This window comes from Rheinheimera sediminis, assembly GCF_004005375.1.
Lineage (GTDB): Bacteria > Pseudomonadota > Gammaproteobacteria > Enterobacterales > Alteromonadaceae > Pararheinheimera.
In genome coordinates this window covers 57,672-115,342 of the sequence record NZ_RZUF01000017.1, presented here as the reverse complement: position 1 = coordinate 115,342, position 57,671 = coordinate 57,672, and the positions used below count along the sequence as shown (strand labels likewise).

Sequence of the window (57,671 nt, the reverse complement as noted above, 5' to 3'; positions counted from 1 at the left end):
ACTGTAACTCTTGGTCCAAATCATTCGATTTTAACTGCTTCAACAAATTAGTTGTTAAGTCTTCCAGTTTTGCATACGCCATGTCATCAACTTCTATGTGTCGGATAAAGTCCTTACCGGCGGCACCGTAAACTAATGCTATTGCCTGACGAGTTGGCTGCCTCGCGTTAACATCAGCAATAGTTTCCAGCTCTCTAAATTGACGACATAGATTGATCATTTTGTTTCTGGTTTGTACGACATTCTGATCTGTCCAATCTCTAAGTGTTAATTCAGCAACCAAAGATAGAAGTGCTACAATTGACTCCTCTGAACCATCGTAGGTTGTCAGGCGCCCCAGAAAAGACTCTATAAGAAATTCGCCAGCTGTGTCTTTCAGATTCTTTGCTCTTAGACTAATTTGCGAGTTTGATTGTGCATCCAACTGTTGCTTAAGCAATTGATCAAATCGCTTCAACATTGACGAATAAGCCGACGTGAGTTCCCGAATAACCGCAATAAGCTTTTGTTCAATATCGGAGTCATCTTTCTTGTTGAATACCTGCTTCAGGTCATAAAAAATAACTTTATGCGGGTCTGACGCTTTCAATAACAAATCACGAAGTGCTATTGCTTCTTTAGATATTTCTCTGGTATTTCTGGCCCATGGTTCTAGCCTGTATACGATAGTGACCAGTTTTCTTGCTGCAGTGAGTGGATCTGTATGTTCTAGGCTAATACCGCAGGTATTTAATGCTTTGGCGACAGAGTGAAGAAGTGCCAGTCTGGAAGGGGTTAACTCAACACCACGTAGTTCAATCCTCTTTATATTTTGCAGGCTGTAATCGATATCAATTTCTTCTAAGGCGGGTAAATAAATACCATCACGGTAAATTGCAAATCGACCTGAGTTAGACAGTGCGTAAGCCCAAAATAAGATAGGTACTAAGCCTTCTTTCAAACCGAATGGTGGTCTTCGCCACATGTCGTATATGTCTGCAACTTTTACTGAGTCATCTTTTGATTTTAGGTATGCGTCTGTCGCGTTCCATAGTGGAGCAAGGCGCTTTGAATCTTTTGTCGGGAGTGATAGTGTCCACTCGTTGCCTTTCTCTCTATTATGTAATCCCGTATTTTTAAGTGCTGTAAGGTATAAACCTTTCTCCGCTGGGTAGCCCTCAATACCAAGATCTTCATCTTTGATGTTATTCAGCATCCGATACAGCAAATTTCTTCGCGCGCTAACGCTGCTTGACGAAAGCGAGTCTCTATTAAGCAATTCGCTGAAAATTTTAGGTGATTTTGCAAAATGTTGATCGGCTAAGTCAGATGCAAGCCGCGATAAATTATCTGCACGAGTAGTTGAGTTGTTACCTGGTAAATACCATTCAATATCTTTTAAAGCTTGAGTTAACTGTCTTTCTAGTAGTGCTTTTACCGAAGCAATTCTTGAATTGACCTCTTTTAGAGCTACGCTGTCACCCTCTAATTCAGGTCTTTTTGCTGTAGCTTCATAGGCTAATAATTCTTTGGCTAGATTCGAAATCGTATCTGCGTTCTCTGGGCGTCCAACTACAAACACTGTTTCGGACTGTAAATGCTCAAGCTGACTTTTTACAGATATAGTGTCTGGCGAGTCAACTAACACAATAAATTGCCCGAACTCGTTAGGTGAATACTTGAAATTACGTAAGTGATTATTTAGCGCAGATTGAGGAACGATGGATATACCCATCCACCTTAACGTACCAGTGTCATACAAATGTTTTTTGGCAATGACTGGTTGAAATTTCGCGAGATTAGAAAGTTGCTGTGTATCTACGGCAGAGATTGATGCTCTTTCCTCAGAAACTGCCTTTTCAATATCAAAATCGCTCCCCTCAAACACCGACCAAGCATGATTGAACTTTCGGTGTACGATAATCTTCCAGTTTTCAAGATCGCTGATTACCGCTTTAAGTTGTTCGTCTTTGCAATCGTAAAACAGTGCTTGCAGCACTTTCATGTCTGCAGCAAGACCAGAGCCATTTTTAAAAAGATCTATGGCTGCAATATTTTTAACAACGGCAATATGAAGCTCTGTCCCCATGGCTTCTGCTCTGCTGACCGAATTGCTTGCGATACTCCAGCGATGACTGTCAGTAGAAGCGAGAATCGCTTGTTCGAGATTCGCTTGAAGATAATCCCAATAATCAGCTGGAGTATAACTTTGTAACTCATTTGCCAGTCGTGTTTTCAAAAACTCTTGAAAGCCATAAGATTCAGAGGACCCCAGAAAACTAAAGACACTTCTCTCATTCTGACTATATTGTTTCTTTGACGCAGGCCCTAGGATAAGTGCCGTTGAAGGATGAAGTGGCCAGCAATTTAAAAACTTACTTTCAATGTCTTTGCTAACACCTTGCCTTCTAGTGCGAATGCTTTCCGCAACTGGAACCATCACTTTATATTTTAATTGGTCTGAGATAGATATCTCAGAATCGATGGCGTTACCTAGAAGTTCGATAACCTCATCCGTTGACGAAATTAAAGGGATATCCGCAAATCTACCATGGACTTTAGCCCATTCGTTTTGAGTGCTTTCGCTCAGTCGCTGAAGTTTTCCATATTGTTTAAATGATTGATGCAAAATACCTACAGTAATTAAGTTGCCCTGTGTTCTAGAGCATAACTCTGCTAATTCCTGAAAAAAGTAAACGTCATCACCAGTCGTTTGGGCACCCTCTAAAAATTTACCCATTTCATCGATAACTAACAGAACACCGTCATGCTCGTTTGAATTAGATAGATCTCGGAGGATTTTAAAAATGCTATCTTTGGAATCACATTCCCGATTTGAAATGCGACCAACAGCTTCGGATATTGCTGCAATGAAAGAGCGACGACTACCTACCACCGGTATGATTAACCAGCTTTTTTCTGATGTAGGAAAGGCTTTGTCAAAATCAGTAATGGTATCAGTACGCAGAATTGTTTGTGCTTTGTGATTGTTCGACAATGCATTTGAAAATACCAGTGCTAGACTCGATTTACCGCTGCCGTATGGTCCGGTCCAGGTAAAAGCTCGCTGATTAGTATTAACAACCTGCTGAACCATACTGTGCAGAACACTGCGTGCCGTCTCGTGACAAATGTACCCCTCTACTGCATCTTGTCGCCCGATATCCTCACTTAATTGAATAGAACGCTGATAATAGGGAACAACTCTTACTAAGTCAGATAAGCTGCCATTTGAATTTTTATTACTCATATGCTTTCCGTAACATCTCGTTCATTAACATATCAACATCACAGTTTTGTTTTGACAGTTGCTTGATGCCTGCAAGGTCTGACCATCTAATTCGCCCTAATGAGACATCATCTGCTTGGATTAGGTAAGCAATGATAGAGTCTTCATCTAGTTTTAATATTCTGCCTGGTGAAGCTTCACCATACGCAATTGCATCAAGAGATAGCGTACTGTCAGTTCGACCAGAGATACGCCAATAATCCAGCACGATATATAAAAATAGAGGCAGATTTAACGAGCTTTTAGGGCCTCTGTTGAAACTGTAAACATCACTATTTAAATGGTGTATCAGACCTAGTTCGCCAAAAACAGGGTCAGTGCTGTCTTCAATTGCTGCAAGATCAGATTTTGGGACATAACTGCGAACAATAGTGTCTATATCTCTTGTCAATGAACCAAGCGAAGTTGCTTTACCAAGCTCTGAACATAAATTACTCAGTTGTTGCTGTAATTCTGATTTTGAGAATACGCCTGAATGAATCCGGTTAAACAGCCAATAGCAGGTTGTTGCCCGCTCACTTTTTTGAGCCAACCTCCAGTGCAACAGCCACGTACTAGATAGGTTCTCAGAGTAGGGATCATGCCCACTGTGTAAGAATATCGTTTTTGCCACTTCGGTTAATACGAAATGGGTACTGTCATGGTCTTCAATAATTTGGCACGCTTGGGCCCAATGTTTCATTGATGCGAGCATGTTTTTACCCACACCAAGTTCTGCAATAAACTCAATGCTGTTAAATTTTGCCTTTTTTATCAAGTGGTTGCTATCAGCCATGTCGACCACTTTCTTGATCCACATTTGTCTTAGCGGGAACGTTTCGTGACCACTGAACGAAAGCGTGATAGTCGAATTTGTGAATTGATTTGTATACATAGACCCTCACTGGAGGACTCTTCCAGACTTCATCGCAGTATACTGGAGACCTTCTCCAGAGCAAAGAAGTTTAGCTGGTGATTTACTCCAGTATAGCTTGTGGTGTGTTTTTATACAGTGCTTTGTGTTTTTTATGTGAGGTTAACTGTTGCGAGATCTTGTTTCTGGGCTTGTTACTCTGCTGGACTTTTTCACCAGATAGTTTGTGAAAGTACTGGGTGAGCCTGGTTTTCGACCTATGTTTGTCCAAACGTTAATTACTTCCAAGTTCAGCTCTTTTAGGTAATCTTTGACGAAGGTAGGAGAGTAATAGTAAAACTTGCGCGTGTCTTTACTGTTTGATTCATCGGGTTCAGCTTTAAGGCTAAAGTACATCGCCCCTCCGACTTTAAGTGCAAAGGAAAGTCTTAACAAAGCAAGTTTGAAACTATCTTCGGCCAAATGTAAAAGTGATGCTGATGCCCATACTCCATCATATTCTTCAAGCTCTGTTACATCAGCAAAAGCTCTGTGTTCACAAAAAGCGAATGGGTATTGGCTGCAGAACTTAACCATTTCTTCAGATGCATCAAAGGATCTGACTTTATAGCCAACTTGAATGAAATAACGGCTATCTCTGCCGACTCCACAACCTGCGTCCAAAATATAAGCCGAATTGGGGAGAGCTTCACGAAACTTATCGTATATGTCCTGCAGATCAATGGTAATAGTGCTATCGAAGTATGACATAGCATTATTATCGTAATAGGATATGGTTGCTTTCTCGTCAGCGTCCAATGTTGGACCTTCTTTCTTGTGGTTCGGCATAAGTGATTGATACTCCGCTTCTAAGGCCATGATTGCTGATTCGATAGCGCCGTCTATCTCAAGCGGCATAGACAGTTCAGACGCTTTTTCGTTTCCTTTTAGATACCCTTGAGATGCCAGCTTCAAAGTGGTTACATGCGCCGCATACTCTCCCAATATACCATGCAAGCTAGTGTTTTTAAGTATAAAAGCATTCTTTGAAATCAACTCAACGATCTGATCTCCGACAACAAGAATTTGATTTAGTATTTCTTGGTCCTTTTTCTTGAAGGTTTTGCCATCGATAAAATGCCTTACGGTTCCAAAGTAGCACTGACTTATTTGGGTTCTAGTCATTTCCTGTCTGCTCAGGATTTTATTTTGTCGCGCTAATTCTTCAGCCAGTGCATCCCGGTTTATTTTTGCCTGTGCTTTGTGCTCTAAGGCGAATAACATATAGAGATTAGATGACTGGATTCGCAAACTCTTAAATGGAGCAAAGAAATTCTGTAGTTGTGCTTTTATCTCCGTTCTTCGGATTGAATTAATTTGCTCTTCGAAGGACAGCTTATTCTGATTTAACGTTTGTTCAATTCCTCTGATCTCAGTCTCAAACTTAGTCCGCTCTGTTTTCAGCTTTTCTGCCTCAAGACCTAACTTTTCAGTCTCTGTTTTAAGCTTTCTCACACTGAAAAAATAAAATATTACTAAGCTTAGCGGGACAACTAGAACGTCAATGTAAGAAATGAAGCTATATGTTTTTTCCGCTACTGGTGGGTGAATTACTATGGAACCATACTGGGAGGACGGATATGCATAAGCAGAGGTTTCTTGTTGAAGCAAGGCTGGGGTTTCTGTTTGCATTTGATTTGTCTTACTCACGAGTTCAATCCTTTTGCTTTTGTGATAAGTACTTTTATTTTTGCAGAGAGCGAACTAGCCAAATCAGTAGCTGATGGCCATACATGTTTGTACGAGTCGATGAGTAATCCATCCAATAGGCTCGTCTGTACTTTATTCCATATACCTTTATTTTCCGCAATACATAGAAGAGCTGAATTCATTAAGTAGTTTGATACAAGAACGCCATTTGACTTGTATGCAAGACCAAGGCGACATTTATCATTTTCTCTGTGCTCAAACTCTACCAAACTGAACCAGTTACCTTCGTAGTAAATATCGCCAATTAAGACTTGGCGACGAGTCATATTTCTGGATTCGAGATAAGACCACTGCCAACACCCCTCTGTTTTAGTAAGCGGAATATATCTGGTCAGTTCATCCGGTTCCCGTATCTTGGCGCTAAAGCCTTCAAATGTGTTCAGGTGCTCAATGGCTTTGATAAAGGTATCGAAGCTGGCAGGAAGAGCTTTGGCACGTTCATAGGTGCTGTTCAGGCGGCCTGAACCAGTTGTTGAGTCGGTATCATCACCTTGGGCGCTGCTGAGCTGATCACTGGGTACCGGTGGTTTGGCTACAGCAACAGATTTGTACTCACATTGCTCTTTTGTTGGTTTGTCAGGTTCTTTACCAGCTATGTCACCAAATCTGTCTGTGGGCAGGTTAAACACTTCCATAGCACTGTTTTTATTGGGTGCTTGTTGGCTCTGAAAATCTTTGTCCGTGTTGCCCTGTATAACCCTTGGGCCAGCCCAGCCTGGCTTCTTTTCGCTATCAGGCTTGTCCTTCCCTTCCTCGGTTCTATTATCGTTGTCGCGGTATACTGTCAGATGCCTAAAGGGGAAAGCAGCTGTACAGCGAACTAATGACAACACCAGGTAACGCCATATCTTGGGGTCTTTGGTCGGAATCAGCTTACAGCGTGCTGTCAGATTGGTGAGGCCGCTAAATGGAAAGGCGCTTTCTATGTGACTGGGTTTGCCATTAAAACGATTCTTTAGCATTTCGTCATGCACTGCAGTAGCGCCAGCCCAGGCTTCGGGTGAATTCATAATTCTTGCCAGCACCCAGCCGTCTTCGTCAGAGAAACGCTGGCGTAAGCCTATTACTTCGCGGTGGTCTTCAGGTTCAGACCAAGTGTGTTCCATATTCAGCACTGAATGCAGATTGTGTTTTAAATCACCGGAGAAAACCACATCTGCCAGATCGGTCGACACCGCATAATAAAACCGAACCAGCTCAGCCATAGGTACCAGAATGCCGTATGGGTCGCCTTCATGCTCTATAGCTACCATTTTGCTGAAGAAGCCATCTTTGCCGAAACGGTAGTGGCTGAAGGGGATTATGTATTGATTCTGCTCTTTGCTGCTGGCGTTTAGCGTGCGGGTAGTTCGCTCTGAAATCTCCAGAGAACTAAACTCTGTCACCTGACCGGCTAACTGGGGCTGAAACTCGTTGTTACGCCAAATAGAACCTATGCAAAGCATGGGAAGCTGGCCTGTGCCAATCTGGATGGTTCTTTGTTCGTTGTAATCCACCAGGCTTGAGGATGCCGAAGCCAGCTTATTTGGCGTGAGTATTTTTATATCAGGAGTTTTAAAGGGGGTAATGATGACCTGCAGGGCAGGTTCACGAGCTACTTTTGGGTTGGGCTGAATGGCACCGAACCAATCAACCCTCCAATATTGATCATCTGAGGGGAATTCCTTGATCCCTGGAATCCCCTTCATTTAATCAGCTCCTTTGGTAAAGCCGCTGGGCAGTACAAAAGAGCAATGTAGAGTACAAATTAGCATTGTGCAGTACTATTTAGCGTTGTAATTCACAACTTCTTCACCCGCTGCTTGGCGATCGGCGTGATAACTGGATCTGACGAAGGGGCCTGCGGCAACGTGCTTAAAACCAAGTTCGAACCCAATACGTTTAATATCGTCAAACTCATCCGGCGAAACATAACGTTTGACGGGTAAATGGTGTTTACTTGGCTGTAAGTACTGGCCCACCGTCAGCATATCGACGTTATGCGCACGCAGATCGCGCATTACTTCAATAATTTCTTCTGTGGTTTCACCTAAACCTACCATCAGGCCTGATTTGGTAGAGACTTCTGGATGCGCCTCTTTGTAGCGACGCAGTAGCTCTAGCGACCACTTATAGTCAGCACCAGGACGGGCGAGTTTGTATAAACGTGGCGCTGTTTCCAGGTTGTGGTTAAACACGTCTGGTGGAGTTTGCGTCAGGATCTCCAATGCTGCATCCATACGGCCGCGGAAATCTGGCACCAGAACTTCAATTTTAATAGCCGGGCTTTCACGACGGATAGAGCTGATACAGTCAGCAAAATGTTGAGCTCCGCCATCACGTAAATCATCACGGTCTACCGAGGTGATCACCACGTATTTTAATGCCATATCTTTGATAGTGAGCGCCAGTTTTTCCGGCTCTTCCGCATTTGGAGGCAAAGGGCGTCCGTGAGCCACATCGCAGAACGGGCAACGTCTGGTGCAAATCGCACCTAAAATCATAAAAGTGGCAGTACCGTGGTTAAAACATTCTGACAGATTAGGGCAGGATGCTTCTTCACAGACTGAATGTAAACCATGCTTACGCATAGCGCCTTTGATTTGTTCAATCCTATCTGTGCTGCGTGGTAACTTGATTTTTAACCAGTCCGGCTTACGCAACATTTCATCACGTTCTGTCGGTAATACTTTCACTGGGATCAGGGCCATTTTTTCTGCGTCACGTAACTTGACGCCTGGTTCCATACGAGCTGTTTTGATGGTCATATTACTCACTTAACCCTATTTTGTGCTCAATCTGGCTCACCGCCAGTTGAGCAACAAATTGTGACTGTAACGCCTGTTTTGCTTCATCCATCTGTTGTGGACCGGCAATATCTTTGGTTTGGATCATCTGCATGCCGGCATAACCACATGGATTAATCCTGGAAAAAGGTGACAAATCCATATTTACATTTAAAGCCAAACCATGAAAGGTACAGCCTTTCCTCACCCGCAATCCTAGCGAAGCAACTTTTTGTTCTTGTACATACACACCAGGTGCATCAGCTTTGGCGTAAGCTAGAATGCCATAAGGAGCCAAAGCCTGAATAATCACTTGTTCAATCAGAGTTACCAATTCACGCACACCCAGCTTACGTCTTTTGATATCCAGTAATACATAGGCTACCAACTGGCCAGGGCCGTGATATGTCACCTGACCGCCTCTGTCAACCTGTACCACAGGAATATCACCAGGCATCAGCAGGTGTTCTGCTTTACCAGCCTGACCCTGAGTAAAGACTGGATCATGTTCAACAAACCACAGCTGGTCCGGACTTTGTTCTGTCCGCTCATCTGTGTATTTTTGCATGGCCTGCCATACCTCGACATAAGGCTGACGCCCTAAATCCCGTATCACTAAGCCTTGAGAATCAACCACAACGAACTCCGGTTCAGTTGAAAGTGCCGGCATTATACCTACTCTTCTGCTAAAAAGGGCAGCACCACTCGTCAGATGACATACCGAACCAGCTCTAAACGGCCAAGTTCTGTGTACAGTAGTTCCATATGTTCTTTGCTGGTGACTGTGACAGACACAGATACAGAATGATAACTACCTTTGCTGCTAGGGCGAATTTGAGGGTTATAGTCGTCTGCTTTGGCATGCTGTTGCAGTACAACCACTATATGGTCTACCAGTTCAGGCACAGCGACGCCCAGCACTTTAAAATTTACCGAGCATGGAAACTCTAAAAATTCATCAAAGCGGGTGTCTTTTACTTCAATTGTCATGATGTTCTGCTCGCAAAAAAAATAATCTTTCTCTATTTTAACAAAAAGTCCCGGACTTGCCGGGACTGTTTTTATCTTTGGCTATGTTGTTTCCAGACCCAAAGTCATTGGAGTTGCAGATAGACGACAACAGCTAGACCCCCAGCAGCATAGAATCCTGTGTCACTGGGGCTGGAGCATGCGATCAATAAAGCTGCAGCTTCAAGTACGAAGGGTATTACTGAAAACGCATTTTTACCATATCCACTAAGCGGCTGAATAAACCTGCTTGCTCTATATCTTCCAGCGCCACTAAAGGAAATTCGGCGATATCTTTATCACCTAACTTCAGATAAACAGTACCCAAGACTTGGCCTTTCGATATGGGGGCCACTAGTTCCTGATTCAACTTAAAGTCAGCTTTTAAATCTTTACGCTGATTTCGTTGCAAGGTAATAGGGGTTTCAGAAAGAACACCTAAAGTGATTGTTTCTTTAGTACCTTGCCATACACGTTGTTCAGCAAACTTCTCACCGGCTTTGTAAGGAGAAAATGTTTCGAAAAAGCGAAAACCATAGGTGAGTAACTTTTTGTTTTCAGCTTCACGGATTTTGGCACTTTCTGTGCCCATCACCACTGAAATCAACCGCATATCATCTTTGGTCGCCGAAGTGACCAAGCTATACCCTGCTTCTGATGTGTGGCCGGTTTTGATACCGTCTACGTTCAGGCTCTTATCCCACAACAAACCGTTACGGTTGTATTGTTTAATACCGTTAAACACATACTCTTTTTCAGCATAAATTTTGTATTCTTCAGGAGTGTCACGGATCAGTGCAACAGATAACTTCGCCATATCTCTGGCTGTAGTGCGTTGATTTTCGTCTGGTAAACCATGGCTATTGGTGAAGTTACTATTGTCCATGCCTAAGCGCACCGCATGAGCATTCATTAACTCAACAAAAGCGCCCTCAGTGCCTGCGATATGTTCTGCCATAGCTACGCATGCGTCGTTACCGGATTGCACAATAATACCGCGGTTTAACTCTTCAACGCTGATGGTTTCGCCTACTTCAATAAACATTTTGGACGAGTCTGAATACTGTTTCGCCCAGGCATTTTCGGTAATAGTAACGGGATCAGAAGGTTTGATGGTGCCATTTTTAATTTCCGTACCGATAATGTAACTAGTCATCATTTTGGTCAGGCTGGCTGGTGCTAACAATTGATCTGCATTGCCTTCTGCCAGCACAGCACCAGTGTGGTAGTCCATCAGGATAAAACCTCTAGCGTTTACTTCAGGAGGTTGTGGAGTCATTTGCGACGCGGTAAGAGGGGCTGTTTGTCCGGCTGCTAAAAAACTGGCAACACCAAAGGAGCAAGCAATAAAAATTCTGGAGTACGTATTCATGAGACCTTTCTTATGTTGTTAAGCTGCGTTAATTCTTAAACGAAATTGACTGTGGTGCTAACCACAGCTTTTTCTATCTGTAATATAAGCTGATGGATAATCAGCATTTTTAAAACGTTCCAGCCAGCTGTTGGCTTCGGCTGCTGAGGGCATTGGACCCGCTAATAAGCGGAAAATTCCATTGCCTTCGTTAATTTGTGTGGTTATAGACCATTGTTGCTGTAAATCCATACCTAACTGTTGCAGTTTGTCTTTATTACTGCTGGCGACCAGTTGGATAAAACATCCTGTCACTTTGGAACCTGCACTTACCGGCGCCTGTGTGGATGCAGCGAGAGTGGGTCTTACCGGTGCAGAAACCTCACTGGGGGAGGTCACGCTGCCTGGTCTTGGACCTGCCGGATTAGAGGCTATTGTCGTTTCTTCAAACTGATTGCGTTTAGTGCCTAATCCCATGGCGTAGCTTTCCTGATTGATCATGGCTGGAGAGGCTAAAAGCTCTACCTGAACTCTGGCAGTGCCTTTGCCCATCATGCCAATTTTATAAGCAGCGGAATAAGACAAGTCGATCACTCTGTCCTGATGAAAAGGGCCCCGGTCATTCACCCTTACTATGGCTGACTTGCCATTGTCCAGATTGGTCACCCGAACATAAGAAGGTAAAGGCAGTGTTTTGTGCGCTGCTGTCATGGCAAATACATTATAAACTTCACCGTTGGAGGTTAGATGACCATGAAATTTATGACCATACCAAGAGGCTATGCCTGTCTCTTTGTAATCCATCAGATCGGTGCGGGGCGAATAATCTATTCCATAAATATTATAGGGTTTATTACCACCACGGCTGAGCGCTTCTGCTTTGGGTTCAGGATCCGTCATCTCCAGTAAGGTAGGTAAACGATCAGGATGGCTGTCGGTGGCTTGCGAATAACGACCTTTGTTTGGTTCTTCCCAGGTTGCTGCTGGTTTAGTTTGAGCGGATTTTGGTGCCGGCGTTTGTGAACAGGAAGCCAGTATCAAAGTACAACATAACGCGCTTAGTTTTTTTATCATTCTTTTTGCATCTTCTACTGCTGGGCTAATAGTCGTTTGTGAGTGCTGACAGACATTAGGATACCAAAACCTGCCATCAGAGTAACCATAGATGTCCCGCCGTAGCTAACCAAAGGCAATGGCACACCCACCACAGGCAACAATCCGGATACCATACCAATATTGACAAAAACATAGACAAAAAATGTCAGTGTAATACTGCCTGCTAATAGTTTACTGAAATTGTCCTGAGCACGACTGGCGATAATCAAGCCACGCGCAATGATAAAGGCATACAAGGCTAACAGAAATAGCACACCTATCATGCCCAACTCTTCGCTGAACACAGAAAATATAAAGTCTGTATGGCGCTCAGGCAAAAACTCCAATTGTGATTGAGTACCATGCATCCAGCCTTTGCCTTCAAAACCACCTGAGCCTATGGCTATTTTTGACTGAATAATATGATAGCCAGAACCTAAAGGATCGCTTTCCGGGTTTAAAAAGGTCAGCACACGGCGTTTTTGATAATCGTGCATTACAAAAAGCCACATAGTGTAAGAGGCGACTGGAATGATCAAGGCTATTGCGGTGATTATTCTCCAGCTCATACCGCCTAAAAACAGTACGAAAACGCCAGCTACAAAAATCAAAATGGATGTGCCTAAATCGGGCTGTTGCTGAATGAGTACAGTGGGAATAGCACACATAATAAAACCGACAATCAAGTGCCGGAATTTCAACGGTAAAGGGTGAGAGGATACATACCAGGCGACGGCCATAGGTACCGCCAGTTTCATGACTTCAGAGGGCTGAAACTTCATAAAGCCTAAATCCAGCCAACGCTGTGCACCTTTACCTACATGGCCAAAAGCCAGCACCATCACCAACATGGCTGTTCCGGCTAAAAATAAAGGGACGGCCCAAAAATGAAAGGTTTGAGGTTTTACCTGAGCTAAAAATAGCATGGCACCGAAAGCAAAAACCAATCTGGTACTATGTGCAGCCATCATATCCCAGTGTTGGCCACTGGCGCTGTAGAGTACAAATAACCCTGTAACACATAACAGTATTAAACCCGCCAATAACGGACCGTCCAAGTGTAACTTTGCTAGTAGCCCTTTATGATTAGGATCTTTTAGCAGGTTCATTGCGGTTCTCCTGAGCTGGATCCAGCCAGAGTGGGTGGTGTTTTACGATATTGCAGCGTGAACCAGATTTCTTTGCTGCGCTCAGGTTTAGGCAAGGTCATGGCTGAGCTCCTGCCGCGCTTTGACGTGTGAAGTAATAATCCATCATTTTACGAGCTATTGGCGCAGCGTTTGAACCGCCACCACCAGCGTTCTCAACAGTCACAGTTAAAGAAATGCTTGGATTCTCTGCAGGGGCGTAGCCAATAAACATCGCATTGTCGCGGTGGATTTCTTTAATTGCATTGGCATCATACTTTTGATTGGCTGCCATATTAATCACCTGGGCAGTACCGGTTTTACCTCCGGCGCTGTAACTAATGCCTTTAAATGCATTAAAACCAGTGCCACCTTGTTCCATAAGCGTTTGGCGCATCGCTTCTTTGGATATTTGCCAGTTCTTCGGATTCTTTACCTCTATCACGCGTTCCAAGGGAGCAATAAGACTGGTATCTTTACTTTGATTGCGGAAGTAGCGGCCCATATGCGGCGTAGGTTTTAAACCATCGTTCAGCAGAATTGCGGTAGATAAAGCCAGCTGCATTGGGGTAGTGCTCCAGTAACTTTGACCTATACCCAAAGACACTGTATCGCCCGGAAACCAATTTTGTTTGTGTCGAGCTCTTTTCCATTCTTTTGATGGCATCAGGCCCGCACTTTCCTCCATTACATCTATGCCGGTACGTGAACCAAAACCAAATTTTTTCATATAGTCAGAAATTCTGTCTATGCCAAGTTTTACGGCTAAGTCATAAAAATAAGTGTCGCAGCTTTTGGTGATTGCTGTATAGACATCAACCCAGCCATGGCCCCATTTTACGTGGTCACGGTAGGGCCTGCTGTAGTTCGGCAGCTTATAAAAACCAGGATCGGGGATCCGGGTTTGTTCCGTCACTGTGCCATGTTCTAAACCTAATATGGCCATGTGAGGTTTAATAGTGGATGCAGGCGGATAAACCCCTTGCGTGACTCGGTTCACTAAAGGGCGATCGGGAGAATTCAGTAACTCACGGTAGTTTTTTCCGCTGATACCATGTACAAACAAATTCGGGTCGTAGCTTGGGTTGCTATAAAAAGCGAGTACCGCACCATCGCGTGGGTCCATTGCTACTATGGCTCCGCGATTCTCACCCAGCAGCTCTTTGGCTTTTTTCTGCAGATGCATATCAATAGATAGAATTAAATCATCACCAGAAGTAGCAGGTTTGGAGTCAAGGATTCGTATCACCCTGCCTCTGTTATTTACTTCCACCTGCTGAAAACCCACCTGACCATGCAGCTGGCTTTCGTAATAACGTTCAAGACCAATTTTTCCTATATCGCGGCTGGCAGCGTAGTTTGCTGTAACGCCTTCTTCTTCGAGTTTATCCAGCTCTTTGGCGTTAATTTTGCCGATATAACCTATAGCATGGGTAAAGAGTTCACCATAAGGATAGTGACGGGTTAAGCGGGCTTCCAAAGTGACACCAGGCAATCTGTGTTGATTCACCGCTATGATAGCCACTTCCTGTTCTGTCAGATGCTCTTTGACCGCTATGCTGACAAAACGTCTGTGGTATTTCACTTCTTTTAAAAATTCTTGCTGGCGCTCCGGCGTAATTTCAATCAGCTTTGCTATTTCCATTAGCGTTTGAGAGATGTCTTTTACCTGCTCAGGGATCAATTCTACCGAGTGAATAGGACGATTTTCTGCTAATAAAATACCGTTACGATCATAAATCAAACCTCGGTTTGGCGGTTGCGGGATCAGTTTGATTCTGTTGCCATCAGCACGGGTTACATAATGATCATGCATCACCACTTGTAACTTGTACTGGTTAAATACCACCACAAAAAAACAAATCAACACCACTGCATAACCAAACAACGCCCGTTGATTAAACAACTGACTCTCGGCTGCTGGGTCCTGAATGGATTGGCGTTTTTTAATCATGGTTAGTGGTGATTATCCCTAAATGGAGAATGGCAAACCCCGATGCTTGCAGTCATTAGAACCTGAACCACACTAAATTCAGGGGTTTCACTCAACAGTTTGGCTGGTTCTGTTTGGTGTCGAAAAGACAGAAATCGCTGCATTGTTGATATTATTCGCGATGATAGGGGTGATTGGTACTGATACTCCAGGCACGATACAAGCTTTCAGCCAGTACAACCCGAACCATAGGGTGTGGCATAGTCAGGGCCGATAACGACCATTTACTCTCGCTGGCCGCTATGCAGGCTGGCGCCAAGCCCTCAGGGCCGCCCACCAGTAAACAGACATCGCGGCCATCCATTTGCCATTGCGTCAGTTTTTGCGCCAGCAGGGGACTGCTCCAGTTGCCACCTTCCACCTCCAGCGTAATAATGCGGGCACCTTTAGGCACGGCCGCCAGCATTTTTTCGCCTTCGGTGTCCAGAATACGTTTTATGTCCGCATTTTTCCCGCGTTTACCCGCAGGAATTTCAATCAACTCCAGAGGCAAATCACGTGGAAAACGACGGGCATACTCTTCATAAGCCGTGGTGACCCAATCAGGCATTTTAGTACCGACTGCAATCAGCATTAACTTCATGCTGTTAAACGCTCCAGAGTTTCTCTAACTGGTAAAAGCTGCGGCTTTCTTCCTGCATAACGTGGGCTATTACTTCACCCAAATCAATCAGTACCCACTCACCTGAACCAGAACCTTCGATACCTAACACACTGATACCAGCTTTTTTCGCTTCTTTAGCCAGATGGTCGGCAATAGAACGTGTATGACGGTTTGAGGTGCCTGAGCAGATCACCATGGAATCTGTCACATTGGATTTTTCTCTGACATCCAGGCTGACAATATCCTTGGCTTTCATGTCGTCCAGCTTGTCGAGGACGAATGCTAATAACTCTTGTGCTTGCACTTTTTACTCCGGGATCTAAAAACGCCATATGTTAACACTTTTTGTTTTGATCTTATACGCCACTGTACAGCCTTTCTGTTTTTATGTAGTGCAAGACTTCGGCTGGTATCAGCTGAGTTAGTTCGGAGCTTGGTTGGTTTTTTTCCAGTAAGGCGCGAACCCGGGTTGCACTCAGATCTACAGGAGGGTTGCCCAGTAGCATAATTTTGCCGGCGTCGAGTAAATGCAGATCTTGCATGGAACTAGTGCCGTGTTGCTCAAGCAGAGCAGGACAATCGCCGTCTTCAGCTGTACTGCCCGGTCGTTGGCAGACGACCAGATGTGCCAGTTGTAAAATACTCTGCCACTGATGCCATTGTTTAAAGTACGCCAGTGAATCCATACCCATCACAAACAACAAACCACCCCGCGGGTACTGTTGGCGTAGTAAACGCAAACTATCCACAGTGTAGGAAGGGCTATGTTTATCTAGCTCAAGTGGCTGAAGAGAAAGGCCAGCAATATGCTCAATAGCGAGTTGCACCATAGCAGCTCTGTGTTCTGCACTGACGCCTGGACTGGAACGATGAGCTGGAAGGTGACAGGGCATCAGTTGCACTTCACTGACTGCACAATGTTGTAACACGTATTGAGCGCAGGCTAAATGCGCCTTATGTATGGGGTCAAAAGTGCCGCCAAATACGGCAAAAGCACGATCAGGGCGTGAAGTCGGCATAACGCTGCTGCAATGAAAATACTTTGGAAACAGGGCTGACCAATAAACTAACTAAATGTGCTAATGCCAGTTCATGGCTGCTTAAGGCACCTGATTTAAAAGCCCGGTCAAAGGCGGCCAGTTCTTGCTGCACATAGCCTAGCCATTTGGCTGGTAAACGCGACACGGCGATTTGGTACATAGGTTGACGTTTAGGCCAAATGGCATTTTTTTTGAAAAAATCCGCCAGAGGTTTACCCTGTTGCTGGGCCAGATGCATTTGCATCAAAGTAGTGACTTCTTTTTGCAATTGCCAGGCAATAATCACAGGTTCAGTGTCTTGCTGTAATAAACGGTCAAGCCGGTGCAAGGCTTCGTTACCCTGACCAGACAATAAAGCATCTACCAACTGAAACACTGAAAAATGTGACTGGTCAGCTAAATGCTGTTCCAGAAGTTCAGCATCGACAGCACCACTGACCAGACTTAACCCCAGTTTTTCCAGCTCCTGTGCAGCAGCCAATAAATTACCGGCACAGTGATGCTGCATCAAGGTGATGGCATCCGGTGTTAAATGCAGTTTGAGTTGCGATGCGCGTTGCTGTAACCAACGCTGAAATTGCTGATCGTCCAGCGGATAAAACTGCACCTGTACTGCCTGTTCAGCCAAGTTTTTAAACCAGGCTGATTTAGCGTAATCAGTGGCGTTTTTGGCAGCATGCAGCACCAGAATTAAATCCGGGTGCACTAATGAGGGGAGCTGTTTTAATAAGTCGCTTGCGCCTGTTGGCAATTTAGCCGGTAGTTCCAGCTCAAATACCCGACGAGGCGAAAATAAGGATAAATTATTCAGCTCCATCAGAAAGTCGTTCCAGCTGAAACTGCTGTCCCAGCTGTAACTTTGCCGTTCATCAAAGCCATGTTTTTTTGCAGCAGCCCGAATGAAATCAATGCTTTCCTGCTTTTGCAGCGGCTCTTCACCAAACACCAGATACACTGGTGCCAGGCTTTTCTGTAACTGTGCAGCAAGCTGATTGCTATACAGCTTCAGCATTAGCGGATCCGGTTTAACTGGCGGATAATACGGCTGGCGGCCTGATTTCTCAGTTCCTGCAATAACAAATCCAGTTCTTTGGCTTTGGCCAAAGCCAAATTTGGATCATCCTGATAATCACGAGTCAGTTCAAACTGAAACTCTTGCAGTTCCTGATCCGGCAGCAATAACTGGTACTTGACTCTATAGATCAGTTCGTATTCGGCAACCTGGCCATTGGGAAATAACGATAAGGTGCGGCGTTCCAGACTATCTTGTTGTAGCATCAGTGCTGGTGCTTGTGGATCCAGTTTGGTCAGCAATTTTACTTTATTGCTTTCTAATTGTTGTGATAACAGGTTGGCCAGTTCAGAATGCTTTTTAGCATCCACAAAAATAGCCGGATAACGTTCCAGCGGCAGGCTACCACGTAAGTGGAAGCCACAGCTGGTCAGAAGCAGGCTGCCAGCAAGCAGCAGCCCTGTCCACATCAAGTGTTTTTTCATTTTATCCTACGGCCAGACTCAGCAGTTTACCCGGAACATAAATCACTTTACGGATAGTGACTCCTTCAAGGAAACGCTGCACGTTTTCTTCTGCATGAGCAAGTTCCAGTACTTGTTGTTCAGTGGCATCAACTGAGACTGTTACTTTAGCCCGTACTTTACCGTTAATTTGCACTACCACTAACTTTTCATCTTCCACCATAGCAGCTGCATCAGCCACAGGCCATGGGCTTTGCTCCAATGCTGTAGTAAAACCTAATTCTTGCCACAGGTACTGCGACAAGTGTGGTGTGATTGGGTTCAGTAATTGAATTAAGGTCTGAATACCTTCACGTTTCACTTGTTTGTCTGCATCTGTATCGACAGGCGCTTTTTGTACTTTGTTGGCCAGTTCCATAATGGCGGCAACAGCTGTATTAAACACGTTGCGACGGCCTATATCGTCTGACACTTTAGCGATAGTTTTGTGAATATCGCGGCGCAGCGCCTTTTGGTCGGAATTTAATTCCAAAGAGGTCACAGCTGTGCTGAACAGCTCTTTGTGATCGGCTGCCAAAGTCCAAATCCGGCGTAAGAAACGGTTTGCACCTTCTACCGCCGAGTCTTGCCATTCCAGAGTTTGCTCTGGTGGCGCGGTAAACATCATAAACAAACGTACTGTGTCGGCGCCGTATTGGTCGATCACCAGCTGCGGATCTATACCGTTGTTTTTCGACTTGGACATTTTGCTCATGCCCGCAGACAACACCGGCTTGCCGTCTGTTTTTAAAATAGAGGCCGTAATGCGACCTTTTTCGTCACGCTCTGTCGCGACATCAGCAGGGGAGAACCATTCTTTACCACCGTTTTCAGTTTCGCGGTAGAAAGTGTCTGCCAATACCATGCCCTGGCACAATAAACGCTTAAAAGGCTCATCGCACTGGACTAAACCTACGTCACGCAACAGTTTATGGAAGAAACGTGAATACAGTAAATGCAGTATGGCGTGTTCTATACCGCCAATGTACTGATCAACCGGCAGCCAGTAGTTGGCTTTAGCCGGGTCCAGCATGGCTTTGTCATGATCCGGGCTGCAGTAACGGGCATAGTACCAGCTCGATTCCATAAAGGTGTCGAAGGTATCGGTTTCATGGAAAGCGGCCTGGCCGTTGTAGGTGGTTTTTGCCCACTCTGGATCGGCTTTGATCGGTGAAGTCACACCATTCATCACCACATCTTCTGGTAAACGTACCGGCAGCATGTCTTCTGGTACAGGAACCTGAGTACCATCTTCCAGTGTCAGCATTGGAATTGGTGAGCCCCAGTAACGTTGACGGGATACACCCCAGTCACGTAAACGGTAATTCACTTTGACCTGTCCTACGCCCATAGCGGCTAATTTGTCGGATATAGCTTTAAAAGCGGCAGAAAAATCTAAACCGTTAAATTCAGCTGAATTAATCAGCACGCCTTTTTCAGTAAAGGCTGCAGTGGTTAAATCGCAAACTGCAGCGCTGCCAGCTTCTGGCTGAACCACTTGTTTAATAGCCAGGCCGTATTTAGTGGCAAATTCATAATCGCGCTGATCGTGACCAGGTACGGCCATCACAGCGCCTGAGCCGTAATGCATCAGTACAAAGTTAGCGACCCAGACTGGTACCTGTTCACCTGTTAAAGGGTGAACCGCGAACAAACCTGTTGGTGCGCCTTTTTTCTCCATAGTCGCCATATCGGCTTCTGCTGTTTTACCACCTTTACATTCTTCAATAAAAGCCTGTAATTCAGCATTGTTCACGGCAGCTTGCTGAGCTAATGGATGCTGGGCAGCAACGGCAACATAAGTGACGCCGTACAAAGTGTCTGGACGGGTGGTGTAGACCGACATCGTCTGATCTGAATCTGCCACTTTAAACTCGATCTCTACACCTTCAGAGCGGCCGATCCAGTTTTTCTGCATAGTTTTTACTTGCTCAGGCCAGTCGTCTAACTGGTCTAAGTCTTGTAATAACTCTTCAGCGTAATCGGTAATTTTAATAAACCACTGGGCCAGTTCACGTTGTTCCACCAGGGCACCTGAACGCCAGCCGCGGCCGTCAATCACTTGCTCGTTGGCAAGCACACACTGATCGACAGGGTCCCAGTTGACTGTCGCCATTTTTTTGAACACTAAGCCTTTTTCAAACAGCTTGGTGAAAAACCATTGTTCCCACTTGTAGTATTCAGGCTTACAGGTGGCGACTTCACGGTCCCAGTCGTAACCAAAACCTAAGCGTTTCAGCTGGCCTTTCATATAGTCGATATTGGCGTAGGTCCATTTGGCTGGTGCTGTTTTATTGGCAATAGCAGCGTTTTCAGCTGGTAAACCAAAAGCATCCCAACCCATAGGTTGCATAACGTTTTTGCCCTGCATCCGCTGGAAACGACTGATCACATCACCTATGGTGTAGTTACGCACATGGCCCATATGCAAACGGCCACTTGGGTACGGGAACATGGAGAGGCAGTAGTATTTTTCTTTCGAAGCATCTTCTACTACTTTAAAGGCGTTTGTTTGTTCCCATTCCTTTTGCAGCTGCTGTTCAATCAACTGCGGATTATATTGTTCGTGCATTAAAAACCTTCCAACGTGAAGTCAAAACCAGACCGATGAAACCGGCGGGAAAAATTGCCGCTAGCATACCGCAAGCAGGGGGGCGGCAACAACTGCAACAACCGACAAACCTTGCTTTGTTTTATTTTGTGGTGAGGCTCTTGTCTGTATTACTTCTGCTGCATAAAGTAATGAACTGAAGAGGATTATTTCATCAAGGAGTAGCTGGTGTTTGGTATTGAAAATCTGTGGTTGTTTATTATTTCCGGCTTATTGCTGAATATTTCGCCAGGGCCAGATACGGTGCTAATTGTCAGCCGCAGCGCCAGTCAGGGTTGGCGTGCTGGTTTGGTTGCAGTTGCAGGTATTGGCACTGGTGTTTTTGTGCATATTTTTGCCGCTGCTTTGGGAGTTTCCGCTTTGCTTGCTACTTCTGCGACAGCTTTTACGCTGGTGAAACTGGCTGGCGCTGCCTATTTAGTTTATCTCGGGGTGAAAATGTTGTTGGCAAAACCTGCTGAACATGGCGTTGTTGTACAGCAGGTTTCATCGGCTTCCTTTCGTAGCATTTTCCTGCAAGGCTTTGTCACTAATGTATTGAATCCAAAAGTAGCGCTGTTTTTCTTAGCTTTTGTACCGCAGTTTATTGCTGTTGATGCAGCTAACAAAGCTTTGGCTTTTGTTATTTTGGGTTTTATTTTTAACGTCAACGGTATGCTCTGGTGTGTGTTTTTAGCCGTCAGTGCTGGCTTTGCCGGAAAAAAAATGAAAGTAAGCCCGCTGGTTGCGCAGTGGCTGAATAAAAGTATGGGAGCTTTATTTGTCGCTTTGGGCGTGAAGCTAGCGCTGGCAGACCAGCGCTAGCTTGAGACTTTAATGGGGCAGAGCAGTTAATACTTTGCCCACTAATTGATTCAGCTCATCACCATTACCAATCCAGCGCACGACCATCAGTAAATCGTTGTCTTTGTCGATGTAAATAATATTGCGGCCAGCACCCTGAAATGTAATAGCGGTTTCAGGAGCATTCGGCAGTGCTTTGCGGCCCGGGTTTAAAAACCAATTGGCAAAGCCATATTCAGGGTTGGCTGTGCCACCAGTGCTGGCAAGCCGGATCCATTTTTTACTGATCAGTTGCTTGCCTTGCCATTGACCATCCCGTAAAAACAGATAACCAAAACGGGCTAAATCCCAGGCATTAATAAACATGCCGCCGCCCCAATGGCCGCCACCGGATACCGATTGCATCTTCTGGCCATCCAGTTCAATCCAGCTATTGTCGTAGCCATACCAGCGCCAGGTGGACGAAGCGCCAATAGGCGTCATGATCTGTTCGTTCAGCACCTGGGGCAAAGGCTTACGCCAGACATATAAGGTGGATAATGCCAGCAGGTTCACCCGCACATCGTTGTATTTGTAGTGGCTACCAGGAGTGCGTAACGGCCGTTTTGGCCAGTCAGCCGGAGTTTTACCTTCGGGTCTGTCGGCCCAGTCCGGTTTGCCCCATAAAGTACCTTGCCAGTCACTGGTTTGACGCAGCAGATGATCCCAGCGAATTTGGCTATTGTGATTACCCTGATATAAATCGACACCATGAGGCATGTAGCTATCTACTTTGTCCTGCAGGTTATGAATTAAGCCTTGTTGCAACGCCAGACCTGTCACAGTGGTTAAAAAAGTTTTGGTGATGCTGTGGGTCATATCTACAGCCAGTGTATCGCCCCACTGGGCTATCACTGAACCCTTATAAATAATAATGCCATTGGCAGGAGCGCGGGTTTTCATCGGGCCAATAATCTGATCGTAGGGTTCTTTAGCACCAAAGGTGGTGGCCTGCACTAAGGCTTGATCCCGGTCTGCTTTGTTTTCTGCTTTGATGGCGTAATCCACAGCTTGTTGCAGCATAGCTGCATCTACCTTTAATTCGGCCGCTGGTTTTTGTTGCCATTGCCCGGCAGGTGGAAAATAGTCTGCAGCACTAGCTGCACTGGATAACAAAGCAAAAGCGGTAAACGCAAAATAGAGTTTCATCAACACCCCCTGTTATAGTTTTATGTGCAGACTGAGCTTCAGAGCAAAAAGCCGCAATAGCCTTGCGACTAAAAAGCTGTGCTACAGGTTTAAAACTCAGTTGTTCGTTTTTAGCCGACTATACTGAAGAAAAGCAGTAAGGAGGTTTTATGTCGGAATTTAAAGAAAAATATCAGAAATGGCTCAATGAGTTAGCGGATATGTTCGAAGAAGGAAGGCGGCAACAACTGGATCATCTGGTCGAATTTGCCGACACAGTCAAAGCTTATATCAAAGCGGGAAAAGAGCTGACGGCTTATGAAACTCAGCTTTTTATCGAAACCTTTAAACGTCAGGCCGCACAGGCTGAACAAGCGCCATCACTTTGGCCTGAAACTTTGTGGTATGAACTTTCACTGATTACCGACAAAACCCAGATTGAATGGCAGGAATTGATGCAGGATTTGGAGCATCAAGGCACGTATCTGCAAGGTGAAGAAGTGGGCATGGGGCTGTACCAATGCCAGCAGTGTCAGCAACAGCAAGCCTTTTACCATCCAGGAGTATTAGACGCTTGTGTCTATTGTGGGGGGACGCAGTTCAGTCGTCAGGGCCTGCCTTTTTAAAACCGTCGTCCTTGAAGCTGCAGCTTTGTTGACTGCGCCACTCGCCCCAGTCACATAGGTTAACTATGCTCCTGGGGTCTCACAGGCTTGTCGCCTCCCTGCAACTCCAAGTTACTTAGGTTTACATCATTCATTTTATTCAATGATTTGTTAAGATGACGTCATTGTAGTTTTCATCTTTCAACACTGAGCAGGTTGCATGACGCACAACAGCCATAAATATGCTTTAACCGCCGAACATTTAGGTCCACAACTCGATAAACACCTGATCCAGCAAGCGCTGGACGTGACAGGTTTATCCAGCACTTTTATTGGCCAGGACAGAGCAAAAGCGGCATTAAATTTTGCCATCGGCATGGATATGCCGGGTTATAACCTTTACGTGATGGGTGAGCCTGCTTTAGGCCGTTACACCTTAGTGCAGGATATTCTGCAGCAAGCCGCCAGCGAAAAAGCTACACCGGACGACTGGTGTTATATCAATAACTTTGATGATGAGCGTATTCCCGGTACCTTACGTTTAGTGCCAGGTGAAGGCAAAGTGCTGGTAAAAAAAGTCGAAGCCTTAATCGACGAGCTATTGGATACTTTCCCTGCGGCTTTTGATAACCCGGGTTATCAGCGTAAGAAAAAAGCAATACATCAGGAATTTGACGATAAATATGAAGCTGCTATTGCTTTAGTCGAACGCAAAGCCTTAGAGCAGCAAGTGGTGCTGTACGAGGAAAACGGCGCCGTCAGCTTTTCGCCTGTGGTCGATGGCAAAGCATTGGACGACAATGAATTTGCTAATTTATCTGAGGAAAAACGCCAGTTTTTCTATGACTTAGTCTCAGAGCTTGAAACCATATTGAATGAGCAATTGTTGGAGTTACCGCAGTGGAAACGTGAACTGTCGGAAAACCTGCGTGCGCTGCGTCGTGAGACCATAGAGCAAGCCATTAAACCGTTACTGAAGCAACTAGAACACGATTATGCCGGTGAATTGGGCGTATTACGTTATCTGCGGGATATGAAGCCTGCTTTAATCAAAGCTATGTTGGAGCTGTTACCGGAAGAAGCTGAAAGCGATAAGTTGGAAGAGCTGGATATTCGCAGCATTTTTGTCGGCGACTTTGTGCCTAATGTACTGATGCATCACGAATTGATGGACGGCGCTCCTATTATTTTTGAACCGAACCCAAGCTATGGCAATTTATTTGGCCGGGTGGAATACAGCTCGATGCAAGGCTCCTTATACACCAATTACCGCATGATCCGCCCTGGCGCTTTACACAAGGCTAATGGCGGTTATCTGGTGCTTGATGCAGATCGTTTATTGTCGCAGCCAAGCCTGTGGGATGCGCTGAAACTGGCGCTGAAAACCGGTGAAATTCTGATTGATACCTTAAGCGATCATGCAGTCACTAACTCCACCATTATTACGCCTAAGGCGATACCGCTTAGCGTGAAAATAGTGCTTTTGGGTTCGCGGGATCTGTATTATCTGGTACAGGACGTGGACGATGAGTTTAATGAACTGTTCCGGGTGTTAGCCGACTTTGAGCATTATTTGCCATTTAACGAGCAGACAGTGCGTTATATGTCGCTGCAAATTCAGGATCAAATTCAGCAAATGGATATGGAAACTTTATCCGCTTGTGGTTTAAAGCAACTGCTGAATTTTAGTTTCCGTCAGGCCGAACATCAGCGCAAACTGTCTGCCCGTTTTGCTGAAGTGCTGGAGCTGGTGCGCGAAGCCTGTTTTTATGCCACTCAGCATGACTCCACTGAGCTGCGCGCAGAGCATGTGCAAATGGCGCTCGAAGGCAAGCAATACCGCACAGGCCGTATCAGCGAGTCCTTTTTGGAAGATATTCAGGAAGGCCAGATTTTAATAGATACAGACGACTGGGCTGTTGGCAAAATTAACGGTTTAACAGTACTGGAAATTGGTGATACTGCCTTTGGTACACCGGCCCGTATCAGCGCCACCGTCTTTGCTGGTTCTACTGGCGTGGTCGATATTGAGCGCGAAGTAGAACTGGGTAAATCCATTCACTCCAAAGGTGTGATGCTGCTGACAGGTTATTTAGGCGCTAAATACGCTCAGCATTTCCCACTGACCTTATCGGCCAATATAGCTATGGAACAATCCTACGGTTTAATAGATGGCGACAGTGCGTCACTGGCAGAGGTCTGCGCGCTGATTTCAGGTATAGCCGATATTCCTATTAGCCAAAGCCTGGCGGTGACAGGGTCCATTAACCAGCATGGTCAGGTGCAGGCCATAGGTGGCGTGAATGAAAAAATTGAAGGTTTCTTCCGCTTGTGCCAGTCGCGTGGTTTAACCGGCAAACAAGGCTGTATTATTCCGGCCAGCAACCAGCTGAATCTGGTGCTGAATGATGAAGTGATTAAAGCGGTAGAGCAGGGCCAGTTTCATATTTACGTTGTCAAAGGTGTGGATGAAGCGCTGGAGCTGTTAATGGATATGCCGGCAGGTGAGCGTAACAGCAAAAATCAATACCCGAAACGCACCATTAACTACCTGGCATTGCGCCGTCTGGAAGAGATAGCCGATATAGTCAACGGTTCATCTGATGATTAACCCCCAGCTAAAGAGTATTTAGGTGAAAGCTTTTAACTGGATTTTATTCGACGCCGACGAAACCTTGTTTCATTTTGATGCATTTGCTGGCTTACAGCTGATGTTTAAAGGTTATGGCGTGGATTTTACGGCCCTGCATTATGAAGAGTATCAAGCGTTGAATCAGCCGCTCTGGCTGCAGTACCAAAGTGGCGAAATCAATGCAAAACAGTTGCAGGAACAACGTTTTCACTATTGGGGGCAGCAGCTGAATATTGCTCCTTCTGTACTTAATGCTGGTTTTCTACGGGCGATGGCAGACGTTTGTACACCTCTGCCTGGTGCAGTCAGTTTACTCAATGCGCTAATAGGCAAAGCCAAATTGGGCATTATCACCAATGGCTTTACCGACTTACAGCAAATTCGCTTAGAGCGAACAGGCCTGCATAATCATTTTGATATTCTGGTGATTTCTGAGCAGGTGGGGGCGGCTAAACCTCATCCGCAGATATTCAGTCATGCCAAAGAGCTGATGGGAAACCCGGATCCTGCCACAGTGTTGATGGTGGGCGATAACCCTGTTGCGGATATAAGCGGTGGCCAACAAGCTGGTTTTTATACCTGCTGGCTCAATCGCTTTAGCGCAACTTTACCAGCAGGTATCACAGCGGATCTGGAAGTGCAGTCTTTAACAGAGCTGGAAGCTGCATTGAGCGCTTTCCTCTGATAAAGAGGCAGAAGTTTAAAGCATGACGTTCAGTTTACCGCTGAACCATAAGGCCGCAATAAAAGCTGGTGTTGCTGCTAGCTGAACAGCCCATAAGCCGATTTTTTGTGCCTTGCTCAGCGGGCCAAAACGATGGAACAGAGTAAAGAGACTCGCCATCGCCAGCAGATAACAGAGCAGCGGCATAAACCAGCCGGAGCTGTAACTGCACGCTGCATTAAAGGCAACAGCAGCTGTGAACGTTGCCGCCAGATGAAGTTTGGTTGAAGTGGAAACTGCAGTTGATTTCATAAGTGCGTCCTCTGTTTTTTTTAGTGAAGTAACTTGCGTTAAAACAAAGACACGGCAAAAGATAAAACTGTGACAAAATTTTAGAAAAATAACTGAACCTGATTCGATCGAACACTGGCATGCTCATTACAACCAGAGCGGAGTTTGAGTTCCGCTCTGTCTGCTGAGTCATTTAGCCGGAGAAACGGCTGGCGAGTTGATTAAGGTGCTGAGCTAGTGTTAACAAGCTTTGAGAGGCTTGTTGCATTTGCTCAGCGCTGCTGAGGTTTGCCTTATTTACCGTATTCATCAGAGTTAACTGACTGCTGACATCTGCCGTTACCATGGCTTGCTGTTCTGTGGCTGCAGCTATTTGCAGGCTCATACCTTCCAGGCTTTGAATTTGACCAGCGATAGCACTGAGGCTTTGACTGACCTGTTGACTGAGTTCAACACCTTGCTGAGCTTTTGCATCAGCTTTAGTGACTGCTGTTACTGCTGCTGAAGTGCTCGAAAGCAAGCTACTGATCAGATCCTGAATTTCTGTGGTAGAACGTTGAGTTCTGGCCGCAAGATTACGTACTTCATCTGCTACTACCGCAAAACCACGACCTTGTTCACCGGCTCTTGCGGCTTCTATGGCTGCATTCAGTGCCAATAAATTGGTTTGTTCAGCCACATTACGGATCACATCGAGAATTTGACTGATGCTATCCGCTTTTTCTGCCAATAAGCGGATCACAGCTTCAACATCTGTGACTTCAACAGACAAACTTTTAATATGTGTGCTGGCTTGATCGACACTGGACTTACTCTCAGAACCTAATTGACTGACTTTGCCGGTGCTGTCGGCAGCCAAGGCTGAATTCTGTGCTATATCGGCGACTGTGGCTTCCATTTGCACCATGGCCTGTTGCACATTGGTGTAGGAGGCCAGTTGTTGTTGATTTTGCTCCAGACTAAGCGAAGATTGTTCAGACAAGGCTTTTGCCTGAGCATTCAGTGTGATGCTACTTTGATGAATATCACGGATTAAAAGCGCAATTTTGCTGATGAATTGATTAAATCCATTAGTGAGCTGTTGTAGTTCGGCACCATTTTGTTGCTCTATCCTGACCGCTAAGTTCGCCTCTCCCTGTCCCATACGGGCAAACAGCTCACCCAGTTGCTGGATGGGGCGACTGATACTGTTACTCAGCAATATAGAAATAAAGGCAAAGATGATGGTCACCAGCAAGGCGGTAATCCAACTGGTTTGTTTGATCTGCTCTAACACCGAAAAGACTTCGGTTTCAGGCACCTGAGCCACTAAATACCAGTCCATACTTGGCACATAAATAGCCGCCAGCACCAGTTTCTGCCCATTGACTGTTGCGGAAAGTAGCTGAATACCTTGTGGTTTTAATAGAGAGCCAAGTTCGACACCTGGTAACACTGTGGACAATGCGGTACCTATACTCTGTTCGGGGTGCAATTGGATCTGGCCCTGCGGGTTCACCAGGTAAACAAAACCTGTCTGCTCAATTTTATACTGGCTAATCATAGTAACCATCTCTGTCAGCGGTTTGGCAATACCTGATAAACCTCTGCCGTCGAGTTGCTGGTAGTTTACAAAAATCTGATAGCCTACTTCCGGACTATTAAATACAGAAACCTGGCTCGTTTTACCGCTGTCTTTAAAGGCAAAAAACCAACTGTCTTGCTGCTGATTTAACCGACGTAAAAAGCCTGCTTCGTTCCAATAGTCACCCAGTTCTCTGTTGCAAAAGGATGCAGCTTGTAAACCATGGCGTTGTTTTATGTTTTCCAGTTCAGCAACCAGCAGTTGTTCACGAGCTGGATCTCTGTTGCTGTTTAAAAAGTCATGAAACTGAGGTGAGGTTGCCAATTGCTGTGCAATACCACTCAAATGATCAATTTCGGTTTCTATGCTGGCTTTGATTTGCTGCAGGCTTTTTGGCAGTTCGCTGTTTAGCATCCTGTCAGTTAATACAGTCTGAGTCATAGACTGACTAATCATACTGATCAACACACTGGCTATTAAGACGGCGCCACTTAAACTAAGTAATAATTTATGTCGGATCGACAAGTGGTTAAATTGCATAACTTCCTCTATTTAACCTGAAATGGGGGACAAAAACCGGAATTGGCGGATATTTTCTGAGAAAACCCTGTCGATTTTGCCTGTGCTTTATGTAATTTTTGTGAATACTAGCCTGAGTTAAAACAAGACTCAAATGTTCTGTGGGCTTTCGGCCTGCTGATTTTCTGTGTTTATACTAGTACTATGGTTTTTTAATCCGAATTCAGGAGTTCAGCATGCGTCAATTGAGCGGTTTACTGCTGTTTGTTTTATCTCTGACAGGTTGTCAGCAAGCCTACTATGCCACCATGGAAAAATTTGGTGTGGAGAAACGTGAAATCCTGGTCAATAGGGTAAAAGAGGCTCGTGATGCGCAGCTTGAGGGGCAGCAGCAGTTCAAAGACGCGCTGGACGAGCTCAGCCAGTTATTGCAATTTCATGGTGGTGATTTACAGCAAAAATACGAAGTTCTGGATTCTGAATACAAGCAAAGTATCAAAGCCGCAGAGCTGGTAAGTTCCCGTATCGACAAAGTAGAGTCTGTAGCCGAGGCATTGTTCAGTGAGTGGCGTGATGAGCTTGAACAGTACCAAAACGCAAGTTTAAAAGCTCAAAGTAAACAAAAGCTGGTCAGTACCGAAAAGCAATTTCGTCAGTTGTTGAGTAAAATGCGTTCTGCAGAAAATAAAATGCAACCTGTACTCAAAGTTATGCAGGATAATGTTCTGTTTTTAAAGCATAATTTAAACGCCAAAGCTATTGGTTCTATTCAAACCGATTTCGCAACTCTGCAGCAGGATGTACGTAATTTGATCAGTGAAATGAACAAGGCGATAGCAGATTCGAATAAGTTTATTGCACAGATGCAGTCTGGCTCTTAAGTTCAGTACTGAGAATCAGGTTCAATTGCTTCACACAGCGTTCGGAAATAGTTTTTTTACCCAGCATCAGATGAATGCTGCTTTGATGCAACAGAAAAGGCAATAGTCTGAGCTTTGAAAATTCTTGATGCTGATGAATATGATAATGTGCCACGTTTTGGTCCACTATCGAATACTGGGCGCGGCCTTGAACCACCATCTGTAAGCGCCTGAATTCCTCCGCTACGTGAAACAAACGGTTTTGCCCTTCGTTTTGTTTGAAGCGTTCAAATTCCTCGCCATAGTAGCCTGCTGTATTCACGGCTCCTGACCAGCGTTTGCTGGCCAGTTGATAAAAATCTGTGCTGGTTCTGAGATCTGGATGTTGTGCTAATAAATCGGTGTTCAGTACTGCTGTAATATGTTCTTCCCTATAGGGCAGAGAAAAATAGGCGTATTTGGCTCGCTCTGTTGTGTAAGATGCGGCAAAGAGCAGGTCCAGCTCACCCTGCTCCAGCTGCTGTAACGCACGTTGTTCTGACATTCGGACCAATTGCAAAGCGCTGCCCAGCCTATGAGTTAAGCGCCGGACTAGCTCAATATCCGAACCCGATATTCTTTCATCTTGCAGTTGAACATAAGGTAACCAGTCGTTGTTATAAGCCATCCGCATAGGTACGGGGCAAGGAGAGGCTGCAGAAACTGCAGCGCAGGAAAGCGCGGAGCAGAGCAACAGAATCCTCATTGGCATAGTCCCTGATTGCAGTCGTTGTTCTGACTATAGTCAAAAATTGCATCTGTGCTTTTTTCTGTGCTGATCTCTAGAGTTTATGGCTTACTGACCTCAGGTGTCATTGGGGCAGGTTTTAGTAATTCCAGTTGGGCCTTGGCTTGTTGCTCCTCATCTTTTTGTTTGATACGGACCAGCGAAGCGTAAAACTGAGCTGCAGTGAACGACTGAGTAGACTGAATTAAATCGCTGACATCAGCTGTACTTTCTTGCAGCATCTGGCTGAAAATCTCCAGATGCCCATTTTTCTGTAACAAAGGTGCTAGATTCGTCTCTTCCGCACCATCCCTAATGGTGTAGTACTTTAAAAGCAATTCAGCTCTTGCCGCCAGACTCTGGCGTGGTATGTCTGCTACAACGGCTGGAGCTGTTGTTAACTTGACTGGCTCAGTTTCAATTTCAGGCTGCTCTGAGACAACCAGGGGTTGGCTGAAGGAGGTAAACAAAAAAGCGGAGACAATCAAACCACTAAACAGACCCCAGAAATAACTCAACAATGGTGTGGGTTTATACATAACAACCTGTCCGACTACGGCTTAACAACAAAATTCAGGCTTGATTATAACTGTCTGGCTGGTAGTAAGGGCAATCTTTTATAGCTTTTTTCCTACTGCTACACGAGAACAAAGCCAGATTTCTGTGTATTCCGGCTTTGTCTCTCACTAGCATTTAGCTCTGAGGTTTTAAATCAATCTGCACTTGGCCTGGCACTATATCTAAACGCACCTGATGGGCACTGCTGTTGTCTTTTAAACCATCCAGATATTGCCAGTAACCTTGGGTCTTTTTATCTTTACTGAAGGTCAAACTAAAGACTAAACCATTACCCTGATGCAAATAGCTCATGACTTTGCTGGCTGCTTTATTGTCGGTTAGCTCAAAAGTAATAAAGTCTTTCAGTCTGGTATTGGCACTGAAAACTCCAGACACAACGGGATGAGGATTGTCACCGTATTCATGGCCTGTAGTTTGTAGCTTGTCTGGGTGAGGTAAGAGTTGCTGACTTTTAATATCGTATTTATCGCCACCCTGCAGATAGCTTAAACGGATATTTTCCATTTGAAAGCCAAGCGAGTTTTTCACCTTTCTGGCCTGACGTAAATCAATCACAGTTACGCCTCCAGAGCCTAAAGCCTGAAACTGCCGGGTTTTGGCCTGATAAAACAGCGCTGAGTCTTCATCCACACCATAGCCTATAGCAGAATCCGATTTCTGTTCCGCTACTGCCACGATCAGACGGCCAAACCGGGCTCTGCGATCAAAGTGTTGATCAATTATGCCTTCGGGGAAAAAACCTAAACCTCGGCGTAATTGCAGCGGCTCATCCGCGGCTTCATCGATTTGTGTATCAGGCTGAGCAATTGCTCCTGCTAATGCTGTCCAGGATGAGCCTGAAACAATCATTGTTTCACTCATAATTGCCGCGCCTGCACTGGTGCCGCCGATAATGCCGCCGCTTTGATAGAGTTGCCAGATAGCATCAAGAACAGGGCTGTTTTTCCCTTCAGCTCTTAAGGTATCAACCAGATAATTTTGGTCGCCCCCTAAAAACCAGACCGCTGTGGCTTGTTGCACTTGAGCCGCTAGTTTTGGGTCTGCAGCGTTATGGCGCCATAAGGATTCATCTTCTGTGGTGCTTTTGTCATCCTTCACTGCTATCGGCACTAATTGCACCTGCTGCTCAGGCACGCCGTAGTAGGCTAAATCCTGCTGGAATTGGCGAAAGTATTTCACAGGCTGGCTACTGGCAGCAGGGATCACCATGACTTTAGCTTTCGCAGTGCCACCCGCACTTTGAATAAATTGCTGGTAGACCGCCTTGTTGGAACTGGCTAAAGCGCCACCCACAATCATCAGTTCGCCTTGCGACTGAGCCTTTGCGGATAAAAAGGGGCTGCCAAGGCTCAGACCAAGAGCCAGCAGATAGGTTATTTTCATCAGGTTTTACTCCACTTTGCTTTATTGACGTTGTTACTTCTGCTTCATCTGTTGCCCGCTCCGGCATCTTTGGCCTGGTTTTTTCAGTGATCTTTGTCTGGCAACGGCCTGAGCATAACAAAAGCCTTATTCGGCTCAAAGGATTAAGGATGGGGAGTGGTTGAAATAACCCGCAGATAAAAAGCATTGCAGCAGATGCGGTTACGGAGCTGACTTTGCCCTGATATAGTGCTCAGATAAACTCAGAATGTGGTGACTAGATGAAACATTGTGCACTGCTGCTGGCAGTAATGACGTTAAGTGCAGGAGGTTGTGTGGGGAATGCATCAATAGATCAACAGGACTTGCGTCGTCAGATTGGTCAAAAATTAATGATCGATTTAAGGCATTTTTGCATTGAGGGCTCATCCGCAGAATGCAAAACCGATTTAACTGAGTTACCCAAAGAGTTTGCAGATGCCGTCAGGCAGTTGCATTTAGGTGGCGTTATTTTATTTGCTAATAACTTAAAAGAAAAAGAGCAAATACGTCGATTAACAGCGGATTTACATCGGGCAAGCAGTGATGATCTGCCATTACTGATAGGTATTGATCAGGAAGGAGGCCGGGTGGCTCGTCTGCCGACTCAAGAGTTTCCAGCCTTTGCCGGTAATATGGCCATAGGTGCTACTTTTGCAAGATCTGGCAACCGCTTCGCTACTGATGTTGGCCGATCTATAGCGCGGCAATTAAGCTCGCTTGGTATTAACTTAAATTTCGCGCCCAGCCTGGATGTGAATAATAATCCGGCTAACCCTGTGATTAATGCCCGCTCTTTTGGCGATAACCCTGTTGCGGTAGCAGCGGCGGGCGGCGCTATGCTGGATGCTATGCAACAGGCAGGCGTCTTAGGCACCATTAAACATTTTCCTGGTCATGGAGACACTCATGTAGACAGTCATACAGGTTTACCTTTGGTTGAGCATGACAGAGCCACAGTCGAAGCTGTGGATTTGTATCCATTCAGGCAGCTGATAAAAGTGCATCAGCCTGCCATGGTGATGACAGCTCATATTCAGTATCCTGCGTTGGATAACAGCAGCTTAACCAGCAAATCCGGTGAGGCGCTGATTAAACCCGCTACTTTATCCCGTGCCATTCTTACGGACTTGTTACGCGAGGACATGGGCTTTCAGGGCATCATTATTACCGATGCACTGAATATGGCGGGCATCAGTCAGTTTTTTACCCCCTCGGAAGCTGTGATCCAAACCTTTGCGGCTGGCGCTGATATAGCGCTGATGCCTTATGAAATAAAAACGCCTGCCGATATGGCGGCTTTGGCAAGGCTTATTGATGAGGTTGTGCTGGCTGTACAACAAGGCCAGCTAAACAGCACTGAAATAGCCCAATCAGCCCAGCGGATCACCAGATTGCGCCAGCAGCTGAAAGTCAGCCCGGCACAGCAGTCTTTACCTGACAGCATAGGTTTAGAGCAGGATCTGCAATTGGAGCGACAACTGGCAGAGGCAAGCCTGACACAGGTTGGTACAAATAAATTACAGTTACCACTTAATCTGGCCGCTTTAAAACTACACCTGATTGCGCCCGATCAAACCAAATGCCAAAGCTGGATGCAGGCGTTAAGCGGGTGGGGCATAAAGGCGAAGTCAGTTACTTGTAGTGATTTAACTTCTTTTGAGCAAAAGCTGGCTTTACAGCAAATAGCTCAGGCTGATCTGGTATTAGGTTCATTGATCTCGCCAGCTCAAAGTGCAGCTGAGTTGGGGGTATTGGCTGACTTACAGGCTTTACCTGCGATGAAACTAACAGTGATAGAGCAAAAAAAGCTGTTAGTTGAGCTGTTACAACAAGCTAAGGCTGCAGGCAAAAAAACAGTGATGGTGTCTTTACGTACCCCTTATGACCTAACTGATTTCAGCAATAGCGCTGACTTACGATTGGCTACCTATAGCTATAACCAGAAATCGCAAACTGCAGAGCGACCATTTTCAGGGCCAGCTTATGATGCGGTGATTGGATTTTTACTGGGGGAAGTGGAAGCTGCTGGCCAGTTGCCAGTGTTATTAAAATAACGGAATGAGGATCAACAATGACAGTGGTTATTCAAGCTCTGGATCAGTTGCTCAGTACTATGCAGCCGACACTGGAGCCAGAGGTGTATGTGTATTCTGTCTGGCCTTTGGATAAAAGCTGGCAGGGTCCTGTACCTCTGGCCACCTTTAAAGAAAAAGAAGGTCTGACTTTAGTGCTGACAGAACAGCAGGCAACGGACTATCAGCTGGATATTTTGTTCAGAGCGCGTTGGATCAGCCTAAGGGTACATTCTGACTTACAAGCTGTGGGGTTAACCGCAGCCTTTGCTACGGTATTAGCTAATGCTGGTTTAAGTTGTAATGTATTTGCCGGCGCTTTTCATGATCATATTCTGGTGCCTGTGCATCAGGCAGAAGCCGCGCTGCAAGCCTTACAACAGCTGCAGCAAAGTAAAACCTTGTAAAACTGATAAAGGAATAAAGGAAGAAGTGATGTCACTACAACAAGTATTTGGTTGGGGCACATTGCGACTGGCTCTGGCTGGACTCATAGGCGCACACGGTTGGCACAGGGCCTTAAACGGCGGTATAGGACCCTTTGGTCAGTGGTTGGATAATCAGGGCTGGCCCATGGGAGTATTAATAGCAGTCGCTATTACGGCTTTTGAAATTATCGGCACCTTGTTTCTGGCACTCAACCGCTATGTCACTTTGGTGTGTTTGGGGTATGTTGGGATTTACGCCACTGGTATCGCAATTCTGCACGCCAAAGCAGGCTGGTTTGTGGTAGGGCCTGGCCGCAATGGCGCTGAATTCAGTGCTTTGTTAATACTAGTGTTACTGTCAGTTGCAGTACATCATTTGCCCTCACGACGTTAAGGGACCAGGCAACGGCAGGCTGTATTTTCACCATTCAGCCAAAAGCCGGGCAATTGCGTAGTGCCCCTGATAATGCCATCCAGCAGGCTGGCGTTATCGCTACATAGCAAATCTGTGGCGAGGGGGCCGGCGTAAAGCAGTTGTTGATGCTGAAACAGCAATAATAGCGGCGCGGCTATGACATCCAGCCCAAGTGCTTTGGCTTCTTCCAGTTCCAGCTCTTTGATCGCCAAATCAGACTGACGTTGTTGCATCCGCTGTAAATGCCCCTTAGCAAAAGAGCTGCAGCTGCAGTCTGGGTCAGTGATCAGCACAGCTTGCCATGTATTGTCGGGCAGCAGCTGTTGGCGTAGTTTGTGTTGTACTTGCGCTGGTAAAAGTGGCTGTTGTTGCCACAAACCTTGCTCATCGAATACACCATAATGATTTAAAAAAAACCAATAAAAAGCTGCTGCGCTACTCGTGATCCAGAGTATGAGCAAAACTACAGCAGCTTTTACTCGGCTGGTTGTGCGTTGTTGTTTCAACTGCTGAATCTGTTGGCTTCAGTCGCCAGCTGGTTGGCTACCTGTTCAATCTGGGTTGTGCTTTGTTTTACTTTTTTGCTACGCTGCATTTGAGTGGTGGTGCTGTCGTTCAAGTACAGCGCGGCTTGTGCCATCTCTGAGCTGGCATTGCGTTGTTGCTCTAAAGAACTTGCCATAATGCCCGCTGAGCTTGCTACGGACTGGGCTTCGCCTGTAATAGTGCTCAGTAACTCATCACTGCGTTTGGCTAAACTAACGGTATGATCGACCTGGCTTAAACAATGTTGAACTGAGCGTACCGAACTCTGGCTTGCATCTGTTAAGGTTTGGATCATACGCTGAATTTGTTCAGTAGATTGCTGAGTACGGCTTGCCAGAGTACGAACTTCGTCTGCAACAACCGCAAAACCCCGGCCTTGTTCTCCTGCCCTTGCCGCCTCTATAGCGGCGTTTAAAGCCAGCAAATTGGTTTGTTCGGCAACGCTTTTAATCACCTCAAGTACTGTTGTGATTTCTTTGCTGGATAAGGCCATACTATCGACTTTTTGTCCCGCATCTCGCAAGGTAACGGCCAAAGTAGAGATTGCAGATATGGTTTGGTCGACCGATGCTTTTCCCGACACCGAACTTTGTTCCGCTTGCTTGGCTGCAGAAAGCACAGCTGCAGCTAATTCCCCCAGTGCTTCAATACTTTGCGCCATTTTTTCAGAACCGGCTGCAATGCGTTTTACCTGAGTGTTTTGCTCATTCATACCTAAGACCAGTTGTTGTCCGTCCTCAGACAAATGTGCACTCTCCTGGTGAAGCATAGCCACTGATTGATGAATGGTTTGTACTGTGTGCTGAATACCCTCCAGCGCTTGATTAAATTGTTGTACCAGGCGTGATTGGATATCGGGACAACGTACAGTGAGATTGATTTGAGCAGGGTCAGCGACCAACTCTTTGGTCGTCTCCGAGAACGCCAGGCCCACCATAGCCTCTTTGTAGGAATTCAGGGTTATAATAATAAGCACTGCAGATTCAACTACTACATAAGCGGCATGTACCATGACGTTGCTAAAAGTTGCGTCCTGTGCCGGCAGTAAAAACACAGCATTATGCTGAGTTTGCAGGTAAGCAAATAACAAGTGATGCACAGCTATAGTGCCAGCAGCCACTGCTATCACCATCCAGTCTCTAAAGGCGCTTAACACCGCTAACAACACAAAAATACCAAAGTGCAGCTCAGTCACACCGTTGGATTGATGAATATGCAAAGCGCAAAACAACATAAAAGACACGCCAAAGGCGATACGAGACAAGCGATGGTCCCTTAAGGTCTTGTACAGTACAAAAGGAACAATTAAGGCGGGCAGGCCAATGAGTAAAGCGGCTCCCCAGCTTTGATGCCAGCTGGCTAGTGCCAGAGATAACAACATCAGTGCCAGGTTAATACTGTTCATTATACGGAATGCTTGCTGACGGAATGGGTAGATGTGCATAAGAACCTCGTTTGACCTGATAGCTTTGCGAAACTAGCGTTTTTACTAGAATAATAGAATTCAGTATCTATGTTTTGATTTTATCAATTTTATCAATTTAAAGCTGTGCGGTCTAATTTTTATTTTTTGTATTGGTTTACGCTTTAGAATAATAATAGAGCAACTATTGAGTTAAACACCTGTATTCTTAGGATAAAGTATATTTTTTTACTGATTTTCGTCATCAAAAAATCATGAAAGCTGACTAGAGTAGTTTTTTTTCGGAGGGACTATGTCGAATTTCAGCAGACGCGATTTTCTTAAAAACAGTGCTTTTTTAACCGGCGCTGCCTGGTTGAGTACTGCAGTACTTGGTTGCAGCAGCTCAGTCAAGACAGCCACCAACCCCAGCTCAATACAGTTTTTACATGGTGTTGCCAGTGGCGATCCTTTAGCTGATCGCTTAATTTTATGGACTAAAGTTACAGCTGAGCAAGAACCTGATTCTGTGCAGTTACTATTGGAGGTAAGTGACAGCGCAGATTTTTCCGCGATACAACATCAACAGCTGTGTTTGGCGCGCAAAGAAGCCAACTACAGCTGTAAAGTAGATTTAACAGGTTTAGAGCCGGGCCGCAGTTACTATTATCGTTTTAGAGATAGCAATACAGTATCCGCGGTCGGCCATGGTAAAACACTGCCAGTAGGTTCTGTGTCTCAGGTTCGTTTTGCAGTCTTGTCTTGCTCAAACTATCCAGCTGGTTATTTCCATGTGTATCAGCAAGTGGCACAACAAGAGTTGGATGCAGTGCTGCATTTGGGCGATTATATTTATGAATACCAGCAAGGCGGTTATGCCGCAGAGCGTTCTGTTGAATTAGGCAGGACTCTGGCAGCAGATAATCAGAACGAAATTATCAGTTTGACAGATTATCGCAACAGATATGCTTTGTATCGCAGTGATAAAGATTTACAGCAAGCTCATGCCAGCCACAGTTTTATTTGTGTTTGGGATGATCACGAGATTACCAATGATGCCTGGACAGATGGTGCTGAAAACCATCAGCCAGATGAAGGTGATTATCAGGCTCGCAAATTGAACGCGCTGCAGGCCTATTATGAGTGGATGCCAATACGTCCTTTGGTTTCAGGACAGCAACAAAGTTTGTATCGCAGCTTTGTTTTTGGTGATTTAGTTGATTTGTATATGCTCGATACGCGGATTGAAGGGCGTAATGTGCAGTTGGAGTATAAAGACTACACCGATCAAAGCACCAAAGCTTTTGACACTAAGCGTTTTATCAGCGATTTGACCAGTCAAAACCGAACTTTGCTTGGGCAAAAACAGCAGCAATGGCTGCAAACTCAATTAATGCGCTCTAAAGCTCAGTATCAGGTGTTAGGTCAGCAGGTATTGATGGCGAAGATGCTGTTTCCATCTGAGTTGTTGTCGGCATTTTCTAAGCCAGGCCCTGAGTTAGTCGAAAAAATTGCCCAGTTAGCAGCGTTAAAGCAGCGTGTAGCTGAAGCTGATACCAGTCTGAGTGCAACAGACAAGCAACGTATCGAGTCTGTTGTCGCTTATAACCTGGATGCCTGGGATGGCTATCCTTACGAGCGTGAACTGATTTATCAAACTGCGCAGCAGCAGAACAGGCAACTGGTGGTATTGGCAGGTGATACTCACAACGCCTGGGCTTCGACTTTACATGATCAGCAAGGTAAGAAAGTGGGAGTAGAGTTGGCGACCCCTTCAGTCAGTTCGCCTGGTATTGAAACCTATCTGAAGTTGAATACAGCTCAAGTTGAGCATCTGGCCAAGGTGTTGCCGAAATTGATCAACGAGCTGGACTACTGCAATTTGCATCAGCGTGGTTTTTTGTTGGTAGCTTTTGGCAAAGAGCAAATGGACGCACAGTGGTTTTTTGTCGATGACATTACGACAAAGCAGTATCAGACCAGGTTAGGGCATCAGCAAAGTTATAAGCTTTAGTTTACCTTTAAATACCAAAAAGCCACCTCGCGGTGGCTTTTTTAGTGGGTGCGCCGGGCATAGCGCGTTGCGCGTAAGCGCAACCAGATAGAGTTGTTTTACTTCGCTTGTTTCGCCAACTGGTAGCGTCTTAAGCTCAAAAATCCAACAGAAAACAGGCTCAGTATAAGTACTGGCCAGTCGCTCCAAATACTGTATAGCGTGCGGCCTTGCACTAATGCAACGTCGCCAGTTAATACCCCTTCTTCAAACTGAGGTAAACGATTTAGCTCTTTGCCATCAGCTGCCACTGTGGCTGTAATGCCGTTATTGGTGGCTCGCAGCAGAGGGCGACCTAATTCCAGCGCGCGCATTCGGGCAATTTCCAGATGCTGATGGGGACCTATAGAATCACCAAACCAGGCGTCGTTGCTGACCGTTAGCAGAAAGTCAGTGTTGTCGTTGAAATTGGCAATCATCTGGCGTGGAAAGGCAATCTCAAAACACAAAGCGGCTAGCAGCGAATAGCCATTGGCCTGTAAATTGGGTTGCAGCCAGTCGCCACGACTGAACGAACTCATTGGCAAGTTAAACAGCGGAGCCACATATTTCAGTACGTCCTGAAAAGGTACAAATTCGCCAACAGGCAATAAATGATGTTTCCGGTAGCGATTGCTGGTGCTGTATCTGTAATCGCCGCCAGTGGCTTCTTTGCCTGATTTACCCAGAACTATCATGCCGTTATAGGCATCACCGTTTTCTTTATAATCCAGAATACCTGTGACCACAGCCGTATTGTTTTCTGCCGCCAGCATATCCAGATTAAATAAATACGCCAAAGCCAAAGGTTCAAGTTGTGGAATGGCCGCTTCAGGCCAAATCATAATATCGGCATTCAAGTGTGGACGGCTCAGCTCCATATACTTGCGCATAGTGATAGCTTCTTGCTCCGGATCCCAGCGTAAATCCTGCGCTATATTGCCTTGTACTAAGGCAACCTTGACCTGCTCGCCTGTCTCTTGCCAGCCTTTGATTGTGTCCAGAGCTGGGCTGACTATCAATACTATGGCGGCTATCGCAGGCCAAACCCATAACTTACGTTGCACAGCAACAGCGACAGAGCCCGCTATTAACAGCATTAAAAAGCTGATGCCGGTTTCGCCTACGACGGGCGCCCAGGGTGCCATCCAGCCATCGGTTTGACTGTAACCTACAGACAACCAGGGGAAACCCGTTAAGAACCAGGAACGGATATTTTCAGCGATAAACCAGCTGGAGGCTAACAGCAGCGGATACCAGAAATTGCCGCGAAAACGCCAGCTAAACCAGATGGCAAGGGCAGGGAATAAAGCCAGATAAGCTACCAGCACTGCCATAATAGCCAAACTGGCAATCAGCGGCATACCACCAAAGGTAGCAATACTGACATGCACCCAGCTAATACCTACACCAAACCAGCCTAAGCCATAAGCATAACCAAACAGGGCCGCTTGTTTTGGATTTTGCGCCTGCAGCAGATACCAGGCCAACACAGACAGAGTCAGCAGTGGCAACATATGGTAAGTAAAAGGGGCAAAAGCTAAGGTGTTTAATGCACCCAGCCCTGCTAAAAGCAGGGCTGGGAACCAGGTCGTTTTCGACAACAAAAAAAGTTAATCCTTCTGTAGCGCTGAAGTGTCTGCTGCAGTTTTGGCGCGAATAACCTGCAGCTGCACCAGACGTCTGCTATTGGCTTTGCTGACTTTAAAGGTCAGATTTTGCAGTTCAATAGTTTCGCCTTTTTCCGGCATATGACCAAAAGCATGCAGCACAATACCGCCTATAGTGCCGGCTTCTTCTTCATCGAAGCTGGTGCCGAAACTTTCGTTAAACTCATCTACAGGGGTTAAAGCACTGACCTGATAGACATGGCTGGCCATTTTTTTGATATCTACATCTTCTTCATCGTCGTGTTCGTCTTCGATTTCGCCGACAATTTGTTCAAGGATATCTTCAATGGTAATAAGGCCGGACACGCCACCGTATTCGTCGACCACTATGGCCATATGGTAACGTTTCTGGCGGAATTCTTTTAATAAGGCATCCACTCTTTTGCTTTCAGGAATGATCACCGCAGGACGCAATAAATCACGCAGGTTCCATTCTGTGTTGCCTTGTAAGCTATGCTGCAGTAAGTCTTTCACCAGCAGAATGCCTTCGATATGGTCTTTGTCTTCGTTGACCACTGGATAACGGCTGTGGTTATTTTCCAACAGCAGCGGCATCATTTGCTCAAGGGACTGGTCAATGTTAATGGTGGCCATCTGCGAGCGGGGCACCATAATGTCGCGGGCGCGCATTTTGGAGACATCCAAAACACCCTGCAACATACTTTGAGTGTCGTTATCAATCAGCTTGCGCATGGCAGCTTCATTAATAACTTCAACCAGATCAGATAAATCTTGTGGTTCTGCAGTAAAAATCGCTGCTATTCTGTCAAGCCAGGATTTTGTTGCAGAACCCCGACTAGAGTGGGAATGGTCGTCACCCATGAGTGAACTTAAGCTCCAAGTAGTTTAAAAATAATACCCACAATCATTGGGGTAAGTGAGAAACAAAATACCAGTTAATCTTCTAAAATATAAGGGTTCTTTATACCCAATTGCTGCAAAATCAGAATTTCTTCTGCTTCCATCTCTTCAGCGTCTGCGTCATTTATATGGTCAAAGCCCAATAAATGCAAGCAACCGTGCACCACCATATGAGCCCAGTGATGGTGTAATTCTTTGCCTTGCTCTTTCGCTTCAGCAGCCACCACCTGTGCACAAATCACTAAATCACCTAATAATGGCAATTCTTCGACACCAGGTGGTAGTTCAAAAGGAAAGCTCAGCACGTTAGTCGGTTTATCTTTTTCGCGATAATCAAAGTTTAATTGCTGACTTTCTTCTTCGTCGACAATACGCACTGTGACTTCTGCTATTTCCTGAAACGGCAAAATAGCGGCTTCCAGCCAGTGCTGAAATTGAGCTTCTGTAGGCAGGTTTTGCGCTTCGCTTGCCAGCTGTAAATCCAGGGTAATGCTCATGGTTTAGTCTTTACTCGTATTAGCTGCAGCTTGGGCGGCTTCTTTTGCTACAAGCTTTGCAGCTTGTTTTTCAGCCTCAAGCGCTTGTTGCTTTTTCTCTTCAAAAGCCTCGTACGCCATGACAATTTTTTGTACCACGGGATGACGCACCACGTCTTTGGCTTTAAAGAAGTTAAAACTCAGCTCCGGCACATCGGACAATACATCCATCGCGTGCTTTAAGCCTGAGTACTGGCCCCGTGGTAAATCCACTTGCGTAACATCGCCTGTGATCACCGCTTTGGCGTTAAAGCCAATACGGGTCAGGAACATCTTCATTTGTTCCACTGTGGTGTTCTGGCTTTCATCCAGAATAATAAAAGCATCGCTTAAAGTACGGCCACGCATATAAGCCAGAGGGGCTATTTCAATCACGCCACGCTCTAAGTACTTTTCTACTTTTTCAAAACCTAACATTTCAAATAAAGCGTCGTACAAAGGCCGCAGGTAAGGGTCAACTTTCTGGGCTAAATCACCAGGTAAAAAGCCCAGTTTCTCACCGGCTTCGACCGCAGGGCGGGTCAGCACTATACGGCGAACTTCACCTTTTTCCAGCGAGTCGACCGCACAAGCCACAGCTAAATAGGTTTTGCCTGTACCTGCAGGGCCAATACCAAAAGTGACGTCGTGACGCTGAATATTGCGCACATAAGCACTTTGATTGGCGTTGCGGCCTTTGACGGCACCTTTTTTGGTTTTGATACTGACCTGTTCTTCGTCGAACTGCTGCTCTGTCGGGTCCTGCTGCTGTTGCTGGATCACCAGATGCACTTGCTCCGGGCTTAACGGCACAGCCTTGCCCTGGGCAGTGGTGGTTTCGCTATACAGAGTTTCGATAATGTGTTTTACCGGCTCAAGCTGATCCGTTAAGCCGACTAAACGCAGCTGATTATCGCGGTAGGACACTTGGACACGGTAGCGGCGTTCAATCTGACGTAAGTTATCGTCAAAGGGGCCCCATAAAAAAGCCAGACGCTGAGGTTCAAAAGGGGAGAGAGAAAATTCTAAGCTGGTTATTGGATTATCCAAAAGTCCTGTCTCTTTTGTTTAGCCTTAGTACCAGACGCTGCCGCTTTGTTGACCTGGTGCACCAGCCCCAGTCACATAGTGAACTATGCTCCAGGGGACTGCCGCCCTTGTCGTCGCGCTGCAACGCCAATTACTTTGGCTGGTGTAGTGAAGATATCTTCTTAAGGAGTAAAAGTTGCCACTCCCAATTCGTCTGTTTTTGCCGCTTTAGCTGCCATAATTTGTTGTGGCGATACTTCACGACGTAAATCCATGTCTTTTTCAGTGCGGATCACTTTACCTTTTAATGAGTTGGTAAAGACATCTGTCACTAAAATATCTACAAACTGACCAATCATATCTGGCGAACCTTCAAAGTTCACCACACGATTGTTTTCCGTACGTCCGGTCAGTTCCATAATGTCTTTTTTCGACGGGCCTTCCACCAGAATACGTTGTTCAGTGCCGAGCATAGCACGGGCAATTTGCAATGACTGCTGGTTTATACGGTCCTGCAGTATATACAGACGTTGTTTTTTCTCATCTTCCGATACATCGTCCGGTAAATCTGCTGCTGGTGTACCAGGACGTGCGCTGTAGATAAAGCTGAAGCTCATATCAAAGTTGATGGCTTTGATTAAATCCATAGTGGCTTCGAAGTCTTCTGCGGTTTCACCAGGGAAGCCGATAATAAAGTCAGACGACATACATAAATTCGGTCGTACTTTTTTCAGGGCACGAATTTTTGATTTGTATTCGATGGCGGTATGGTTACGTTTCATCAGCGCCAGAATACGGTCTGAACCTGATTGCACAGGTAAATGCAGGTGATCCACCAGCTCAGGCACGTCACGGTATACTTCGATAATATCGTCTGTAAATTCAACAGGGTGCGACGTGGTGTAACGAATTCGGTCAATGCCGTCTATGGCCGCGACTAAACGCAATAACTCAGAGAAATGGCAGATTTCGCCATCAAAAGTTTCACCACGGTAGGCGTTGACGTTTTGACCCAACAGATTGACTTCACGTACACCTTGTTCCGCCAGTTGGGCTACTTCCAGCAAGACATCATCCAGTGGGCGGCTGACTTCTTCGCCACGGGTGTAAGGCACTACGCAGAAGGTACAGTACTTAGAGCAGCCTTCCATAATAGATACGAAAGCCGTTGGGCCATCGGCTTTAGGCTCTGGCAGGCGGTCAAACTTTTCGATTTCAGGGAAGGATACATCCACCACAGGAGAGCGGTCGCCATGCACAGCGTTAATCATTTCCGGCAAACGGTGCAGGGTTTGTGGCCCGAACACGATGTCGACATAAGGGGCGCGATCACGAATGGCTTTGCCTTCCTGTGAAGCGACGCAACCACCCACCGCAATAATCAGATCCGGGTTTTTCTTTTTCAGCGGACGCCAGCGACCTAACTGATGGAATACCTTCTCCTGTGCCTTCTCACGAATAGAGCAGGTGTTCAGCAGGATCACGTCCGCTTCAGCAGCATCTTCAGTCAGAGTGTAGCCATGAGTTGCATCCAGCAGGTCCGCCATTTTGGATGAATCGTATTCGTTCATCTGGCAGCCCCAGGTCTTAATGTGCAGCTTTTTGCCCATTTGTGTTCTAGCCCGTAAAAAAGTTAACGCCAAGAAAAAGGACGCGCATTTTATCCTAGTAGCTCTTGAAGTGCCAGCAGTGGATCGGCTTCTGCCGGATTTGTTCATTTATAGCTTTTTAGCCTTGATCTGTCTTGCCAGTTGCGGTGCTTCGCAATTAAAGTGAATTTTTATCCCCCCGCCGTGCTGGCCTACGGTGAAAGGTGCAAGCAAGTTTATGATGTTGGTTCTACCTATCACTATGGCCTATGCCGAGGGGTGCTATACCGCTGCTTTGCGGATAGGTAGCCAACGGCAGCCAGTCAATCTGCTGTTGGACATCGGATCTGCTGCTTTGGCTGTGCGGCACAGTGTTTATCAGCCTTATGAAGATACTGTGGTTGAGCTGAGCGCTGATGTTCAGATCATGAGTTATGACGCTGTTGGCCAGAAACTCGATGCTGGGTTTGCCGCTAGAGCAGTTGCAACTCTCTGACTGACCAGCTATTTCACTAACCCTCATAGGGAATGATTGTCATCAATCCGACGTGGTTTTAAGGGTAGAATCCAGTGCGTATTGGCAAATCAATGCGCCCGCAGAGGGCCAGGCCATGTTTTTAATCGCCAGCCAGTTAGCAGGCTGGGCCAGTCAGGGTATTTTGGGTTTGCCGGTGATGAATAATAAATATTGTATTTTTGACCGCTCTGCCGATAACGCTATGGGCTTGATTAAGGTGGCAGACGCAAGATGAGATTGGAGCAAAGGCATATACGGCATCAAGGCTTCGAACTTACGCCTTTGGATTCCGGCGACAGGACATTGTTTATAGGTCTTTTTAATGATCCGATGGTTATGCAGTACATAGGCACGCCATTAACTGATAAAAAGGCCACTCGGTTGTTCCAGCAGGCTCTGACACCAAAGTCTGATTCTGTCTACTATTACTGGTCTGTATCTGAGGCGGACGGCACTAAGATTGGGATTGCGGCGCTTATAACGCAACAACAAGGTGTGGCTGAGTTCGGTTTGATGTTGTCGCCAGAATTTTGCTTTAAGGGGTATTCGGTTCCGATCCTGTCTGGTTTGATTAACTTTGGTTTCAGGCAATGGCGGCTTGACACTGTGGTAGCTAAACACCAGATCAATCATTTAGCTTCCGCTCGTTTGCTCAGGCGACTAAGTGTGCAGAGAGTAAGTAGTGATGGCGAGTATTGGTTCTGGCAATTAGAACGAAATTATTGGGTTGAGCTTAACCAGCGACCACCTTATCTATGCATGAATGGTAACTAAATTAATGACAACAGTTTCGGGTTCTTTAGTCTGTGTGGGTACTGGAATGACGATGGCGTCCCATATCACGCCATTAAGTCAAAGTTATATAGAGCAGGCCGATGTGGTTTTTTCACTAATGTCACATGGTGTGGTCGAGAAATGGCTGGAAGCAATGCATCCTGATGTACGCAGCCTGCAGCGGTATTACTCTGAAGGCCAGGACAGGAAAATCAGTTACCGCCAGATGGTAGACGCCATGTTGGCCGAAGTTCATGCCGGTAAAAAGGTAGTGGGAGCATTTTATGGTCACCCTGGTGTTTTTGCCTGGGTGCCGCATAAAGCTATTGCGGAGGCGAGGCAACAAGGCTACAAAGCTCATATGGAACCTGGTGTGTCAGCCGAAGACTGCTTGTTTGCCGATTTAGCTATTGATCCCGGTCGTTACGGTTGTCAGCACTTTGAAACCACCCAACTGATGATTTACCAGCGCCGGATTGACCCAAGTGCTTATCTGATTTTATGGCAAGCCGGAGTGGCTGGGGATCTATCCACAGCTCGTTTTCATACCAATACACAGCGATTGGCGTTATTGGTCGAGCTGCTGTCTGAGTATTACCCGGCACAGCATCCGGTTATTTTGTATGAAGCCTGCACTTTGCCGATTGGCGAACCCAGAATGCAGCAGGTCAATTTGGCAGAGTTGCCTGATGCAGATATTTTTTTGCATACAACGCTGGTCTTACCGCCGGCAGAAAAGCTAATGCCTAATTTGGCGATGCAGGCGAAATTAGCTGCTTTAATGCATGAAACTTGAGACAGCTCAAATTGGGACTCTGAATTTAACCGCAAAAAAATGCTATCGTGTTCACAACAAAAAAGGAAAATCTATGAGTAATTTACTGAGTTTTATTACCAGTTTTGGTTCAAGTGCGGAATTGCGTTCATTAAACCCTGAACAGCTGCGTGAGCGTATGGAACAACAAGGCCTCACTGAACAGCAAATCAGCGTGATTTTGTCTGGCGATCGTAATGCTATTGCCACTATGGTCAAAACCAGCGGCGATATCGTCTGCTGTGTTTTGCCTGACAAGCCGGACGATCAAGAGCCTGATGATGAAGAAGAAAAAGACCAAAAGCCTCAAAGTTTAAAAGCTGCAGTGTAATGAAAAACTGGCTGTCATGGTTTGATGTATTGCTTATGGCCATTTTGGCCGGCATTTTTATGCCTTCAGCTATGGCAGCCAATTCACTTGATGTAGATACTTTTGAGTCATTATTTAGCTCTAATACCAAAGCTTTTATTGAGCATGTAGATAAGCTCTCTGCTGAGCCTGCTCTTGGCTGGAGCGCACAAGATAAAATCACATTGGCATTTTATGTCGGGCGCGCTGCGATTTTACGCAGCGATTATGCGGTTGCCGAATCGTCACTGCTCAAAGTACTTAATCTGTCTGAAGATCTAACCTTAAAATACAGAGCTGTAGTGTCTTTGGTGAATTTACACCAGCATACGGGCAATTTTTATCAGGCATTTAGTTATGGTTTACAGTTTAGTGATGAACAATTTGTTGAAGTGGCAGATGAAGTAAAAGCAAGTGGTCTTATGGCAATGGCCTTAGCTTTGATGGATTCTGGTTTGTATGACGAGTCTGCAAATTTAGTGCGGAAAATACAGCTTGAAAAAGTATCAGCCAGAGTTCGTTGTGCCGCCTTATACTTAACCAGCCAGATTGCCTACAAAAGTAGTGTTTTTGTTAAGCCATTAGAACAAATAAAAACAGATAACGAGCAGTGTTTTGTTGAAAATCAAATGCTGTATGCTTTGTTAACAGACAGCGCCATTAGCATTATTTACCTGAATCAGCATCAACCTGAATTGGCTTTAGACTTACTGCAGACAAAAAATGCAGCAGTAAGCCAACTGGGATACGACAATTTAACGTTGATGTGGCTGGCCATTCGTGCCAGCGCTTATGCGACCCATCAAAATAAAACTGCCGCAAAGGACAGTGCAAAACAGCTTGAAAACTCCTTACATTCCAAAGCTATGGAAAATTCGCTTGAAGTGGCCTTACTGGCCTATCAGGGCCTGGCTGCGAGTTATAAATTACTGGGTGATCAGCAAAAAGTAGTGCAGTACCTTGAGCTGTATCAGCACACCTATCAAAAAGCCAATAACAGGCAAATGACAGCGGCGCTGGCCTATTATGCGGCCCTGATGCAGGCGGCGCAGCGTAAACAGGAAATTAGCCTGTTGAATCAGCAAACCCGGCAGCTGCAACTGGAAAACGACTTGGCCATGGCCGAATCTGTCAATAACAGGCTGTACCTGCTGGTGGCCGTCACCTTGCTATTACTGCTGGTCACTGTGTTATACCGGACGCATCGCTCCGGCATTAAGCTGAAAGAGCGGGTTACTTTTGATAAGTTAACCAAAGTATTTAGCCGGGATCATTTTGAAGATTTATTGGCTAGCAGCTTAAATCAGGCGCAAAGCCAGCAGCAAAAACTCGGTTTTGTGTTGTTTGACCTGGACCATTTTAAGCAGGTGAATGATAACTACGGTCATCAAACCGGCGACTGGGTATTACAACAGGCGGCCACCGCAGCGCAGCAATGTTTGCGTAAAAGCGACGCTTTAGGCCGTATAGGCGGCGAAGAGTTTGCCATTTTGCTGCAAGACTGCGATTTAGACATGAGCCGTGCTTTGGCTGAATCAGTGCGTCAGGCGATAGAGGATATTGATACAGCTTTGATAGGGCACAGCTTTAATGTAACGGCAAGCCTTGGTGTCAGCACAGCGCAGGATTGCGGCTACAGTGCCCGTAAATTGTTCTCCAGTGCCGACGAAGCGCTGTATCAGGCCAAACAACGAGGCCGCAATAAAGTGATGCCGGAAGTGTAATAACGGAGTCAGGTAAGGGGTCTGGCTTTTAAGCCTGACCCCGAGCCACCAGATCGGCTCAGGGAACTATTAGGGTCAGGCAGCAAGTGCCAGACCCTACTGCAACATGCAAGGACTTACCCCGTAGAGGAAACAATGGAAGCCTTTGGCGTAATTCAGTTTTGGACTTTTTTGGCTGGCGTGGTGGTTATCATCCTGATGCCAGGGCCAAACAGCCTGTTTGTGCTGAAAACCAGCATAGTGTTGGGGCCAACCCATGCCTGGCGGGCTCTTGCTGCTGTGTTGTTAGGTGATGCGACCTTGATTTTGCTGTCCTACCTTGGGCTTGCCTCCGTGCTGTTAGCTTCACCTGAATTGTTCCGCTGGATCCGCTACTTAGGCGCTGCTTATTTACTTTTTATCGGCGTACAAATTTTATTGAGTTTGCGCCAGCCCGCCGCTAAGCCAGATCCGGATGCGCCTGTAGATCTGACTGCAACGGTAAAAACCGGCTCGGTATTTCGTAAGTCGTTGTTATTAAGCCTGACCAACCCCAAAGCCATTTTGTTTTTCCTGTCGTTTTTTATCCAGTTTATCGATGCCAGTTTTAACCCTAACTGGGTGCCTTATCTGGTATTAGCGCTGGTGCTGGAGCTGGTCAGCCTGCTGTACTTAACCACGCTGATTTACGCAGGCGCCGCCATAGCGGGCTTCTTTAAAGACCAACCCAAAGCAGGACAGGCCGGGAATTTGCTGTTAGGGCTTTTGTTTACCGGCTTTGCGGTGAGATTAGCTTTGGCTTGAAAGCAAGGTTAATTTCAGTAGAATTTTTGAATTGTAGTTGATAGCAAATTTTGCCTTGTCGTAGTTAAAAAGTTTATACAACTGTTTCTGTTGACGACTATACTTGTTGCCTGCGCATAATGTGCGCATTCAATGCGCGTTAAGCTGGGGTGGGTATGAACATTACATTAGGTTCAGAATTTGAAAAACGTATCAATGAGAAAGTAGCTTCAGGGCTTTATACCTCTGCCAGCGAAGTGATCCGTGAAGGTCTGAGATTGCTTTTCGAAAAAGATATGGCGAAGCAACAGCAGTTGGAAATATTAAGGCAAGAAGTTTCACGCGGTTTTGAGCAACTTGCTGCCGGCGAGAAATCTACGAAAAGTGCATTAGATATTTTTGATGAAGTCAGCAGTGGCGTAAATGGCTGAATACCAGCTTTCACCGCTTGCTGTGTCGGATATCAAAGACATATCTGCAGTGACAATTGAGACTTGGGGTAAACAACAAGCCAGATTTTATCTGGAAAAGTTACACAATACTTTGCTGATGTTGGCTAACAATCCCGACTTAGGGCTACAGCGGGATGAGGTTTTTAGTGGCGCTAAAAGCTTTTTATCAGGCAAACATATTATTTTCTATCGATCTGGTCCTCGTGGTATTGAAGTAGCCAGAGTATTACACCAACGTATGGATTTGCATCACCAGTTTGGTGATGAAAGGCTTTAAATCACCCTTTACTATCATCTAACTTGATGTCAGCTCTCCAAGCTTTAATTCACCTGACGATCACGCGCTTCGGCTTAAGCAAAGTTCGACCCAACCAATAGAGTGTGGTCAGGATCACCAGCAGTACAGGGAACAGCAGAACCGGAATACCCAACACCGCGCTTTTTTGCAGCATAGCTGGGAAGACTTGCATTTGGCCTGCAAAAAATGAGCCGGTAGCAATTAACATCGCAAAACACATCCGCCACAGGTGCCGCACCAAACGCTGTGCGCCAATGATCTGTCCAGCCCGCAATAAACGTACATCCAGCACGGCACATAACAAACTGATGGCACCAAACACCATCAGCGTCTGAGGTGGGCTGTTTTTGGTGATTAAGCTTTTTGGATCGTCGATAAAATTGAACCAAAGATTGAGTGCATACACCCCCAGTATTGCCGCTGCCAATGCAAAGCCTGCCACTACCCAATAACTGTCTTGAACAGAGCGCTTCACAGCCAACCACGAAGTACAAACCAGATAAGATGTGACCAAAGCGACAACGCCTGTGACGTGGTCGGTACGTAAAAACAGCGAAACTATGGCGGCACTGCCCGTCATGATTAACATCGAAAGGGTAAACATGGCCCCGGCTTTGCGATGCAGTGGTGAGCCTTTGGCTGCAATCATGGCCATTGCGCCTGCAAGGATGGCTACTAAGCCCGCGATAATATGGATCCAGGTCATAAAAACTCTGTTGTGGTTGCAAATCTGATAGCTGGCAGAATAAACCAAATAACGGTCTGTGTAGCGGCTGGTATGGACGAAGTACGGATTGGGTCGACTTGATGACGCTCTAACAGGATAAGTGACGGCATCAGTGGTACTGAATTCAAATCAGGGAGTCCCTCGTTATTCATCTGCTGATAACGTCATCTATCCCTGTCACTGCGTTAGTCATCATTGAAGGGAATACATGGCCTAAGGTTGCAGTGTAAGCTAAGCCTATTCACTCATTGCTGCAGCGCTGCAATGAATAACAATTGTGTGTTTACCGGTTGAGTTGGTTTACCTATGCAACATCGCGATCCCTCTGTTTTATTATCAAAGCCGCCAGCGCTGTTTGGCTGGCCGCGTTTGCGCGTGGTCATCTTGGCCAGCACGGTGTTAACCCTGTTATGGTTACCCATTTTTCAATCCAGTTGGCTGTTGCCGCCTATACGGGTGCTGTTTGTCGGTTGTATGCAATTGCTTGCTTTTGGCATAGTTGAGCGCTGGCCGAAGCGATTACCCGGTTGGGTGGCGCGCTGGGTGCTGCAGGTGGTAGCAGTCGCAGTAGTGACGCCTTTTGCTGCGGTGTTTATTTATTCTCTGACGACTTTTTCACATCCTGAAGTCTGGTCATTGGACTCCAAAAAAATGTTGGGCTTTGGTATGTTGGTTGCTGCAGGTCTTTTAGTGTCGCCCTGGATTGCCATGTCGGCGCTCTATCGCCATATCAACGGCCAGGCGCAGCAACAGGCGTTGTCATTTGAACTGGAGCGCAGTCAATTGGCCAGGGACGCGCTGGATTCACGGCTGCGTTTATTGCAAGCTCAGGTGGAGCCGCATTTTCTATTTAATACCTTAGCAAACGTGCGTGAATTAGTGGATTCTGGCTCATCACAGGCCTCGCAGGTGCTGAATAGTCTGATCACTTATTTACGCGCTGCAGTGCCTAATTTGCATCACAGTGCCACCACCTTAGGACAAGAATTGGAATTGGTGCGGGCTTACCTTGAGTTGATGCATATGCGCATGCCCGATCGCTTGCAGTTTGCCATTGACGCAGATCCAGCAGCACTGGCAGTGCAATGCCCGCCTATGACTTTGTTAACGCTGGTAGAAAACGCCATTCGGCATGGTATCGACCCCAGTGAAGAAGGCGGGCAAATTGAGGTCACTGCCCGGTTACAGGATGGGCGTTGTCTGGCACAAGTGAAAGACACAGGGATAGGCTTGAGTGGACCTGCTCTTGGTGGCCCTGCTGTTGGTGGCAAAGCAGAGAGCCAGGGTTTAGGCACTGGCCTCGCCAATCTGCGCGAACGCTTGCATCTGATTTTTGCCGATCAGGCTCAACTTAGTTTAATGGCGCTTGAACCGCATGGCTTTTGTGTAAATATCAGTATTCCGGCACTACAGGTTACTGCAACGACCAGCGGGCTTTCAGGAGATTAATATGACTTCAACCCAGCCGACTGCACTGATAGCCGACGACGAACCTTTGCTGCGCAGTGCTTTGGCCCGGCTGCTCGCGGCAACCTGGCCCGAATTAAACATCGTGGCGCAGGCCCGCAATGGCCGCGAAGCGCTGGAACAGTATCAGGCGCTTAAACCTACAGTGTGTTTTCTGGATATTCATATGCCGGGCATGACAGGCATTGAAGTGGCGCGCCAGATTGGCCGCGGTGCGCACTTTGTTTTTGTCACCGCCTACAGTGAATATGCGGTCGAAGCTTTTACCCAGGGCGCATTGGATTATTTAGTCAAACCTGTAGAGCAGGCGCGACTGGCCGAGACTGTACTGCGGGTGCGCGAACGTTTAGGCTCCCAGCAAGCTGCGCCCGACATCGAGATGTTATTGGATAAATTGGAGGCGCGTTTACAACAAAAAGCCGCGCCGGAGCCTTTACGCTGGATTAAAGCCTCCATCGGACAATCGGTGCGGATGATCCCGGTAGAAGACATAGACTTCCTGCGCTCAGATGAAAAATACACGCTAGTCGGCTGGCGCGATCATGAGGGGAAAGCAGTAGAAGCCCTCATTCGCACGCCACTAAAAGAACTGCTTGAACAGCTGGACAGCAATGACTTTTTGCAAATACACCGCTCTGTGGTGGTGAATATGAACAGGGTGAGCCATGTCACACGCGGCGAAAATGAAACCGCCACTGTCTATCTGAAAGGCCGAACCGAACATCTGCCAGTCAGCCGCAGCTATTTACATCATTTTAAGCAGATGTAAGCTGTACTGGTTTGTAGTTGATTTGATGCCTGAACCTGGCTGTGCGTCAGCAAATTATGCCCTTTTCCTGAAGGCATTTGCAGCGTTGCTTCATGGCAAAAGCTGAATTAGGCATTGTGGCAAACCTCTGCTACTCATTCCTTTGGCACGCCCAAACCACTGGATGAATTTCCAATTGTCGAGCTTGAGTACATTTAAGAACAACTAGCGTACTGCCTGTATAAATTTTGCCGGACGCAAATTTACTCATTTCAGAAAAACCTGTTGAAATAGAGGTACATCAGCGTTAGTTTGGTATGAGTAAAAATCATGAAAGAAGGCGAAACAATGTTCGACTTGCGGGCAGGCTGCCTTTGAAAATGGATTGTTATAAGCAAGGAGAGTAATTCGTGTCTATTGAGTTTGTTTCCGTTATGTCGAGTGCGGCAGCAATTGGCGCTGTTACCTCTGCCATCGCAGCATTTTTTCAGGCTCAGCGAAATCGTAAACACAAGTCGCAAGAGACTTTGGAAGACAGGATAAATAAGTTAACTGATGCACTTAGGGAATCGAGCCATCTTGTTACTGAAGTTGAAAAAGAAATTCAGAGCCGGCAGCAATTAGTTGTAGAACTGAAAAACGATGCTGAGAAGTACAAAAATTTGGTATCAATTAATCAAGAACAAGTCGACGCTGTTGCTCAATTATTAAAAGGCGAATTACGAAAAGAAGGTAGTAAGTCGTTTTGGAAAGGTGTTGCCGTAAATTTTGTTTTTTTCATTCTGGGTTCTGGGGTGTCACTTGCTTTGTCAGCTGGTAGCTTATAACAAACGCCATCAAAACGCCGCTTCGCGGCTCGACTCGCAACAAGTTGCTCGCGTTTGTGGCGGGCGTTAGAAGTCTGCTACAAGCCGAGAAAAGGAAGCTAAAAGTTTGAAAAATGAATATCTGATTTTAGTACCGGGGACAGACTCGTTCTGTAGCAGCAAGAAAGCCTTCGTCGATTTTCTTAAGGTTGATGCACTAATAACCATCTCTGGACAGAAGTTGGCTTATCGTAGATCTCCAAAAGCAAAAGACCTTGTTTCCGCACGCTTTCGTGTTGAAACGGACAAGGTCAAGGACAAGGACGAACGATTCTTTCTATTGGTTCTGGAATCTATGAGCAGAGATGCTGTGGATGAATTCTCTGAGCTTTGTGAGCGGGTAAAGTCTATTTCTGAACGAATTTCTCCAGGCAGCACTGCCATTAACACATTATGGGATGGGGTTGGTCGAATTTATGCAGAGAAGTCGTATCCGGTAATCAACGAAGTTGAGAATCTGATGAGAAGGCTCATCGCCAAGTTCATGCTGATTAATGTTGGGATGAACTGGTCCAAAGACGCGATTAATCCAGAGCTATTTAAAAAGATAGAGAGTTACGACGAAGAGGAGGTCTACTTAAACGACCTTTATAAACTCGACTTCATCCATCTAAAGCAGGTTCTTTTTGATAAAAAGCGAGATATCAGTCTTGAAGAGTTGGATCGAATTCTTTTAAAAACAACATTCTCTGATGACGATAAAGAGAAAATACTAAAGTATGTCCCAAAATCGAATTGGGAAAAGTATTTTTCATCGTTGCTTGATGAAAAGGATAAGGGGCTAGAGAAGAAGTGGGAAATTCTTTACAAGCTCAGAAACAAGGTTGCCCATAATCGCAACCTTACTAAAGTGGAATTTGATCAGATAGTAGGTTTGTCCAGTGACATTAAGGCTATCATTCGAAAGGCCACGGAGAAGCTAGTGGAGATAGATCTCGATGAGGAGGATCGAGAGTTGATTATCTATTCGTACCAATCCGAATCACCGCAGGCAATAGGCTTTATCGCCGAAAAAGCCGTTGCGGAATACTACGCTCGTTCCGGTTACGAAATCTCACAGTCATCTACGAGGCGAGGGTTTGATTTTATAGCGGAAAAGGATGGTGAAACATTAGCTATTGACGTCAAGTCAATCCGGCCGAGAAGCTTTTATTCCATGTTGAGAATGGTGGCAGAAAGACAGTTCAAGCACTGGATGTCGATGCAAGCGATTGAGAATTTTTCAAAAATACGCCTAGTATGTGTTTTACGAGAAGACGATGTTGACTACCCACTGACACGTGTTCGCCGGCACGCACAAGAATTTTCTGAGGCTTTCGGTGAGCAAGTCGAAATTCACTTTGGAAAGATCAACGATGAATGTGTTTACGCCCCGATGGAAGTTTGATTTGTTCGCCACTAACGTTGTAAGGGGCTTCTAACAATCGCAGGTACAGCGACGGCTTTTCCATGGCGGCTGCGCCTTCATTACAATGCCGCGCGTGCTGCGGGCGTTAAGTACCAAGAGGGAATCGTGCATAAATCCAAAAATGTCATATTAACTGTTCTTGCATTGGTAGTTCCGGGTATTGCCTACGCTAATGCAGGTGTACCGATGCTGTTTTTGGCTATGCCGGCATTTTTAATGTCGTTAGTACCGATCATAGCTGTAGAAACACTCTATATATCAAAGGGTTTGGAACTGCCTTTTGGTCAATCTTTGAAAACGGTAAGCATTTCTAATGTGGCCTCAACCCTTATAGGTATTCCTCTTACATGGCTTCTACTTGTGTTAGTTCAAGTGGTTACTGGCGGTGGTGGCGCCTACGGAATTAATTCGGCCATGGGTAAAGTCTTAGCTGTTACTTGGCAGGCTCCATGGTTGATACCATATGAAGAAGATCTGAACTGGATGATTCCCGTTGCGGGTTTGGTTTTATTGATCCCGTTCTTCTTCGCGTCCTGGTGGTCAGAGTATTTTGTTTCAAAAAAACTCAATAAAACACTGCCGTCGCTGAGTATCAAGGCTAAGGTTCGCAATGCAAACCTAATTACTTACTCATTATTAGCCGCTTGGCCAATTGGTTTCTGGGTGTTAAGCAGTGCAACTAAGTAAGCATTTAACAAACGCATCAATCAGTACGCTCACAAGCTCGTGCCTATTACGCGGGCGTTATTTTATAGGAGGGTTCATTGGTTATTAATCAAAAACTCAAAGGAAGAAGCAGTACATTTGAGTTTAATCCCGATTCATTTCGTCATAAATTTTCTGATGGCGATCAGACTATTGAATTTAAAGTGCCATATTCTGGTATTGACATAGAAAACCCTATTGTACTAACTGAGAAAAATGTTATGTGGAAATTTGTTACCATTCCTGTTTGGTTTTTGGTGATTATGACCTTTGGGAAAGTGATCGTTTTATCGGACACCCTAATGCAAGCTATTGCTGGCTTGATGGTGGTTGGTGTTTGGTTAATCTGTATTGGTTTATGTTACTTTTTATACAGTAACGGCCAAGTAACACTGATGCTTTATAATTCTGTTAATGGACGGGTAACCCTGATCTGTGATGGAAAAGAAGAATCAATAGTCAACGAGCTAACTCAAAGAGCGAGTTTGGTTAACGGAGCCGTAAATGACTCCCGCCATTAATCAAAATAACAACGTTGGTACGAGCAAGTATTGCGGTGTTTGTTATTTCTGTTTGCGTATAGATAATCTTCAACTATCAAAATGTATCACGCCTTGTCCTCTACCAATACGATAGCGAGTACAGCCGCATTGATCTAACTTCATTTTCACCAGCCAAGATTCAACTG

55 protein-coding genes (1 of these 55 only partly in view) are annotated in these 57,671 nt (G+C 45.8%); 24 read left to right on the top strand and 31 right to left on the bottom strand.

Going from position 1 to position 57,671, the window contains the following annotated elements:
- The 17 genes from EMM73_RS13060 to leuS form a co-directional block, all read right to left on the bottom strand.
- Positions 1 to 3,229 carry the 5' portion of an ATP-binding protein gene (locus EMM73_RS13060; RefSeq protein ID WP_127686954.1) on the bottom strand. The gene continues 62 nt to the left of window position 1, outside the view, so the window shows 3,229 of its 3,291 coding nt (coding positions 1–3,229); the start codon lies at positions 3,227 to 3,229; its stop codon lies off the left edge, out of view.
- Positions 3,222 to 4,043 carry a DUF4007 family protein gene (locus EMM73_RS13055; RefSeq protein WP_261373397.1) on the bottom strand — a complete coding sequence of 274 codons (822 nt, stop codon included), beginning with the start codon at positions 4,041 to 4,043 and terminating at the stop codon, positions 3,222 to 3,224. The genes EMM73_RS13060 and EMM73_RS13055 overlap by 8 nt, the downstream gene beginning before the upstream one ends.
- A gap of 240 nt (positions 4,044 to 4,283) precedes the next feature.
- Positions 4,284 to 5,810: a class I SAM-dependent methyltransferase gene (locus tag EMM73_RS13050; protein ID WP_127686950.1), complete on the bottom strand. Its 1,527-nt coding sequence runs from the start codon at positions 5,808 to 5,810 to the stop codon at positions 4,284 to 4,286.
- Complete coding sequence (locus EMM73_RS13045) at positions 5,807 to 7,558, bottom strand: hypothetical protein (RefSeq protein WP_127686948.1); 1,752 nt, start codon at positions 7,556 to 7,558, stop codon at positions 5,807 to 5,809. Before EMM73_RS13045 ends, EMM73_RS13050 begins: the two co-directional genes overlap by 4 nt.
- Positions 7,559 to 7,633: 75 nt before the next feature.
- Positions 7,634 to 8,617: a lipoyl synthase gene (lipA, locus tag EMM73_RS13040; protein WP_127686946.1), complete on the bottom strand. Its 984-nt coding sequence runs from the start codon at positions 8,615 to 8,617 to the stop codon at positions 7,634 to 7,636.
- A 1-nt stretch (position 8,618) separates the two neighbouring features.
- Positions 8,619 to 9,305, bottom strand: a complete 687-nt coding sequence (lipB, locus tag EMM73_RS13035) for a lipoyl(octanoyl) transferase LipB (protein WP_127686944.1) — start codon at positions 9,303 to 9,305, stop codon at positions 8,619 to 8,621.
- A gap of 38 nt (positions 9,306 to 9,343) precedes the next feature.
- Positions 9,344 to 9,625 carry a DUF493 family protein YbeD gene (gene ybeD, locus EMM73_RS13030; RefSeq protein ID WP_127686942.1) on the bottom strand — a complete coding sequence of 94 codons (282 nt, stop codon included), beginning with the start codon at positions 9,623 to 9,625 and terminating at the stop codon, positions 9,344 to 9,346.
- Positions 9,626 to 9,842: 217 nt separating this feature from the next.
- Complete coding sequence (locus EMM73_RS13025; RefSeq protein WP_127686941.1) at positions 9,843 to 11,015, bottom strand: D-alanyl-D-alanine carboxypeptidase family protein; 1,173 nt, start codon at positions 11,013 to 11,015, stop codon at positions 9,843 to 9,845.
- A 57-nt stretch (positions 11,016 to 11,072) separates the two neighbouring features.
- A complete protein-coding gene (locus EMM73_RS20470) occupies positions 11,073 to 12,068 on the bottom strand; it encodes a septal ring lytic transglycosylase RlpA family protein (protein ID WP_127686939.1) in 996 nt (331 codons plus the stop codon).
- Positions 12,069 to 12,082: 14 nt separating this feature from the next.
- Entirely contained in the window at positions 12,083 to 13,198 is a 1,116-nt protein-coding gene (rodA, locus tag EMM73_RS13015) for a rod shape-determining protein RodA (RefSeq protein ID WP_127686937.1), read from the bottom strand.
- Between the two features lie 97 nt (positions 13,199 to 13,295).
- On the bottom strand, positions 13,296 to 15,170 hold the full coding sequence (gene mrdA / locus EMM73_RS13010; RefSeq protein WP_186435213.1) for a penicillin-binding protein 2: 1,875 nt from the start codon (positions 15,168 to 15,170) through the stop codon (positions 13,296 to 13,298).
- 151 nt (positions 15,171 to 15,321) lie between these two features.
- The gene (gene rlmH, locus EMM73_RS13005; RefSeq protein ID WP_127686935.1) at positions 15,322 to 15,792 is read right to left on the bottom strand and encodes a 23S rRNA (pseudouridine(1915)-N(3))-methyltransferase RlmH; all 471 of its coding nucleotides are present in this window, start codon (positions 15,790 to 15,792) and stop codon (positions 15,322 to 15,324) included.
- Positions 15,793 to 15,796: 4 nt separating this feature from the next.
- Entirely contained in the window at positions 15,797 to 16,117 is a 321-nt protein-coding gene (gene rsfS, locus EMM73_RS13000; protein WP_127686933.1) for a ribosome silencing factor, read from the bottom strand.
- Positions 16,118 to 16,169: 52 nt separating this feature from the next.
- Positions 16,170 to 16,832: a nicotinate-nucleotide adenylyltransferase gene (gene nadD, locus EMM73_RS12995; RefSeq protein WP_127686931.1), complete on the bottom strand. Its 663-nt coding sequence runs from the start codon at positions 16,830 to 16,832 to the stop codon at positions 16,170 to 16,172.
- The gene (holA, locus tag EMM73_RS12990; protein ID WP_127686929.1) at positions 16,813 to 17,865 is read right to left on the bottom strand and encodes a DNA polymerase III subunit delta; all 1,053 of its coding nucleotides are present in this window, start codon (positions 17,863 to 17,865) and stop codon (positions 16,813 to 16,815) included. The genes nadD and holA overlap by 20 nt, the downstream gene beginning before the upstream one ends.
- Positions 17,865 to 18,350: an LPS-assembly lipoprotein LptE gene (locus EMM73_RS12985; protein ID WP_127686927.1), complete on the bottom strand. Its 486-nt coding sequence runs from the start codon at positions 18,348 to 18,350 to the stop codon at positions 17,865 to 17,867. Before EMM73_RS12985 ends, holA begins: the two co-directional genes overlap by 1 nt.
- Before the next feature lies 1 nt (position 18,351).
- Positions 18,352 to 20,940, bottom strand: coding sequence for a leucine--tRNA ligase (gene leuS, locus EMM73_RS12980; protein ID WP_127686925.1), 2,589 nt, complete (start codon positions 20,938 to 20,940; stop codon positions 18,352 to 18,354).
- 207 nt (positions 20,941 to 21,147) lie between these two features.
- Here leuS and EMM73_RS12975 point away from each other — a divergent pair, with 207 nt between their 5' ends.
- Positions 21,148 to 21,783, top strand: coding sequence for a LysE family translocator (locus EMM73_RS12975; RefSeq protein ID WP_127686923.1), 636 nt, complete (start codon positions 21,148 to 21,150; stop codon positions 21,781 to 21,783).
- 9 nt (positions 21,784 to 21,792) lie between these two features.
- Here EMM73_RS12975 and EMM73_RS12970 read toward each other — a convergent pair whose 3' ends face one another.
- Positions 21,793 to 22,950 (bottom strand): serine hydrolase domain-containing protein, encoded by a 1,158-nt coding sequence (locus EMM73_RS12970; protein WP_127686921.1) that lies wholly within the window; start codon positions 22,948 to 22,950, stop codon positions 21,793 to 21,795.
- Between the two features lie 149 nt (positions 22,951 to 23,099).
- Between EMM73_RS12970 and EMM73_RS12965 the strand changes: the two genes are divergently transcribed.
- From EMM73_RS12965 to yjjG, 3 genes are all read left to right on the top strand, one after another.
- The gene (locus tag EMM73_RS12965; RefSeq protein WP_127686919.1) at positions 23,100 to 23,555 is read left to right on the top strand and encodes a zinc ribbon-containing protein; all 456 of its coding nucleotides are present in this window, start codon (positions 23,100 to 23,102) and stop codon (positions 23,553 to 23,555) included.
- 199 nt (positions 23,556 to 23,754) lie between these two features.
- Complete coding sequence (locus EMM73_RS12960) at positions 23,755 to 26,145, top strand: Lon protease family protein (protein ID WP_127686917.1); 2,391 nt, start codon at positions 23,755 to 23,757, stop codon at positions 26,143 to 26,145.
- A gap of 22 nt (positions 26,146 to 26,167) precedes the next feature.
- Positions 26,168 to 26,851, top strand: coding sequence for a pyrimidine 5'-nucleotidase (yjjG, locus tag EMM73_RS12955; RefSeq protein ID WP_127686915.1), 684 nt, complete (start codon positions 26,168 to 26,170; stop codon positions 26,849 to 26,851).
- Positions 26,852 to 26,866: 15 nt separating this feature from the next.
- Here the strand turns inward: yjjG and EMM73_RS12950 are convergent, their stop codons facing one another.
- The gene (locus EMM73_RS12950; RefSeq protein ID WP_127686913.1) at positions 26,867 to 27,142 is read right to left on the bottom strand and encodes a hypothetical protein; all 276 of its coding nucleotides are present in this window, start codon (positions 27,140 to 27,142) and stop codon (positions 26,867 to 26,869) included.
- 172 nt (positions 27,143 to 27,314) lie between these two features.
- Positions 27,315 to 29,225, bottom strand: a complete 1,911-nt coding sequence (locus EMM73_RS12945) for a methyl-accepting chemotaxis protein (RefSeq protein ID WP_127686911.1) — start codon at positions 29,223 to 29,225, stop codon at positions 27,315 to 27,317.
- Between the two features lie 215 nt (positions 29,226 to 29,440).
- On the opposite strand from EMM73_RS12945, the gene EMM73_RS12940 reads away from it, so the two are divergent.
- Positions 29,441 to 30,085, top strand: a complete 645-nt coding sequence (locus EMM73_RS12940) for a DUF2959 domain-containing protein (protein WP_127686909.1) — start codon at positions 29,441 to 29,443, stop codon at positions 30,083 to 30,085.
- Here the strand turns inward: EMM73_RS12940 and EMM73_RS12935 are convergent.
- From EMM73_RS12935 to EMM73_RS12925, 3 genes are all read right to left on the bottom strand, one after another.
- Complete coding sequence (locus EMM73_RS12935; RefSeq protein WP_186435212.1) at positions 30,057 to 30,809, bottom strand: substrate-binding periplasmic protein; 753 nt, start codon at positions 30,807 to 30,809, stop codon at positions 30,057 to 30,059. The genes EMM73_RS12940 and EMM73_RS12935 overlap by 29 nt on opposite strands.
- An 83-nt stretch (positions 30,810 to 30,892) precedes the next feature.
- Entirely contained in the window at positions 30,893 to 31,369 is a 477-nt protein-coding gene (locus tag EMM73_RS12930; RefSeq protein WP_127686905.1) for a hypothetical protein, read from the bottom strand.
- A 154-nt stretch (positions 31,370 to 31,523) separates the two neighbouring features.
- Positions 31,524 to 32,792, bottom strand: coding sequence for a cyanophycinase (locus EMM73_RS12925; protein WP_127686904.1), 1,269 nt, complete (start codon positions 32,790 to 32,792; stop codon positions 31,524 to 31,526).
- Positions 32,793 to 33,052: 260 nt separating this feature from the next.
- On the opposite strand from EMM73_RS12925, the gene EMM73_RS12920 reads away from it, so the two are divergent.
- Genes EMM73_RS12920 through EMM73_RS12910 form a run of 3 tightly spaced genes read left to right on the top strand, consistent with a single transcriptional unit; the run spans position 33,053 to position 35,707 of the window.
- Positions 33,053 to 34,867: a glycoside hydrolase family 3 N-terminal domain-containing protein gene (locus tag EMM73_RS12920; protein WP_222422661.1), complete on the top strand. Its 1,815-nt coding sequence runs from the start codon at positions 33,053 to 33,055 to the stop codon at positions 34,865 to 34,867.
- A 17-nt stretch (positions 34,868 to 34,884) separates the two neighbouring features.
- On the top strand, positions 34,885 to 35,292 hold the full coding sequence (locus tag EMM73_RS12915) for an ACT domain-containing protein (protein ID WP_127686902.1): 408 nt from the start codon (positions 34,885 to 34,887) through the stop codon (positions 35,290 to 35,292).
- A 28-nt stretch (positions 35,293 to 35,320) separates the two neighbouring features.
- On the top strand, positions 35,321 to 35,707 hold the full coding sequence (locus EMM73_RS12910) for a DoxX family protein (RefSeq protein WP_186435211.1): 387 nt from the start codon (positions 35,321 to 35,323) through the stop codon (positions 35,705 to 35,707).
- On the opposite strand, the gene EMM73_RS12905 is transcribed toward EMM73_RS12910, so the two are convergent.
- Together EMM73_RS12905 and EMM73_RS12900 are read right to left on the bottom strand one after the other, a co-directional pair.
- Positions 35,704 to 36,234 carry a DUF6436 domain-containing protein gene (locus EMM73_RS12905; protein WP_127686898.1) on the bottom strand — a complete coding sequence of 177 codons (531 nt, stop codon included), beginning with the start codon at positions 36,232 to 36,234 and terminating at the stop codon, positions 35,704 to 35,706. The two genes, EMM73_RS12910 and EMM73_RS12905, sit on opposite strands and share 4 nt — an antisense overlap.
- Entirely contained in the window at positions 36,231 to 37,679 is a 1,449-nt protein-coding gene (locus EMM73_RS12900) for a methyl-accepting chemotaxis protein (protein WP_222422660.1), read from the bottom strand. The genes EMM73_RS12905 and EMM73_RS12900 overlap by 4 nt, the downstream gene beginning before the upstream one ends.
- A gap of 310 nt (positions 37,680 to 37,989) precedes the next feature.
- On the opposite strand from EMM73_RS12900, the gene EMM73_RS12895 reads away from it, so the two are divergent.
- Positions 37,990 to 39,690 (top strand): alkaline phosphatase D family protein, encoded by a 1,701-nt coding sequence (locus EMM73_RS12895; protein ID WP_127686895.1) that lies wholly within the window; start codon positions 37,990 to 37,992, stop codon positions 39,688 to 39,690.
- Positions 39,691 to 39,788: 98 nt separating this feature from the next.
- Here the strand turns inward: EMM73_RS12895 and lnt are convergent, their stop codons facing one another.
- The 5 genes from lnt to miaB form a co-directional block, all read right to left on the bottom strand.
- Entirely contained in the window at positions 39,789 to 41,315 is a 1,527-nt protein-coding gene (gene lnt, locus EMM73_RS12890; RefSeq protein ID WP_127686893.1) for an apolipoprotein N-acyltransferase, read from the bottom strand.
- 6 nt (positions 41,316 to 41,321) lie between these two features.
- Entirely contained in the window at positions 41,322 to 42,200 is an 879-nt protein-coding gene (locus EMM73_RS12885; protein ID WP_127686891.1) for an HlyC/CorC family transporter, read from the bottom strand.
- A gap of 74 nt (positions 42,201 to 42,274) precedes the next feature.
- The gene (gene ybeY, locus EMM73_RS12880) at positions 42,275 to 42,736 is read right to left on the bottom strand and encodes an rRNA maturation RNase YbeY (RefSeq protein WP_127686889.1); all 462 of its coding nucleotides are present in this window, start codon (positions 42,734 to 42,736) and stop codon (positions 42,275 to 42,277) included.
- Between the two features lie 3 nt (positions 42,737 to 42,739).
- Entirely contained in the window at positions 42,740 to 43,804 is a 1,065-nt protein-coding gene (locus EMM73_RS12875) for a PhoH family protein (RefSeq protein ID WP_127686887.1), read from the bottom strand.
- 161 nt (positions 43,805 to 43,965) lie between these two features.
- Positions 43,966 to 45,393, bottom strand: a complete 1,428-nt coding sequence (miaB, locus tag EMM73_RS12870; RefSeq protein WP_127686885.1) for a tRNA (N6-isopentenyl adenosine(37)-C2)-methylthiotransferase MiaB — start codon at positions 45,391 to 45,393, stop codon at positions 43,966 to 43,968.
- A gap of 217 nt (positions 45,394 to 45,610) precedes the next feature.
- Between miaB and EMM73_RS12865 the strand changes: the two genes are divergently transcribed.
- The 9 genes from EMM73_RS12865 to EMM73_RS12825 all read left to right on the top strand — a co-directional run bounded on the left by EMM73_RS12865 (position 45,611) and on the right by EMM73_RS12825 (position 51,041).
- The gene (locus EMM73_RS12865; protein WP_127686883.1) at positions 45,611 to 45,868 is read left to right on the top strand and encodes a hypothetical protein; all 258 of its coding nucleotides are present in this window, start codon (positions 45,611 to 45,613) and stop codon (positions 45,866 to 45,868) included.
- Positions 45,869 to 45,920: 52 nt separating this feature from the next.
- Positions 45,921 to 46,124, top strand: coding sequence for a hypothetical protein (locus EMM73_RS12860; protein WP_127686881.1), 204 nt, complete (start codon positions 45,921 to 45,923; stop codon positions 46,122 to 46,124).
- Positions 46,121 to 46,663, top strand: a complete 543-nt coding sequence (locus tag EMM73_RS12855) for a GNAT family N-acetyltransferase (RefSeq protein ID WP_127686879.1) — start codon at positions 46,121 to 46,123, stop codon at positions 46,661 to 46,663. The genes EMM73_RS12860 and EMM73_RS12855 overlap by 4 nt, the downstream gene beginning before the upstream one ends.
- A 4-nt stretch (positions 46,664 to 46,667) precedes the next feature.
- On the top strand, positions 46,668 to 47,459 hold the full coding sequence (locus EMM73_RS12850; RefSeq protein WP_186435210.1) for an SAM-dependent methyltransferase: 792 nt from the start codon (positions 46,668 to 46,670) through the stop codon (positions 47,457 to 47,459).
- A gap of 73 nt (positions 47,460 to 47,532) precedes the next feature.
- Positions 47,533 to 47,808 carry a hypothetical protein gene (locus EMM73_RS12845; protein ID WP_127686877.1) on the top strand — a complete coding sequence of 92 codons (276 nt, stop codon included), beginning with the start codon at positions 47,533 to 47,535 and terminating at the stop codon, positions 47,806 to 47,808.
- Entirely contained in the window at positions 47,808 to 49,550 is a 1,743-nt protein-coding gene (locus EMM73_RS12840) for a GGDEF domain-containing protein (protein ID WP_127686875.1), read from the top strand. The genes EMM73_RS12845 and EMM73_RS12840 overlap by 1 nt, the downstream gene beginning before the upstream one ends.
- Positions 49,551 to 49,685: 135 nt before the next feature.
- Entirely contained in the window at positions 49,686 to 50,333 is a 648-nt protein-coding gene (gene leuE, locus EMM73_RS12835) for a leucine efflux protein LeuE (protein WP_127686873.1), read from the top strand.
- 155 nt (positions 50,334 to 50,488) lie between these two features.
- The gene (locus EMM73_RS12830) at positions 50,489 to 50,743 is read left to right on the top strand and encodes a type II toxin-antitoxin system ParD family antitoxin (RefSeq protein WP_127686871.1); all 255 of its coding nucleotides are present in this window, start codon (positions 50,489 to 50,491) and stop codon (positions 50,741 to 50,743) included.
- Entirely contained in the window at positions 50,736 to 51,041 is a 306-nt protein-coding gene (locus EMM73_RS12825; RefSeq protein ID WP_127686869.1) for a type II toxin-antitoxin system RelE/ParE family toxin, read from the top strand. Before EMM73_RS12830 ends, EMM73_RS12825 begins: the two co-directional genes overlap by 8 nt.
- 49 nt (positions 51,042 to 51,090) lie before the next feature.
- Here the strand turns inward: EMM73_RS12825 and EMM73_RS12820 are convergent, their stop codons facing one another.
- Complete coding sequence (locus EMM73_RS12820) at positions 51,091 to 51,768, bottom strand: DUF2306 domain-containing protein (protein ID WP_127686867.1); 678 nt, start codon at positions 51,766 to 51,768, stop codon at positions 51,091 to 51,093.
- Between the two features lie 327 nt (positions 51,769 to 52,095).
- Between EMM73_RS12820 and EMM73_RS12815 the strand changes: the two genes are divergently transcribed.
- From EMM73_RS12815 to EMM73_RS12790, 6 genes are all read left to right on the top strand, one after another.
- Complete coding sequence (locus EMM73_RS12815; protein WP_127686865.1) at positions 52,096 to 53,238, top strand: sensor histidine kinase; 1,143 nt, start codon at positions 52,096 to 52,098, stop codon at positions 53,236 to 53,238.
- A gap of 1 nt (position 53,239) precedes the next feature.
- Positions 53,240 to 54,025: a LytR/AlgR family response regulator transcription factor gene (locus tag EMM73_RS12810; protein ID WP_127686863.1), complete on the top strand. Its 786-nt coding sequence runs from the start codon at positions 53,240 to 53,242 to the stop codon at positions 54,023 to 54,025.
- A gap of 389 nt (positions 54,026 to 54,414) precedes the next feature.
- On the top strand, positions 54,415 to 54,831 hold the full coding sequence (locus EMM73_RS12805) for a hypothetical protein (RefSeq protein WP_127686862.1): 417 nt from the start codon (positions 54,415 to 54,417) through the stop codon (positions 54,829 to 54,831).
- Positions 54,832 to 54,937: 106 nt separating this feature from the next.
- Positions 54,938 to 56,257, top strand: a complete 1,320-nt coding sequence (locus EMM73_RS12800; RefSeq protein ID WP_127686861.1) for a HEPN domain-containing protein — start codon at positions 54,938 to 54,940, stop codon at positions 56,255 to 56,257.
- Between the two features lie 126 nt (positions 56,258 to 56,383).
- Positions 56,384 to 56,965: a hypothetical protein gene (locus tag EMM73_RS12795; protein ID WP_127686860.1), complete on the top strand. Its 582-nt coding sequence runs from the start codon at positions 56,384 to 56,386 to the stop codon at positions 56,963 to 56,965.
- Between the two features lie 77 nt (positions 56,966 to 57,042).
- Positions 57,043 to 57,504, top strand: coding sequence for a G protein-coupled receptor family protein (locus EMM73_RS12790; RefSeq protein WP_127686859.1), 462 nt, complete (start codon positions 57,043 to 57,045; stop codon positions 57,502 to 57,504).
- The last annotated feature ends 167 nt before the right edge of the window (positions 57,505 to 57,671 follow it).

Coding starts and splice junctions, on each gene's coding strand:
- EMM73_RS13055 (WP_261373397.1), bottom strand. CDS start 4,043: ATGGCTGATAGCAACCACTTGATAAAAAAGGCAAAATTTAACAGCATT.
- EMM73_RS13045 (WP_127686948.1), bottom strand. CDS start 7,558: ATGAAGGGGATTCCAGGGATCAAGGAATTCCCCTCAGATGATCAATAT.
- lipA (WP_127686946.1), bottom strand. CDS start 8,617: ATGACCATCAAAACAGCTCGTATGGAACCAGGCGTCAAGTTACGTGAC.
- lipB (WP_127686944.1), bottom strand. CDS start 9,305: ATGCCGGCACTTTCAACTGAACCGGAGTTCGTTGTGGTTGATTCTCAA.
- ybeD (WP_127686942.1), bottom strand. CDS start 9,625: ATGACAATTGAAGTAAAAGACACCCGCTTTGATGAATTTTTAGAGTTT.
- EMM73_RS13025 (WP_127686941.1), bottom strand. CDS start 11,015: ATGAATACGTACTCCAGAATTTTTATTGCTTGCTCCTTTGGTGTTGCC.
- EMM73_RS20470 (WP_127686939.1), bottom strand. CDS start 12,068: ATGATAAAAAAACTAAGCGCGTTATGTTGTACTTTGATACTGGCTTCC.
- rodA (WP_127686937.1), bottom strand. CDS start 13,198: ATGAACCTGCTAAAAGATCCTAATCATAAAGGGCTACTAGCAAAGTTA.
- mrdA (WP_186435213.1), bottom strand. CDS start 15,170: ATGATTAAAAAACGCCAATCCATTCAGGACCCAGCAGCCGAGAGTCAG.
- rlmH (WP_127686935.1), bottom strand. CDS start 15,792: ATGAAGTTAATGCTGATTGCAGTCGGTACTAAAATGCCTGATTGGGTC.
- nadD (WP_127686931.1), bottom strand. CDS start 16,832: ATGCCGACTTCACGCCCTGATCGTGCTTTTGCCGTATTTGGCGGCACT.
- holA (WP_127686929.1), bottom strand. CDS start 17,865: ATGCTGAAGCTGTATAGCAATCAGCTTGCTGCACAGTTACAGAAAAGC.
- EMM73_RS12985 (WP_127686927.1), bottom strand. CDS start 18,350: ATGAAAAAACACTTGATGTGGACAGGGCTGCTGCTTGCTGGCAGCCTG.
- leuS (WP_127686925.1), bottom strand. CDS start 20,940: ATGCACGAACAATATAATCCGCAGTTGATTGAACAGCAGCTGCAAAAG.
- EMM73_RS12970 (WP_127686921.1), bottom strand. CDS start 22,950: ATGAAACTCTATTTTGCGTTTACCGCTTTTGCTTTGTTATCCAGTGCA.
- EMM73_RS12965 (WP_127686919.1), top strand. CDS start 23,100: ATGTCGGAATTTAAAGAAAAATATCAGAAATGGCTCAATGAGTTAGCG.
- EMM73_RS12960 (WP_127686917.1), top strand. CDS start 23,755: ATGACGCACAACAGCCATAAATATGCTTTAACCGCCGAACATTTAGGT.
- EMM73_RS12950 (WP_127686913.1), bottom strand. CDS start 27,142: ATGAAATCAACTGCAGTTTCCACTTCAACCAAACTTCATCTGGCGGCA.
- EMM73_RS12945 (WP_127686911.1), bottom strand. CDS start 29,225: ATGCAATTTAACCACTTGTCGATCCGACATAAATTATTACTTAGTTTA.
- EMM73_RS12940 (WP_127686909.1), top strand. CDS start 29,441: ATGCGTCAATTGAGCGGTTTACTGCTGTTTGTTTTATCTCTGACAGGT.
- EMM73_RS12935 (WP_186435212.1), bottom strand. CDS start 30,809: ATGAGGATTCTGTTGCTCTGCTCCGCGCTTTCCTGCGCTGCAGTTTCT.
- EMM73_RS12930 (WP_127686905.1), bottom strand. CDS start 31,369: ATGTATAAACCCACACCATTGTTGAGTTATTTCTGGGGTCTGTTTAGT.
- EMM73_RS12925 (WP_127686904.1), bottom strand. CDS start 32,792: ATGAAAATAACCTATCTGCTGGCTCTTGGTCTGAGCCTTGGCAGCCCC.
- EMM73_RS12920 (WP_222422661.1), top strand. CDS start 33,053: ATGAAACATTGTGCACTGCTGCTGGCAGTAATGACGTTAAGTGCAGGA.
- EMM73_RS12915 (WP_127686902.1), top strand. CDS start 34,885: ATGACAGTGGTTATTCAAGCTCTGGATCAGTTGCTCAGTACTATGCAG.
- EMM73_RS12910 (WP_186435211.1), top strand. CDS start 35,321: ATGTCACTACAACAAGTATTTGGTTGGGGCACATTGCGACTGGCTCTG.
- EMM73_RS12900 (WP_222422660.1), bottom strand. CDS start 37,679: ATGAACAGTATTAACCTGGCACTGATGTTGTTATCTCTGGCACTAGCC.
- EMM73_RS12895 (WP_127686895.1), top strand. CDS start 37,990: ATGTCGAATTTCAGCAGACGCGATTTTCTTAAAAACAGTGCTTTTTTA.
- EMM73_RS12885 (WP_127686891.1), bottom strand. CDS start 42,200: ATGGGTGACGACCATTCCCACTCTAGTCGGGGTTCTGCAACAAAATCC.
- ybeY (WP_127686889.1), bottom strand. CDS start 42,736: ATGAGCATTACCCTGGATTTACAGCTGGCAAGCGAAGCGCAAAACCTG.
- miaB (WP_127686885.1), bottom strand. CDS start 45,393: ATGGGCAAAAAGCTGCACATTAAGACCTGGGGCTGCCAGATGAACGAA.
- EMM73_RS12865 (WP_127686883.1), top strand. CDS start 45,611: ATGATGTTGGTTCTACCTATCACTATGGCCTATGCCGAGGGGTGCTAT.
- EMM73_RS12855 (WP_127686879.1), top strand. CDS start 46,121: ATGAGATTGGAGCAAAGGCATATACGGCATCAAGGCTTCGAACTTACG.
- EMM73_RS12850 (WP_186435210.1), top strand. CDS start 46,668: ATGACAACAGTTTCGGGTTCTTTAGTCTGTGTGGGTACTGGAATGACG.
- EMM73_RS12845 (WP_127686877.1), top strand. CDS start 47,533: ATGAGTAATTTACTGAGTTTTATTACCAGTTTTGGTTCAAGTGCGGAA.
- EMM73_RS12840 (WP_127686875.1), top strand. CDS start 47,808: ATGAAAAACTGGCTGTCATGGTTTGATGTATTGCTTATGGCCATTTTG.
- leuE (WP_127686873.1), top strand. CDS start 49,686: ATGGAAGCCTTTGGCGTAATTCAGTTTTGGACTTTTTTGGCTGGCGTG.
- EMM73_RS12830 (WP_127686871.1), top strand. CDS start 50,489: ATGAACATTACATTAGGTTCAGAATTTGAAAAACGTATCAATGAGAAA.
- EMM73_RS12825 (WP_127686869.1), top strand. CDS start 50,736: ATGGCTGAATACCAGCTTTCACCGCTTGCTGTGTCGGATATCAAAGAC.
- EMM73_RS12820 (WP_127686867.1), bottom strand. CDS start 51,768: ATGACCTGGATCCATATTATCGCGGGCTTAGTAGCCATCCTTGCAGGC.
- EMM73_RS12815 (WP_127686865.1), top strand. CDS start 52,096: ATGCAACATCGCGATCCCTCTGTTTTATTATCAAAGCCGCCAGCGCTG.
- EMM73_RS12810 (WP_127686863.1), top strand. CDS start 53,240: ATGACTTCAACCCAGCCGACTGCACTGATAGCCGACGACGAACCTTTG.